A 57671-nucleotide genomic window follows, 5' to 3' on the forward strand; every position below is an offset into this window, starting at 1 on the left:
CAAACAGTAAAACAGGAATCATAATAGTAACGTTGTTTTGCCTGATATTTCGATTACTCGTGGTATGTCACTAAGAGTACGTCCTCTAATGATGAGTACATTTTTTGCAATGAATCGCCCCAGGAATTGATTAATTGATAAAGTGTCCAATCTTCGTGAACAAAGCCAAGTTAGCGAATAGTACCTCTGATAATCAGAGATTTATGATTCAAACGCTTACCTTTTTATTTAGTGGTAGAAAAAAAAGCCGATAAAGCTGTTTAGTATATATATTTAATAGAAAATAACGTTCCAAGGCCCCTCCGCTACGCACGAAGTGGTTGTGCCGACTACCCACCCTGGGCTATTTTTAGCTTGGAAATTTTTGGCTGTAGGCCCGATAAACCCAGACTTGCTGGAGTTTACCCTAGTTCAGGTTCCCCAACGGTTGGCTCGGTAAAAGCGACGTTTGCGTTTAAAGAAGTGTCCTGGAATGTTCGGCCGTGGCCGTTCTTCATTTATACAGGCAAAGGAAAACGAGTGACCGGGTCGCGTAGACTATTGTGATTGGAAGACGTTCCGGATATTGACCCAATTAGGGTAGTTTGTCGCCGTACGTTTAGGACCGATACAACACTGTTTGTCGAAGGCCGGGTAACGATGAATGCAGCCAATTATGGCATAATGCCATAATTGGCTGCATTCACAACTACGTTGTCCGAAACCAAATGAAGCCCCGGCAACTACAAAACGACACTTTCTGCCGAAGTGGGTAGCTGAATCACGAACTCCGTTCCTTCCCCTTCCCGGCTTTGCACAAGCAGCCCTCCCCGGTGGCCCTTGGTTATGATATCGTAACTGAGTGACAGACCAAGACCGGTTCCCTCACCCGTGGGCTTTGTGGTAAAAAATGGTTGAAACACCTTCTGCTGAACACTCTGCGACATGCCAACACCATTATCAGCAATAATTATTTCAACAAATCCATTTGCCTGACTAATTCGCACACTAACAACAGGCTGATAGTCATCTCCTTCCAGCTTTTTCCGCTCCCGAACTGCATAAAAGGCATTGCTGAACAGGTTTAAAAACACCCTGCTGATATCCTGTGATACAACATTGACGGTATAAACCGCAGGATCATAATACGTAACTAGTTCGCAGCCGAACTCTTTATCTTTAGACCGCAATCCGTTGTAAGCCAAATACATATACTCATCGGCCAGCGCACCGAGGTTGGTTGGTTGCATCTCACCACTCCCGATACGGGAATGCTCCAGCATACCTTTAACAATATTTGACACACGCTGCCCATGATGGTGAATCTTGCTGAGGTTATCTTTCAGGAACGTCAATAGGTCAGACTCCAGTTTAGGCGTTCGGGTCGGTTTGCTATGTTCCAGCATTAAGTCATCAACAATCTCGGTACTTATTTCGGCGAAATTATTGACAAAGTTGAGCGGGTTCTGTATTTCGTGAGCTATACCCGCCGTCAGTTCCCCAAGGGAAGCCATCTTCTCCTTCTGAATCAGCCGGGTCTGCATCGTTTTGAGTTCGGTCAGAGCCTGTTGGGTCTGGTCGCGTTGCGCCTGTATTTCGACCGTACGCTCCTGTACTTTGTTTTCCAGATTTGAGTACAGGATCGCATTTTGAATCGATATGGCCATCTGGGATGACAGCAGACTCACTATTTTTAGCCTTTCTTCGGTGAAAGCACCCACCGATATATTATTCTCGAGGTATACGATGCCATACAGCTTGTTCAAAAAAACGATTGGACTGCATAGTACGGACTTGGTCTGATTTTTTACGATGTACTCATCATTCCTGAACTTGCCTTGGCTGGCAGCATCGTAGAGAACCACCGACTCCTGCAGATGAGACACATAATTTATGATTGTTTGGGGTAGCTGCTTACTGCCTTCAACAGCCATATTTTGCATTGTTTTTACTTCGTCTGCTAAAGCAGAAGCCTGAATAAGCAGCTGATCATCCTGCTTTAGCAAAAGCATTCCATTTTCAGCACCTGCATTCATCATGATGATGTTCATCATTTTGCTGAGAAGGGATTTTAACTCGATCTCACCCGAGATGGCCTGCGATGATTTTACTATGGTATCAACATCCAATGCATAGACCGGCTCTCCCCCATCATCCCGAATCAGGTCTTTACCATTTTCAGCCACACTGTTCCTTATAGTCTTAAATAATTGAGGATGCGCTTCCCGCAAAAATTTAAGTTTACCCTGCGCTCCCCATTTATTGAACAAATAATAAGCATCTTTCCAATAACCGGACGAAGCCGTATCTATTCCGTGTCGACTAAAGAATTTTGCCGCCAGTTCATTCGCGAAAGCTTCATCCGCCTGCCATTCATTTTCACTCGCCAGGCGAATTGCTTTCTCATATAGTTTGGTAGCCCCTACGAAATCATCATCGATATTGGCAATCTCAGCTTCCATCAGATGCTGCATATGTCGAAAGTTAGTTGGCTTATAATCCGCCCACTTCTTCATCTTAGCCAGCTCTCTTTTCATCCGCTTTTTTAGCAGACCTTTTGGCGGATCAATTCCAGAAAGTAGAAAGCCGGAAGACGCAAAAAAGGACACTATGCTAAGACGGGTTAAGTTAGTTAGACTAACAAGTGACTTAACATATTGATCGGCCTGCCTAACGGCTTCATAAGATTTTTCATACTGCCCGTAAAACAAGTATATATAAGCTTTATGAATATGATACATACCAATTCCAGAAGAGTACTTCCGTTGGGTCATCTGCTCCAGGCAGTGTAATTCATCAAATTCTGCATCATTGAGAGACTGTAAACTTTCTGTAAGACCCATCAGGTTCTTTGTCAACTGCAAATTCATTTTTGCCGAATCAATGGCATCTGTATAATTTGTGTCAAGCACAACCTTAAGGTATTTTTTCTGATCAGTAAGTGAAGCGGAAAGATCAAGAGAGGGCTGCCATACAGTGCAGTTAGTAGCACAATAGGCCAGATAAAATAAATCGCCGGAAAGGTATCCGGCTTCTATACCTTTTTTGAAAAATTCACCGGTTGCATTCCAGTGTTTATTAAAATGGTGCGTTAGTACGCCGTATGCAGCAATTACCCGGCATCGGTACTCTATATCACCTAATTTTTCGTTGAGCGCCAGGCCAAGCTGACCAAAACTTTCTGCTGACTTTAGATCACCAAATGCTTCTGACAAAACAGCACCGAACGCTACATAAGCGTAAGCAGACTCTTCACAATTTCCATATTGCATGGAAAGGTTAACAATTTTAAGTTGAGTCAACCCATACAAGCTATCGTTACCTAAAACAAAAGCAGATGGCCCAATCTCGGTTAGTAGCCTTGCGGCAGCTTTTTTCTCCGGATCGCGCAATATGGGCGCATCTAATAAAGCAGCAGGCTTTCTTGTGCCAAGCAACCATTTAGCAAGAAGCACTTCTTTCAGGACAGCTGCCGCCGACGGCTTTTCAGGTAGTTTATAGCCAAGTAACGCAAGCCCTTCTATACCATAATGAATCGCTTCTTCTGCTTTCCCTACAGTATTGTATTGCCGTATTCTGAACGATACTATTTCAACTTTTTCTAATGTAGTTCGGGCTTTTTCGAGCAAAAGGCTCATACACCTTTCTGCAGTATCATAATCGTTTGTCTGATAGGCATTTTGGGCATATCCAGCATATAAGTCAAATGCCAGCTGATGATGTAAATCCCACGATGTATCCGGCAGTAAATCAATACCTTTTTTGAAGTATGCCAGAGCAGCTGTGTAGGCTACGGCTGATTGCGCTTTTCTTCCAGCCTGTAAATTCATCCGAGCCAGATCAAGCTTCTCAGTATCATCATCAATTAAGTCGATAGCTTCATTAAAATGCCTTACTATCTCAATTATACGTTCACTCTTCTCAGAATCAGCTATTATTTCCAACAACAGCCTGGCAATTCTCAAGTGCAGAACTTTTCTGCTTTCTCCCGGTATATGCTGATAAACACTCTGCTGGATACGATCGTGATGAAACTTATATAAAACGCCAAAATCGTCATCACCAATAATCAATCGATAGGCTTCATTAGTAGGCACTATAATCTCATCTTCAAGGGCGGGCCAAAGAATTACAGATGTATCAAATGCATTCTTTTTGGTAAGTGAGCTAAGCGTTCTGAGATCAAATGTATTTCCGATACAGGCAGCCAGTTCCAACAATTTACGGCAATCTTCGGGCAGTTCACTTAACTTGGCTGCCATGAAGTCAACTACGTTGCTGGATATATTATACTCAGCAATTTTCTTTATATTCCACGTCCATCTACCACTTAAGTAATCAAAAAATATTAATCCCTGGGTAAACGTCGTTTTAAATAATTCATACACATAGAATGGATTGCCAACCGTTCTTTTATAGATTATCGTGGCAAGCCCTTTAGTTTCTTCCGGATTCGCTTTCAGGGTGTCGGCAACCAGCTGATTAACGTGTGTTTCCTCCAGGTTCGATAGCTTTAACTCATTTACGTCAGTCAGCTTTTTAATCTTTTCAATAGTAAGCTTTACCGGGTGGCCCGGCCCCGTCTCATTATCACGGTAAGCCCCAATAATGAACAGGTAGGGAATCTGTGTGCTAATGAGATCAGTAATCAGGTGAAGCGAAGAATCGTCACCCCATTGAAGGTCATCCAGAAAAATGGTCAATGGATGTTCGTGGGTGGCAAACACACGAATAAATTCACGTAGTGTAAAGAAAAAGCGGTTTTTTGATTCTGCCGGATTTAAGGGTTGTACTGGCCCCTGCTTCCCTATAATGTATTCAAATTCAGGAACGAGATCAATAAGAACCGGAGCATTTAAGCCCAGAACATTGATCAATTCAGCTTTAATTTTCTCTAATCTATAACTTGGCTCACTCACCAAGTCTTTTACCAGTTCGGCAAATGCAAGCGCAAAGGCACTAAACGGAGAGTTGGTTTTAAACTGATCAAATTTGCCGGAAACGAAATACCCATTTCTTTTTACACTTGGCTTATGTATTTCATTAATCAAGGCAGTTTTCCCAACACCAGCCGTACCACTGATCAGCGCAAGTCGACATCCACCACTGGATACCTCCTTAAATAAATATAGTAAACTTGCAATATCCTGATCCCGTCCATATAGCTTTTCGGGTATGTTGAATTTTGAATAGATGTCTTTTTCTCCAGCCGGGAAAGCCGGAACATCGGCCCCATTTGCAACATAAAACAAACATTTCTCCAAGTCATACTTAAGGCCAATTGCACTCTGGTATCTATTTTCTGCATTCTTTTCGGTTAGCTTCAGGACAATATCAGAAATCACCTTCGGAATTTTTGAATCTAATTCAACCGGTGGAGTGATATTTTTAGCTAAATGGCAGTAGACTAATTCCATTGGCTCTTCGCTCGAAAAAGGCAACAGCCCAAGCAGTATCTCGTAAAAAGTTATCCCTAAAGAATAGAAATCCGTCCGGTAGTCAGTCGAGCGATTCATCCTGCCCGTTTGCTCCGGAGATATATACGGTAAGGTACCCTCTAATATATGCGGGTTACGCGCAGATGTACGCTCAAGGGATAATTTTGTAGCCAGTCTGAAATCTACCAGAAGTACATCTTTTGTATGGATATTGATAATTATATTTTTAGGGTTAACATCCTTATGCATTATATTCAATGCATGCAAATTGCCTAAAATAGTAGTAAGCTTAATGGCAATATCAAGAAACTCGTCAAGGCCTGGTCGATTTGCGTTTAAATAGTCAGATAAGACCAGACCATTAATATCTTCTAATACGACAATCGGCTTCCCCTTGTAATTCAGCAGTTCATATACTTTACTGATTCCGTTTACATCAATACTGCTTAACAACGAATATTCTTTTTTCAAATAAGCGATTTCGGTTGCTGTTGGATAGGGGTTTGCCAGCGTCTTGAAAAGTACACTCTTTTTGTCTGCAATTCGTACAGCCCGATAGACAACAGTACGTTTTCCTTCGTGAATAATTTTATCAAGTTTATAACCTGGTATATTGTCTTCGCGTATCATGAGGTTAAGTTAAGCTAATTAGTAGCGTGTGTTACGTTATTTTGCAGGTAAGCCATTTATTAGTTGTTTTTCCTGCATCTCATCTATATTTTTTGTCATTATTAACAGGATAAACTGAATTGAGCTGAATAATATAATCGTAACATAAGTAGCTGGATTATTGCCAATGGGAAATAGATGACTTACTATTTTTTCGATTACACTTAGGGGATTAGTAAACAGATCCCATGAATTTAATCGTAGTACACGACCCAGGTAGATACCAAAGCTGCTCAGAAGAATTGATAGCGTGACCAAGCCATTAGCTACTTTTGTACCAATCAACCGTGTATACAGCTGATGCATTATTTTTAATGAATAGAATCCATAAAAAACAGACAGCATAGCAAACGAAAAGATTATTAGTGCGTCATAAACTACCAAACTACTTGTTTTATCTACGTGTATGAGATCACTTATCATGTAAGGAGCATTTGGGTAAAACAATAACCAAAGTATACTACCTGAAACAAAAAAAACATTGATCTTCTTTACTTTTAATTCGAATAGAATTATTGCGATTAATAAAGGTGTAAAACCTAAAAATAGATTCCATATTAAAAAATTATACTCATTATTAGCCAGCACCAGATTGCGTATAAATAATACAAGAAAGTTGAAGCCAGTTATAGCACCCAGCTGTATAATAAATTCCTTGGGCAGTCTTTTTTTCATTTTCTTACGTTCTAAAATGTAGTAGAAGGACCAAGTCCTTCTACTACGTACGGTGGATCAATTCACTTGGGCTACTTTTTTTTCACTCACCTGGTTAACGTCAACAGATGCGTCAAAACCAACTAAACGGGCAACGATAACCCACAATAACCAGCAGGCATTACCAAACAAAAGGTAACCAAAATAACCTAAAATCGGCATCTCCGAAAAGAGGTGGTATTTATCCAGGTAAGGAACGGAATACTTCCAGTAATTTGGGTTCGTTGGTATATCGTCGTGGAACCACTCGCTTCCAAAATTCCAGAATTCCCAGAAGAACCCGTTCAACAGTGTACTGATGGCGATCAGAACAACAAATGACCAGTCGCCTTTCTTACTAATTTCGGTGAAGGGCGTCCAGAAACCGGAAATGGCCATTGCGGGGACCAATAGCGGCAGCATACTTACCCACAACATCCAGAATAGCTCGTTGGGGAAATAGCCCATCAAAAACAGGGATATGCCGCCAATGAACAGACATATATATTGACCTGTAGTCGAGAATCGGATTGCCGGGCCAAACGAATACCGGTTCTTTATCGATTTGAATGTACGCAACAGCCAGTACCACTCAAAAATGGCGGGTAGTACGGTGGTGTATGACACCAGCTGCCAGGAGATATTACCGAAATTACTGAGGATATTATTATTAGGGTAATACCAGTTTTCGAGGACAAAGAAATTTTGATACTCAAAAACGAACCAGCTAAAAGCCGATGTAACCGCCAGAATTTTTACGGTATTGGGCTTGGCCGAAATCAGGGATACACCATTATTTCGCTTATAGACGATACCGTCCAGAACAAAAATAAACCCCCACCATAGCGGCACAAATGTGAAATTATCCACAGGCTTCAATGCGTCGAAGCGACCCCACATTAGCAGCCAGCTGACAAGTACAACGACAATTGCCGGCCTGAACCAGACCGGATAGCTGACACTTACTTTCTCGGCTTCATCGTCGTTCGGTTTTTTCTTAAACCCGAATAATTTTGGTAATAACAAAAAGGTGAGAATAAATAAGGCAACCAGCGAACAGAAATTAAAATAGGTTTGATTAAATGGTGGGTCATCAGCTACTTTTTGAGCCGGGAACAAGCCATATCCGGGAGGTAGACCGCCCCATTTCAGGTAGCTTCCCAGAAAGGGCAGAATAAAGAAAAACAGGAATGAGATGATTAGTAATGTTTTCTTTTTCATGAAGTAGCGGGATCAGATTAATTGGAAGCAACTTGACGCTTTTTTTAAACCAAAACAAACAAGTTGTCAGTTTAACTAAATTACTGTCAATTGTTTACGTGTTTATAGGCACATCTCAGACCGGAAACGAGTTGCGCGTCAAAATTTACTCTCCTTTATTGAACTCGCCCTGAAAATGCCCGATGGGCACTGGCGGAATAGGACTTAACTGATGTGGTTGCAGCACCAGTTGGAACCACGACACATCGTGCCAGGCCCCCATCTTGTAGCCAATGTTGGCGTACGTTCCGATATAGGCGAAGCCCATCGATTGATGAAATAATTCGCTGGGGGGATTAGGGCTCGTAATGCCTGCATAGGCATTGTAATATCCCTGCCGGCGCAACAAGGCAAATAACGTTGTGTAAAGCTGTCGGGCTATTCCGCGCCGGTGTCCGGACGGATGTACGTAAACCGACGTTTCGACCGACCATTGATACGCAGGCCGGTCCCGGTGCCGGGATGCGTACGCATAGCCCAGCACATGCCCTTCCTCCTCGGCAACCAGATACGGGAATTGCTGCTGGATGGCCCGGATACGGCTGGCAAACTCCGGTAAGGTGGGCACTTCGTACTCGAACGTAATGGTTGAGCCTGTAATAAAGGGCGCGTAAACAGCCAGAATGGCGGGCGCATCCGTAGGCTGGGCAAAACGAATAGTCATGGCACTGGGAATATACTTAAACTTCGGCCAGTAACCATTGGGCAATTAAAAAATAAACGCCGATACCAATCAGGTCGTTGGCCGTTGTAATAAATGGACCCGAAGCAACTGCCGGATTAATACCGATTCGGTTGAGTAATAACGGCGTTACGGTTCCCATAAAAGACGCCAGCATCACTACCGCCAGCAATGACGTAGCCACGACAAAAAACAAGCGCGGCTCTCTAATAATAAAGGTATAGGCACCGGCAATGAGGCCCACAACCAGCCCGTTGATGACCGCTACCAGCAATGTTCTGAGCAATCGTTTCCCAAGACTTATACTTAGGCCCGAGGTGTCGGCGAGGCTTTGCAGAATGAGGGAGGACGTCTGGATACCAACGTTCCCCCCCGTCGACCCAATAATGGGAATGAAGGCCGCCAGTGCTGCTATTTTACCAAGCTCGCTTTGAAATCCGTTAATGACCGTTGCTGCCAGCAAGCTTCCAATCGCTCCGGCAACAAGCCAGGGCAGTTGCACCTTCGACCGCTGCCAAACGCTGTCGTCCTCCTCAATCTCGCCCGATAAACCGGAAATAACCTGAATGTCTTCTTCGGCCTGTTCCGTAATTACGTCCACCACGTCATCGATGGTGATTCGGCCCAGAAGCCGCTGCTGTACGTTTACGACCGGAATGGCATCCAGGTCATACTTCTGCATCACCTCGGCCACTTCGGCAACGGGACGATAGGTTTCGACAAAGACAATGTCGTCGTCGTAGATATCCGCGATTTTGACGTTTTTACGGGCCAGAACGATCTTTTTCAGCGAGACTAGCCCAAGCAATTTCCCCACATCATCGACCACATAAACCGCATACACGTTTTCTACATCTTCGGCTTGCTGGCGGATCTCTTCAATACAGGCATTGACGGTCAGGTTAACGTTGATCCGGATAAGCTCTTTTTGCATCAGGCTCCCCGCCACGCCATCTTCGTAATGCAGCAAGTCCAGGATAAAGCGGGCCTGCTCCCGATCTTCCAGAAAACCAATGACCTCTTCGCGTACCTGAATGGGCTGTTGATTCAGCACGTCGACGGCATCATCCGAGTCCATCTGGTTGATGAAGGGGGCAATCTCGGCCGATGTGAACAGCTTAAGCAAATTAGTCCGCTCGGTTTGGTCGATGTTGGCAAGGATCTCGGCACCAACGGTTTTGTCGAGCAGACTGAGCAGGTAATGCGCCGACTCGGGTTCCAGTTCGTCCAGAATACCCGAAATATCGGCGGGAAAAAGCTCTTCCATCTCCGCCCTCAGCGTGGCATCGTCGCCCGTGTCGATAGCCGACTGGATTTGGTCGAGGTATTCTTTTGTGAGTTCGAAAGTCATTGGTTGCTGTATGAAATAAGATGTATGCTATAGGATTTATGACATAGCCTATCGTGGCCTGATTCCATACCTTCTATAGCATACATCATTCATCATACATCAATCTTGTTAACGCTACGAATTCAGCCACGCTCAGTTGTTCCGCACGTTTGTTCATGTACGGGCTGGCAAGGGCGGTTTCGGGTGGCGAAAGGGGTTTAAGCGCGTTTCGGAGCGTTTTCCGACGCTGGCTGAAGCCGTGCTTGACCACCTGCGTAAACTTCTTCACGTCGCAACCCAGATCGGTAACGGAGTTTCGTTTGAGCGAAATCACGCCCGAAAAAACGTTGGGGGGCGGGTTGAAAACGCTTGGGTCTACGGTAAACTCGTACTTGATATCGTACCAGGCCTGCAGCAACACACTCAAAATACCATAATCTTTATTCCCCGGCCCGGAGGCTACCCGTTGCGCTACCTCGCGCTGAAACATGCCCACCACTTCCGGAACCCGGTCCCGCATGTCCAGTACTTTGAACAGTATCTGGGTTGAAATATTGTAGGGAAAATTGCCAATAATGGCAAAAGACTCCGTGTTGTCCGGCTGCTTGGTTGGCAGTAAGTCCGGGCGGATATTAAGAAAATCGGAGGCCAGGATACGACCTTCCAATGCCGGAACATACTGCTTGAGATACTCGACCGACTCACGGTCAATTTCAATAACGTACGTCTCGAACTGATTATTCTGTAGCAAAAACTGCGTCAGGACACCGGTACCCGGTCCAATTTCGAGCACTTTGGTATACGGAACGCCGTCCGGTCCGGCATGTACAGTCAGCAGTTCGGCGATGCGCCGGGCAATACTCAGGTCTTTCAAAAAGTGCTGACCGAGTTCTTTTTTAGGTTTAACGTACATAGTTCCGACGGGTTGAGGACCGATTTTTTAACCCGCCACAAAGGTACGAGGCAAGGCCTGAATAATTAGTGTTTACCCATAGCTCTAACTTGTTAATGTTCAGATTATGGGTAATATTTACTAAGGAATGAAGTATTGTTGCTGGTTTAAAACTCACGCTTACCTTGACCTTCTATGAACCATATCCGCTCATCTTTAAGATTGATTTTCTTCTTCTTACTAGCTGGCTTTCAGTGTTTTGCTCAGACGCCAAAACGCTCAGCGAGTGCTTACTTCAATCAATTTCAGGAATCTGTTTCTCAGAAGAATCTGGACTCGGCCTATTATTATGCGGAGCAGCTTGCGCTGGAGAATAGATCAATGCTAAATTTCCTGATTCACGATAGTTTTGCCCAGAGTTTTAGGGAGTCCGCCAGTTCAGGCCATGACAGCGTTTTTACCAATCGGCTTCTTCAAAAGCTGTATACCGGCCCGCTGGCTTTACAGCAGTCTGTCTATCCGTTGTATAAGTGGGTAGAACTAAAGAATACACTCAAGGACACCGCAAAAACGAGGAAATTAATGAATGGTTTCTTCATCGCACAGGCCAGGTCAGAAGAAGCAGTTGGCAATCGCTTCGACCGCTATTCGCTGCTGATCTACGGCCAGCTAAAGAAGTATCCTGTCTATTCTGCACTGGCCGATACGCTCTTTGCACGAACGAAACAACGGCTTGAACACGCGGTCAATGGCATTTATTATCAAGCTACCGACGACCGCCTGCAAAGCACGACCCGAGCTTATTTCCGTTACCTGATGGCTTATGTCAACCTGACGAAAGCAAATGAAGCCGTGCAAAAAAATAAGGCTGATGAGGCAGAAGCGTATCTCAAAGAAGCCTCATCAATGGGTCCCGACGACACGGATCGGCTGGTAAGTTCAGCTTACTTCTACGAATCCGTGTTCCTGCTGAATGGCGAAGCGGACTTCCATACGCGTTATGCCAATTTCTTATTGGCTAAAGGCGATACGACCGCTGTGATAAAGGTCTTAACCGAATTGACATTAGCGGATCCCGGAAATATCGACTTACTCAAAACCTATTACCACAAATCAGTTTATGCTAAAACGCCCTTCCAGACCTATTGGACGCAACAACTGAATGCCAAGCTAAAGCCGACAGAATCTTTCCGATTAACCGACTTGGACCAGAAAACCATTGACTATGCGCAATACCGGGGCAAGTGGGTATTGATTGACTTTTGGGGCACCTGGTGTAAACCCTGCGTGGAAGAACTCCCTCGTTTTCAGAAATTCTATAGCGATCTGGTGAAGACCAATCCAAAAAACATTGTTGTCTTTACAGCAGCATCCCACGACAGCGAGCCGAAAGTTCGGGAGTTCATGAAGAAACAAGCCTACACCTTCCCTGTCGTTATGGCCAATGAAGCGTTTATCAAACAATTCCGCGTAGGTGAGTTTCCGACTAAAGTGCTCATCACTCCCCAGGGAAACCGCATGAAAATTCCATTTGGCACAAATTGGGTGGAGCGTATCAAGATCTATTCTGAAAACTAAACCAATCAGAAATCAATGTCCGTTAGTTCGAAATTCTGCTTCACGCGGATTGCCCCGTTTTCTTCGGTGCCGGGGTTATAAATAATTCGTTCGGGCTGGACGCCCTTCTGGACATTGCCGATGTCGCGCTTTCGATTACCGTTGGCATCGATAATCAGTCGAACACGGTACAACCCCGGCTTCAGTCGACCGAAACTATAGGACGGTGTTCCATAAGAAGACCGAACTACGCTGTACTTGTCGTCCAGCAGTTCAACGATGAACTTATTCCCGGCGGCTCCCGTAATGGCCGGGTTCACATGCCCCGCAATAAGACCGTAGCTATCTTCTTCAGCTATGATGTAGCGGGCCGAATAGCGGGCCAGCGTGTCGCCCTGAACACTGATGAACGCCCCCTTCTGCAATCGAAACAGCAGCGTATCTTTCAGGTTTGTCTTTTGTCTGATAACCAGGCGAGATTTATTATTCGTCCAGGTCATGTTGGCGGGCGTAAGGACGAACGGCTTCGTACTGTCGGGTCCGATGATGATCCGCTCGGTTTTATAGGTAAAGATCGGTTTGCTGAAGACCAGCGTAAACTCCAGATTGTTGTCAATCGGTTCGTTCGATGGCGGGGTTACCTGAACCGTCAGCGGGCTTCGGTTTTTAGCTTTCGTTTTCAGGGGAGAGAAATAAATCCGCTCTCTCAGTTCTGTCACATTGCCTACCGAATCCTCGGCAACAACGGTCAGGTGCAGCGTATCGTCAGCCGCCCGGTTGGCAGGGCGAAAAAGCCGGATCATTTTCGGATTCTCTAGAAATGAAACCAGCGTGTCGCCCGTGTAGCTTCCTGTCGATGCCGTTGACGCAACCGGCGTTGTTGTGGCAGATGTAGACGTTGCCGACGTGGGTGCGGCCGTCGTGGAAACAGCCGTCGTGGAAACAGCCGTCGTGGATGCGGCCGACGTGGATGCGGCCGTCGTGGATACGGGTCTGCCGTATCGTAGTTTATAGCTGGCAATACCGCTGCTGAGTTCCAGTCCAAGCGTTTCGTCGGTGCGCTCCCGCCGACTTACCCTGGGTTTCCCATAGCCGCGAAAGGCTACCAGATCAATACCCGTATAGTTTCGAGTCAGGTTCAGGACGCTATCCCGGAAAGCGATTCGCTCGCCCGGCGTATTATTCACCAGATTCAAATCCTTATCGTCGAAACCATACACTTTATACGGTCCGGCTTTTACGTTTTCGATCCGGTAATTACCGCTGCTATCTGTCCGGGCAAAGTACTGCGGGCGTTTTCGGTTGATGGGCAACGTGTCTGTCGAAGCAAACAGTCCCACCACAAAACCCAGCAAGGGTTCGCGACTTTCGTCGTCCACCACATTTCCCGTTAGGTAGAGTGAGTCGATAACAGGCCCGGTGCTAAATACTACTTTGGTATTTTTGGCAATGTTTCGTTCGGTAATATCTTTGATGCCGTCGGCAAAGTCGATCGTGTACGTGGTATTAGGCAGGAACGGTTTGTTGAAGCTCAGCCGGATACCCAGGGGCAGCGACTTCACGATAAACGTATTACTATCCTGGGGCGTAATCGTTATTTTCTGCTGAAGATTTTCGCTGTTAACGTATTCGTCGAACTCCAGTTCAACGGTTTTACCGGTATAATTTAATTGGCGAGGGGCAGGCATACTGCTCACCAGTTTTGGTGCCAGGGTATCTTTCTTACCACCCGGTGGTTGAGCCACCTGCGCGCAATTTTGAAGCAGAATCGGAAGAACCAGTAAACAACTCAGGACAACGTGGCGAAACGACATTTTAGTAGATTCAATAATCAATCTTGTATCGTATTGTCTTGTGGAGACAAGGCATGCCTTGTCTCCACAAGACAATACGATACCTACAAAGGTAAACGTCCGTTCATCGTTAATCCGTACCGATTGACATAAAATGGGCCTTAGCTTCGTTACGTTCTATAGAAATTTAAGAAAATTTAAGGCCACTTGTGCCAATGGCCGGTTAGCCTGAGTAAGGATTTCTAATTTTGATACTTTTACAAACCCCCGTTATGCACTATTCTGCCTTTACCCGGCAGTCTGCTAAACTTTATTACAATTCATGAGTCACACCCGTTTTTGTTTGTTGTCTCTTCTTATTCTATCCATTGGCGCGTTGACTGGCTGTTCCAGTCCGGTCGATAAACTAGACGAACAGATAAGTAGTGCCCTGGAGAATGACAACACCATTGACGTGACCGAAGCCGATGCCCTGCGCGTTTTTGTTTCGCAGGAAAGCAAGACGCTCGGCGATGATAAAAAAACGGCAGCCTTGCTGACCCCCGACGGCAAAATTGACGAATCGGCGCTGGTGGCTTATATCAAACGCAATCGAACGTACCGGAAACTGGCAAAAGACGGTAAAACACCCACGGTGTCCCTTTCAGGAGCCGTAGCGTCCAGCAAACCGCTTCGCCTGAAAGTATATCTCGAGGCCAGCGGCAGCATGTTTCCTTACGACGCTCCCGGTGGAAATGGTGCCTTCAAACGGACACTCAACGATGTGCTGACCGAATTCGATGCGGTAAACCCCGGCCAGGGAAAGCTCTTTGTCGTAAATACGGAAATCAACGACCTGGGCCTTTCGCTGCCCCAGTTCTTCAAACAGAATGACATATTTACGGTCGCCAAAACGAAAGGTAAAACCAGCAGTACCGACTTTGAAGGTATTTTCAGTGACATTCTACGAAATACCGCCGGCGATGATCTGAGCATACTGGTTTCGGATTTGATCTATTCCGATCCGAGTCTGGCGGGAATGAGCGCTCAGAAAACCCTTGATGCCGCCAGCTCGCTGCTGACAACGGTTTTTAACCCCTACGCCAGTACCCACTCGATGCTGGTTATAAAGCTAAAATCCGACTTCGACGGCACGTACTACAGTTGGAATAACGCAAAGAAGAAATACAAGGGCGAACGCCCCTACTACCTCTGCCTGATTGGCCGCAATGAGACCATGCAGCGGCTGTATCAGGACAATACGTACCAGACCATCCGTCGTTTCGACCAGTTACCCGGCTATTCCGACTCGTGGTTCTTTGGCCGGGATACCAAAGCCATTACGCCGTTCTACAGCATACTGGTGAATGATCCCGCCCGCAAAGGCCGGTTCAAACGTTCGGATGAGGAAGTCCGCAGCCACGCCAAAGCCATCCACAGTCTGGAAAACATACAGCCCGACGTTACTGACAAGAGCCTGACGATTCCGATAGCCGTCGACTTATCGGCACTACGTTTGCCCACGTCGTTACTGACCGATCCCGGCCAGTACACCGTTGACGGTAAGGACAACTTTAAGGTTTCGGCGGTGCAGGCCTACTCCGGGGCCAATGGTACCACGCATAAACTACTACTAACAGCCGAAAAACCGGCTCGTGGTGAGCGGACAGCCACCATCCGGCTACGTCGCCAGTTTCCGCCCCGGTGGATCGCCAGCACCAACACAACCGACGATGCCACTCCGGATGCCAATTCAACCTTTGGTATTCAGAACCTGCTACAGGGTGTCGAGCGCGCCTACAACCCCAACAACCAAACCGAATATTTCACGCTAATAATTAATTTAGAATGAGTGAGAGAAATTTAAAGAGCGAAAGAGCAAAAAGCCGACGCGAGTTCTCTTTCACTCATTCATTCTTTTCGCTCTTTCGCTCTTTCGCTCTTTAATCCATGGAAGAATCACTTTATAACTTTTACAACCTGTTCGTTAATGGCAGCCTGCTCGAAGATCTGTATCAGGAAGAGCTGCTTTCACCGCTGACCTGGACGGCCATTGGTCTTGCTTTCCTCGTTGCGTTTGCTTTTTACATCTGGCCATTCAACAAGGTAAGTTTTAGTGGTATGGGCAGTTGGCTGCTGATGATGGGCGTTAGTGCGCTGATTCTCTTCGTCATTACGCTCATCACCTGTTACCAGAAAGCCAACCAGGAAATTGCCCGCGACGAAGCCGACCCCGACCAGGGCACCCTCTTCGATCAGGGCGTCAGTGTATTTCTCAGCTATGCCTTTGAGATGGCCTTGCTAACGGCGCTAATCTTCTTTATCATTTCTATGGTGCTGAAAAATTTCAGTAAGAACGCCAAACATCGGCCCATGCTGTGGCCTTCGAAATAAACTGTTAGCCATAGAGACGCGCGGAGAAGCTCGGAGTTATACAGAGCTCTTTTTTAAATTAAAGAGCGAAGTTTTCTCTGTGTAACTCCGAGTTTCTCCGTGCATCGCTGTGGCCCAAAAACAAAAAACATGGCTAAATTATTTGTATTCGCCATTGGCGGAACCGGCTCTCGGGTGCTGAAAGCCCTCACGTTTTTGCTGGCGTCGGGCGTGAAACTCAACAATACAGACGAGGTTATCCCCATTGTGCTGGACCCTCACGCTACTAATGACGACCTGCTGAGAACCAAAGATCTGCTGCGCGAATACGGCAACATTCGGGCGGGTTTACAAACGAAACCAACAGCGGGCTTCTTTGGTACAGAAATAAAAACCCTTAACCGGTCCATTGGCGGTAACGCAACCATTGCCGATACCTACGTCTTTGAATTACAGGGCGTTCAACAGGAGAAATTTCGGGATTACATCAATTACGAAGGACTCGACGGTCCCAGTAAAGCCTTTGCCAGTTTGCTGTTTTCGGAAGAAAATCTGGAAACCAAAATGGACATTGGCTTCGTTGGCAATCCCAATATTGGCAGTACGGTACTGAACCAGTTTCGTTACTCGGATGTGTTTCAGGCCTTTGCCGAAAACTTTGGGGCCAATGACCGGATATTCATTGTCAGCTCTATTTTTGGCGGCACGGGGGCGGCTGGCTTCCCCATCCTTCTCAAGAACATTCGGGGCGCTCAGGCCATTGGTCAGATTCCGAATCCGGCGTTTCTAACTAATGCTAAAATCGGGGCGGTAACGGTGATGCCGTATTTTAGCCTGACGACCAATGAGAATAAACTTATCGATCCGGCCTCGTTCATTGCCAAAACCAAAGCCGCGCTGAACTATTACCAGAAAGGCGTTAACCCCTCCGTCAACGCGCTTTATTACATTGGCGACGACCAGACGAAAGCGTATACCTACGACCCCGGTGCGGGTGGGCAGAAAAACGAAGCCCACTTTGTGGAAATGGCATCGGCCCTGGCCATTGTCGACTTTATGAATACCGACGACAGCAGCCTGGCCGTGGCGAACGGACGACCTACCAACCCGGTATATAAAGAGTTTGGGATCGAGCAGGATGGCATCAGTATACAGCTGGGCAACCTTGCCGGTGCCACGAAGCAAGTGATCAACTTGCCCCTCTCGAAAATGGCCCTGTTCAGCACTTACCTGAGCCAGCGCCTGCGCCAGGCGGCCGGAACGGTGCAGTGGTCGAAGGGAAACCCGCAGATTTCTACTTCTTTCCTGAATTCAGGTTTTTTCAACAGTGTCAAAAATTTCGATGCAGCTTTTCGGCAATGGTTGGTTGAAATGCGTCAAAACAAACGGTCGTTTGAGCCATTTCTGCTCGATGCGGCTAACCTAGGCCATACCGTCCGGGGTTTTGAGCCGAAAAAGAAAGGGATCTTCGGCGGTGAGTCCGATGTAAAACTCGACATCGTCGATGACCTTGACCAGACACTCAATAAAACCGCCGAAGGCAAAGCCTATGCTACCGAAGCGGATAAATTTATTCAGTTATTTTCGGAAGGCACCGAGCGGTTCGTTCGCGAGCGGCTCCCGAAAGTAATGGACTACTAGACCTTAGTGGCGTTAGTCAAAGTCACTAAAAATTAAAAAACATGCCAACAACATTCAGTTTACATAACCCTACTCCCGGTCTGCACTGGTACGTCAGCAAGCCCCTCGGCACCGACCAGATCGCGGCCATTCGTGACCCGCAGGGTGGTCAGACGGTGAAGCAGCCAACCTCCATTCCCAGCCCGTTTGCACGGATGGACCTGGTACGGTCGGCCTTTCTAAACCTGTCGCTCAAACCCGACCTCAGCGGCACCAGTAACGACCAGCGCATTGTGTCGGACTGTCTGGATGTGGGGCAGCTGTTTTTCAATTACGACAAGCTCAAAACCTTCGTTACCATTACCCCGTTCGACATCCGCACAGACCTCACCCGTCTGCAACAGTCGACCAGTCTGGGGCATAAACGGCTCGGCGATGCCTTAAAACTGTTTCTTGACCAGGACGCGGCCGAATACAATTTCAATGCCATCAACCGGCTGTTTGTGCTGAGTTATCGGGGGCGGGTAGTGGGCGGAACATCGCCTAAAACCTTGTTCTTTAGTTCGGGAAATGACCTGAGCTGGGTTGATGTTACCATGGGGAACGACCGACTGTTCGACGCATCGGTTTGCCCCCTGCATGAGCGCGACATCGAGTATCAGAAGTTCTGGTATGCGATCAAACTGTTCATGCCCAACTTCCGCGATCAGTTCCGCGAAGTGGACGACTACCTGAACCGCAGCCGGGCACTCCTGCAACAGCAGAACCCGACCATGTTTTACGAACATATCGAATCGCATAACGGTCAGCCGCTGTTAACACGCGAGCAGTTCGATCAGGATTTCGACGAGCTGACTACCGGCCCCGGCGATGTCGTTGAAGTGCTGGGCTTTCCGTTGCGCAAAAAGAAATCAGACGCCCGCGCCATCGACAAGGTAAGTGACTTCATCATCAAGTCCGACAAGTACGCTCGTCTGAATCCAAGCCAGCCGCGTCCTATGGCGCTGCAAAACCGCTTTTTCCGGCAGTTTACGTACGTACCGCAGGCGCAGTGGAACTCCAACACACCCGTTCCCTTCTACGCCCGCGAGTCGTGGCGTGAGAACCAGCGGCCCCTGCCCGGCCAGCCGGGTAATTACCCCTGGCTGACGGTCAGCGATTTTCTGGAGCCGTACCTCATCCGGTTACCCTTCCCTACAGACCGGGGCCGATTCTTTGATGGTAATCTGCAAGCATCTGCTATCGAAAAGGGATTTCTCCTACCGCTTAAGAAAGACTTCTTCGACTTCTTCGACGTAGAGGATCTGCTAACCGGACGCGTCCGGCTTAAAATGGTTCCACAGGCTGGCGGCATCAACGTTACGCTCGATATCCCCGTTACGGCTCCTAACCAGCCGGGAAATCAGTTTATCACTTTCGAGCGACTGTACAGCCAAACCGTTGGGATGTCCAATGCACCCAATGAATTGACGAACGAAGGTATCATTGTCGAGAACTCATTCACGGTCAATATTTATCCCTTTGTCCGCTCGGGTTCGGTTCCAGTCCCTGCCGATTACCGCGTTCAATTGATCGAGTCTGGTTTCGATAGCCAGAACCAGTACGACCTGACCTATTTTCGGCAGCAGACCAATGCCGAAGTGAAGGTCGAATCGAAACACCAGCGTACCGTTCGGCAGCAAAATACCGATGGATCGAGTGTGTATTATGTCCTGCGCGAAGAATTCGATTACCTGCAAACGCACATTCGTGGCGATGGGCGTGACATGAATGGCGTCCTCATTCCACGTTGGCAGGAGTATAATGGCGGCAGCAAACAGTTTGAGTTTTCGGTGGATTTTGGCACGACCAACACCCACGTCGAATACAAAGTGGATGGCAGTTCGCCCCGGCCGTTCGACGTTGCCGAGCTAACCCCGCAGGTAGCGACGCTGGTAGCTCCGGCGCAGTATAACCCGGCTCTTTTTGAGTTGTTCCTGCTGTACGATCTGGAGTTCGTTCCACCAACTATCGGCCCCGGCCGACCCGATAATTTCCCGACGCGGACGGCCATTGCCGAGCCCATGAACCTGAGTTTCAACCAGCAGACGCAGGCCCTGGCCGACTTCAACATCCCGTTTTACGTAGAGCGGCAACCGGCCGGTTTCAACCGCATCACAACCAACCTGAAATGGGCCAAAACCAGCGACCAGACCGAACGACGCGTGGAAGCCTTCCTGGAAGAGTTACTGATGCTCATCAAGAACAAAGTCCTGACCGAAGGCGGTAATCTGGCTCAGACAACCGTATACTGGTTCTTCCCGGCCAGCATGACACCGGGCCGTGTGAGCCAGCTACGCGCCGACTGGCAGCAGCTTTACGACCGCTACATTGGCGGGGCGGCCGGACGGCTGCGCGAGGTGTCGGAGTCGGTGGCACCGTTTTACTACTATAAACAGAACCCAACGTTGAGTGCATCGGCGCGACCGGTCATTAACGTCGATATTGGCGGTGGTACGTCTGACGTTGTGGTGTACGAGCGCAACGAACCTAAGTTGCTGACGTCGTTTCGGTTTGCGGGGAACGCCATTTATGGCGATGCCTTCAGTGAGTACGGGGCCGCCAGCCACAACGGGTTTATCCGTAAATATGCCGACCGCATACAGACCCTGCTCGACAGCCAGAGTCTTGGCAACCTGAGCGATAATAACCGGCGGATGCTGGACACAAATCGTTCGGAAGACATCATGGCCTTTTGGTTCTCCATTGAGAAGAGCAACGATGTGAAAGCCAAAAACATGCTGTCGTTCAACGGGATGCTGGCCAAAGACGAAGACCTGAAAATAGTGTTCGTGCTGTTCTACACGGCTTTGCTGTACCACGTTGCCCGGCTCATGAAACACCGGGGCATTGGTCTGCCGGGGGCCATCACCTTCAGCGGTACGGGGTCAAAAGTGCTGACAATTATCAGTGCCGACGATCAGATGCTGGGCAAACTGGCGCGGGCAATTTTCGAGAAAGTGTACGATAAAGCCTACGATACCAGCGGCCTGACACTGTTTTACGAGCGAAAAGGACCGAAAGAAGTTACCTGCAAGGGGGCTCTGATGCAACCGGCCAACAACCGGCCGGTCGATACTGAAGCGATCAGCTATGTGTATCCGGCCACATTCGATGACGAGTTTGAGTCGCTCACTTACGCCGACCTGCGGAAACCAGAGGTGGTCGAGTCATTGCTCAAGGAAACCAATGCGTTCATCGACTTTTTCTTTGCGATCAACCAGCAATTCAGCTTCGTCAGGAACCTGAACGTGTCGTCGCGGTCGCTGGTTGTTGCCCAGCAGGAGCTAAGGACCCATCTGGACACCTCGCTCATGGACGGCATCCAGCGCAAAGAGGGCGATGTAGTGGCGGAGTACAGCGGCATGACCGATGCACTGGGGGCGCCCATTGAAGAAACGCTGTTTTTCTACCCGCTCATTGGCGCGATCAACAAACTAGCGAACGCGCTGGCGTAGTACCGGGTCGTACGGGCCAATCGCGCTGGCCCGGCGGTACCCTTCTGTCTTGTACAACTCATTCATTTTACACAACCGGGCCAGCGGCTCGGCACGACAATGAACCTATTACAATGTACGTTTCGAACGACAGTTGTTCTACTCGCGTCAGCTTCGATCAGCTTCGCCCAGAATGTGAATCAGGCAGCTGTTGATACCCTGACGAAAGATGTGGCTATTGCGGTCTTCGCGAAGATAAGCCAGCCCAAAGCCCAGGAAATCTATGCACAGCTGCTCGCCTGCGATGATGGCTGCGACCCGCAACAGGTGATTCGGGGAGTTGGAAGCTGGGATCAGGTGGGTGCCAAGATGCAGGAGCTGAGTGAATTGAAAAATACCGCTCGTTTTGTGAGCCTTCCGCCCGAAGAAGCCAACGCGGCCATCCGAAGGCAGCTGGCAATATTCTACGAAAAATACAAAAGCGACAAGAATTACGGAACACCACTGAGCCCGAGCGTACAGGCGCTCATGCTGGCTAAAATTGACGCCATGCTGCCCCCCGCCGAGTCTCAACAGGCAGCGGCACCGGCCCAGAGTTCCGCCACCGCTGCGCCAGTAGCCGAAGAGGAAGACACGGGTATAAACCCGGCCGCCCTTCAGCTAAGTCAGCTGGAACGCCAGGCAAAAGAGGCTGAGAAAAAGCAACTCTGGATGTTGCTTCTGGGGGCTGTTGGCGGCTTGATCTTGGGGGCAGGTGCCGTTTACCTGCTGGCTTACCGTGGCCAGCAAACCGAAGTAGACCGACTGCTCAGAGAGAATAGAAAGTTAAGCAAAGAGAATGACGGGCTTCGCAACAAACCCGTCAATGAGACTCGAAAGCCACAAGGTGATGTTGCGCAGAAAGCCAGCGCTTTCGACGCTATCGCGGCTGAGTTAGGGACAGACAACCCATTAGCGATTATCCGGCAATTAAAGAAACTGACCGACACCCCCGGTGCCGGCCCGGCCCCTAAAGCGTTTCCGAGAGCCCGACAGAGCGAGTCTGCGGTTGAGCCGACCCCACCCCGACCTACGCCTGTTCAAAAGCAAACCGTTAATGTGCAGGCACCAGCACCAATGCCTGCGCCAATAATTACACCGACACCGACACCGGCACCTACCCCGGCACCGGTTCAGCCAGTGGTGTTTTACTTTCCACCGCCCGATCCAAACGGACAGTTCGACAGCCAGCACAAAGCCGATACGCTCTCACCGGAATCGGCTTATCGGTTCAGCATCGACGCTAAAAATCCATCCCTGGCGACCTTCCGGTTTGAAGCGGAGCCGGGCCGGGTGGCGCGTTTTTTAACATATCGAAACTACATGATCGAACCCGCCTGCGACAGCGAAAACAGTTATATGACCTCACACACCCGCATCAGCATGCGTCGGGATGGCGAGGCCGTATTGGAAAACGGCTCGTGGCGCGTGAAAACCAAAGCCCTGATCCGGTATGAGTAAACGCTTATTTCAATAAACACTCAACGAATGAAACGACTACTCATCCTCTTTCTCCTTCTCGGCAACCTGTTCTATCTGGCGGGCTGTTCGGGATGCTCGCGGTCGGGTAGTCATCAGCCACGACGGAGCAAACGAAACAGTACCGCCAAAACGGAACAACCACCGTCAGAAAAGCCCCCTGCCCCCGACCGGCAACCCACGCTCACGAAAATAGGCAGCGGCCCCACAGAAGTGACCATGAGCAAGGAAAACGGCGTATATACCGTACCTGTTATTGTGAATGGAACGCGCATGAAGTTTATCCTGGATACCGGAGCCAGTCTGATTTCCATCTCAGCCACCGAAGCCGAATTCATGATGAAGCAGGGAACAATAACAGACGACGATGTTGTTGGGCAAGCCCGCTTTCAGAATGCCAATGGCGATATATCGCCCGGCGCTATCATTCGGCTCAGATCGGTACAGATTGGAAACCGGGTGCTCGAAAATGTCAACGCCAATGTTGTGAGCACTGCCAAAGCCCCCTTGCTGCTTGGCCAGTCGGCGTTATCTAAATTTGGTAAAATTTCAGTAGATTATCGACGTAATATTGTGACGTTCGATTGAAATTCTGTGTTTTACTAAAATTATAGAATTAAGCCTGTCCTTCTTCCATGACCGAAACTGAACTGACCGATCGACTTCGTGAAGCTATTGTGCTTTATGGCCCTGACGTTTGGCGTACCAATGGCTACCTTAAAGACGCCCTCAAAGCGGGCTTATCGGAGGAGGATGCCATTAAACGCGCCAATGATGTGAATCAGGAAGTGGCGAACAATAGTCTGTTATTTCAGAATATACAGACGCGCATTGCCCGACTGACAATGCCAGCCCGAAGCCAGTACATCGAACAGGATATAAATCAGATTATCAACGCAGCCGTTTCCTTAAAGTTATCGCCCGATTTTGTCAAAAACCGATGGATACCAACAGTGTTGCAACGACTGGAAGTGGCGTCGAAACCAATACGCACCGAACCCATTATTGCACCTGCTCCCAAACCGGCCGAAACACCTACGTTTGAGGAACTCATTGATCGCAGACCGGAACCACCCAAAACCGTTATTCCTGAACCAACGGTAACAAAACCGGCTCCTGTTATTCCTGCCGCCAGAACCGAAACGGCGGTAACGAGACCCGCTCCGGCTCCTCAGCCAGTTATAGCCAAACCGACCCCACCTGTTCCGGTTCCTGACCCTGTGGTGACCAGACAGGCTCCTTCGCCCGTTAACCGACCAACAACTACCAGACCGGCCCCCGTGGTTGTCCCGCCAACGCCCCCGCCAACGCGGTCAGTTACCCCACAAAAACCGGCCCCATCCAGCCCAATTACCGAGCGCCCGCCGGTTGTTCGGTCTTTCACGGCTACACCGGGCCGCGTCCGAAAAGGCCAGCCCGTTACCTTGGCCTGGTCGGTAGACAATCTGCTGGCGGTCACGATCGACGATTTGGGAGAGGGCCTTTCACCCGTTAACCGAGGGTGGGTAAAACCAACGAAAACGACTGATTACACCCTTTTCGACGCCAACAATAACCCATTGAGTACCGTGCGGGTGGTGGTTATCGAGCCGGACCGAAGCGGCATTTACGGCGTTCTGTTTGCATTGGCGTTGCTGGCGGGTATCTACTGGTACATCAAACGAAATAATTCGCAGGAGCCGGAAGATGAGCCAAAGGCCAGAACAGAACAGACAACGGAACCCTCATCGGGCAAGCGTAAAGATCGCAAACGCAGTGTTAATCAGACGCAGGCACAAGCACCAATAGAAGTCAGGCCGGACGAAGAGACTTACATACCACCGGACATGGCCTATAAGCCTGACGTCCCCGTTGTGGAGAAGCCTAAAAAGGCAGACCCGCCCGTCAGGAAACAGCCCCAGGAAGAGGTAGCCACGTCGGAGTCCGAGCCCAAACCTAAACCAGCGACCCCCGCCGACGCCCGGCAGGGAAAATACAAGGAAGCCTTTGGGGATAAACCTTACGACAAAGTGGAACTGGGTACCGATGAACGGGGCTGGCGTCGCGCCCGGAGCCAGGGCCGTTGGGGATTTATCAACGAACAGGACGAATGGGTGATCAAGCCCGAGTATGAAGCGGTTACACCGTTTCGGGGCAACAACGCTGCTGTTTTTCAGAATGGACAACTCATGACGATCAACCGGCAGGGCGAGCAGGTGAAAAACTAAGTTGTGACGTTTCCGTGGTGTTAGTCCCGGCACTCCTCTCCTCACAATCCCAGCGTGACTGTCAACTTCTGAAACGCGACCCAGTAGGCCGAGGAGGTGAAGCCAATGCCATTGCCGGGGAAAATTTTGACCGGATAAGGACTACTGCGAATTTCCTGAGCGTTGATGTAAAAATGCAGGGCACTTCCGCGTCGCTGAATGGTGAGCCGGTTTCGATTCTTCTCCACCGATACCCCTGGCGACATAAAATCGGCGGGCATGTAATCACTAAATGTTCGGCCATTAGCAACGCGAACTACGGCCACCTCCCCTTTTGCATTCAGCATAAAGGCGTTATAATTAAGCGAATCCCGAACGCCAAACAACAGGCCACCCGACGGTACCTGTCCAGAATCGGCCAGCATATCAACCTTGATCGTGTACTGATCTGCCGCGTTCAGGTTGATTTCGTTGGGTAGTTCGACGGCACTGAAAGATATCGCCTGCGTATTAGCCGCGCGCTTGCGGATGCTATACTGCCCTAAGCCAATCTGGTAATAATAATCACCCTGGATGCCCGCTCGCCAGCCGTTTCGGTTGGTCGCAAAATCACCTGTAAACGCCGGTCTGAATTCAGCCGTTCCTGTTGTTAATGGGCTCCTGCCGGTTACCGGCTGAATTCGCTCGGCAACCGTCGTAGTCGAACTCTGTGTCGGCGTAACGGCTTCTGTCCGAACCTGTTCGGGTTGCCGAACAGACGGGAGGGGTTTGAGCGTGACGTGCTGCCACTCACTGGAAGCCGAAAAAATAGCTGTTTTAGGCTGTCGACCTCCCGACTGGGCTAATGTATTTGAAACGAACAGGGTCATACACCCAAGGATCAGAAATAAGCGCATAAATAAACCGGGACAAAGACTGCCTAAAATGAATACCGCACTACCGCCGTTGGCTGGCCAGCCTGAAGGCCAGGACGAAGCATAAGGTGTTTAAAACGCTGTGCTTCGTTCTGTGTCTGGCTGTTACGCAACCCTTTTATAAACGTCAGCACCACATCTGCAGCGGCTACGGCAAGGGCACCCCGAGTAGCCAGAAAATACCGCTGATGATGCGAATTGGCCGTTTGGTAATATGGTTCCCCAGCTGCCCTATTCTTCTGCTGTTCGTAAATAGAATAGGCATCCTGAGACTTCGTTCGTTCCGCAAACCCGTAAATAAGCAACCCATAAAAACCAACCGTCACCAACGGGCGCAAACCAATTTTAGACGTTGGTGTCTGAACGAAAATATTGCCCATACCCGGCGCAACTGCCGAAAGCAGTGCCCACGCCGGTCCTTTGTAATTTATTCTCCAGAGCTTACGACTGCCAGATGTTACAGGGGACTTTGTGTCTACTGACGGGACGGCAGGCTTTTGCGGGGGCTCAGCCTTTGGGCTAGCGGGTGCAGCAACCACTGCTGGTGCGGGTTGGGCTACCGGCGCAAGGGTATCGGCTGTCAAAACGGGTGTTTTTGCGACCGCAACCCTTTCTTGCGGTGATTGCGTTTCGGAAGGCACTGGCATGGCGGGCTTCTCGCTAACCGGAACCGGAATGGGATCAATTTTGGCGGCAGGTTGGGCAGGTACCGCTTCGGGTCGGACCTCTGTTGGCACAGGAGTCGTTACCACCACTTTTGGCGCAGCCGGTGGTTCCTTCAAGGCAGGTGCCGGAGTTGACGCGATTGGATTTCCCGACACACTAACCCGCGCTTTTACCAGAACCCGCGCCTGAATATCTTCATTGAGTGAGTACCCATTGGCCAGAGCCTCCCAAACAATACGGTGGTCGGTACCGGCCATGAGCCGTGTCCCCACATCGCCACTGATGTATTGAGGCAAGATTCGTAACGTACCGCGCAGTCGACTACGTATCTCCAGAAAAACAGAATCCCCGGCTCGGGTATTCAGCAGATCGTACAACACCTCGATGCGCGACGAGTCCACAACCCGAATCCGTACATGGCGTACACGCTCCTGTGCCTGACCCGAACTGGCAACGCATATGCAGGCGATTAAGAGTAAAAGCTGGCGCATAGCGGTTAGTTGGTAACGGTGATTTGACGGGTGGTCGTAAACGTATCATCGCATGAGTTAACGAGAACGAGGGTGACGGTATAGATCCCCGCCTTTTCGTAATTGTAGGTGACGCGCGTACCAACCCGGTTTTTTCCTTTGCCATCGCCGGGGTCCCAACCTACTATGCCGATATCACCTTGTGGATTATCAAGGAAAAAGGTAACGTCTAGCCGGTCGAAGGTGAAGCCAATACCCGCCGAGGGCTTGGCACAGACCGGGAAGTTTTTCTTCTCCAGGTCAAACGGCTCACAAGCGACCGAAGCCAGTACAAGGAGCAATAGACTAAAACGTCTTAGCATAAATAGCTATCTGAGATGTAACAAAACAACTACTCGTTACGTAACTAATACTGAGTAGTATAGCCAAAAAACGTTTAAAGGATTCATTTTTGTGAAAGAGGAAGCGGAACATTTTTCGTAAATTTAAAGAGTCCGACGACATATCAACTCACTGACGTACCCATGCGCTGGTCTGCCAAAACCAAAGATGAACTGGTAGCCGAAATTCAACGGCTGCAGCACGAACGAAACGATGTAACCGTAACTGAAGCGCTGCCCGCCTTCGACGTTCGCCAAACGGTTGACCAACTCAACCTGGTTGGCCTAACCATCGAACGGGATGGAACGCTGAGCTATGCAAACCCATATACCTACCGGGTAACAGCCTGGCAACCGGAGCACATCATCGGCCAGAATTTTTTTGACATTTTCATTCCCCCCGCCGAACGCGCCAAACTCGAAGCTGAATTTGACGACGCACTGACAAAGGGCGGCTTTCCTGAGCAAAAAGAAATTACGCTGCTGGCTCGCTCAGGCGCCTTGCGCAATGTACAAGTCAACTCGTTTATAATCAATGGTGCAGACGGCCATGTTTCGTCGTTTACGCTGATTGGTGAAGACGTGACGAACAAACGACGCGTTGCCTCAGCCTTGTCAAACACCAATGCCCAACTGCAAGACCTGGTCGATAACACGTCTGATCTGATCCAGCTCCTGACTCTCGACGGCAAGTTCATCTTTGTGAACCGGGCCTGGCGTGAAGCACTGGGCTATAATTCCGACGAAATAACGGCCCTGAACCTGCGCGACGTTCTGCATCCAGATTACGCCGACAGCACCCTCGGGTTGCTCAAACGAATTCAGGAAGGCGACAAGCTGCCGTACGTCGAAACGGTCTTTCGGACAAAGAGCGGCAAAACACTGTTTCTATCCGGAAGTGTCAACTGCCGGTTCGACAATGGTCGGCCAACGGCTTTCCGCTGCATACTCCACGATACTACGGGTAAAATACGGGCCGAGAAATCGCAGAAACTGTATTACAGCATTGCTAACTGGACCATCAATACGCCCAACCTCGGCGAATTTTATCATAAGATTCATGAGGAGTTAGGGAATATCATCGACGCCCGCAACTTCTTCATTGCTCTGTACGACTCCAGTAAAACGTACCTATCGTTTCCCTACTACGTAGATGAGTACTTTGGCGGAAATATGCGATTTACCAAGCGAAAGCTCGGAAATGGCCTGATCGAGTACACCATTCTGGCCAATAAACCGCTGTTTCTCTACGAAAAAGACATCCGTAAACTGGCCGATCAGCACCAGGTTGACCTCTATGGTCAGCTTCAGCCGCAGGTAATGCTCACGGCTCCGCTCCGGATCGGGGAGGAGATTACAGGCATCATCGGGGTAAAATCGTACGACGACGCGCAAACCTACGGCCCCCGCGATCTCGAGTTGCTGGAATTCATCTCGGGACAGGTAGCGCTGGCCATTGCCCGCAAACAGTCCGAAGCCCGGCTCGACAAACAGAATGCCCGCCTGAATGCCATCTTCGACAGCAGCACCTACCTGATCTGGTCGGTCAATAAATCGTTGAAACTGACATCTTTTAACAAAAACTACGCCCGGCTGATCGAGTACCAGTTAAATGAATCGCCATCTATTCAGGCCAGTGCTCCCGACCTGGGCTGGCGGATGATTGGAGAAGATAACCGCAAAAACCTGGAAGACCGCTACCGGCAGGCATTCCGGGGCTTTGCCCAGAATTTCGAGTTGTTCTTCGAGACGCCCAAGGGCGAAACGTACCTCGAATTTCACCTGAACCCGATTCTGCTGGCGGGGGGCGTCATTGACGAAGTGTCTGGCATTGCCCGCGACATTACCAACCGTAAACGGGCTGAAATTGCCACGCGGCAGAGTGAGGAAAAATTCCGGGGTATTTTCGAAAATTTGCAGGACATCTACGCCCGTGTAGATCGTAAAGGGCGTATTACCATGATTAGCCCGTCGGTGTTCAAACGGATGGGCTATACGCCGGACGAGGTGCTGGGTCAGGAAATCACTAAGTTTTTCATCGACGAGAACGACATTCGGCATGCCATGTTCAAACTGGGTCGCAACCGTAGCCTTCGGAACTTCGAGGCCAGCATGCGCCGGAAAGATGGCAGCGAGCGGCAATTCATGTTCAACATGCTGATGTTGAACGAGGGACCCGGCAGCGACTCGGTAGTGGCCGTCCTGGCGCGCGACATCACAGAGCTCAAACGCCAGTCGGCGGAACTGGTGAAAGCTAAAAACGAGGCCGAACGGTCATTGAAGGTGAAAGAGCAGTTTCTGGCCAACATGAGCCATGAAATCCGGACACCCATGAACGGTATTATCGGGATGATCGACCTGCTCAACGATACAAAGCTGGACGAGGAGCAGCGCAGTTACGTCAAAACGGTAAAACGTTCATCGGAAACCTTGCTGAACATCCTGAATGATATTCTGGATCTATCGAAAATCGAAGCCGGCAAAATGGTGCTCCACGAAGCACCGGTGGCCTTCAAAGAGATTTTTGAAAAGCTTATTGCCTTATTCGGGCAGCAGGCAAACTCCAAAAACAACGAATTGACGTATCACATTGGCCCCGACCTCCCCACGTTTGTTATTGCCGACCAGACTCGACTCCTGCAGGTGTTGTCGAACTTAACATCCAACGCGATCAAATTTACGGAGAACGGCACCATTCGGGTGGAAGCTTCCCTGATTAGCAAGCGGGGAAAATTCAACCGAATTCGGGTGGCAGTGAAGGATTCAGGAATTGGTATTTCGCAGCAAAACATCAATCTGCTCTTCAATTCGTTCAGCCAGGTCGACACCTCATCGCGGAAATCGTTTGGTGGGACGGGTTTAGGGCTGGCGATCTCGAAAGAGTTAGCCAGTCTGATGAAAGGGGAAATCGGCGTCGACTCGACCGTAGGCATGGGCAGTACGTTCTGGTTTACCGTTGAACTCAAGGAAACGAGCATCAGCCCAACGCAGCAAACAACGGAAGTTGCCGAAATAGCCCTTGCCAACTTTTTCAGTACCTACCACCCCAACGTATTACTGGTAGACGACAACGCCGTAAACCGCAAAGTTGCGAGCGAAATTCTGCGAAAGGCTGGCTGCGTGGTTACTACAGCTGATAGTGGCCCGGCGGCTATCAGCGAGGTAGAGAAACGGGCAGCGGGTGCCGAGTCAGGCTTCGATGTTATTTTCATGGACATTCAGATGCCCGATATGGACGGTGTAGAAACCACCCGAAATCTGCGCAAGCAGTTTGGCAATCAGTTACCAACTATTGTTGCCATGACGGCCTACTCAATGCGGGAAGACCGCGAGCGGTTCATCAGCCAGGGTCTGGACGATTACATTGCCAAACCGATCCGGGCCCAGAGCCTGATTGCGAAAGTAAAAGAACTGACCGATGCCAACCGGGCCAAGCAACAACCTAAACCGCAGGAAACTCCCAAACCAGCGCCTTCTCTAACCGACCCCAAACTGCCGATTATCGATGAAGAAATTGTAGGGCAGCTTCGGGACATTGGTGGTCAGGAATTAGTAGACAGCATCATGGAAGAATTCGTGACCGAGGCTAACGACCTGGTTACGGGTGCGCTCTCGGCATACGACCTCGGCGATATTCCAACCGTAAAAAGTCACTTACACACCCTGAAAGGCAGCGCCGGAACAATTGGCGTGTCTCGCGTGGCGGATATTGCCCGCACTGCCGAAGGCAAGCTCAAAGTGAATGACACCAGTGGGCTATCCGAAGCCCTTCAGGCCTTAAAACAAGCGTTCGAAGAGTTTCTTGACACCTGGAAAAAATAAGAAGGGGGCCTATGTATGCCCCCTTCCAGTAAGTTGCGTGATCGATCAGAAATTTACGTCTGAAAGAGGCTAGGGCTTTTGCAGCAGCAATGCCGACGTTGAGGTGTCGTATTGAAGACGGGCGTTCGTTCCAAACTGAACAAGTTTTGCTTCGGCATTGCTTATGTTTATGGTCACAACATGCCCTGCACTGATCAGCACGTCATCGCACGCTGTCGGCACGCGGCCACAACTCCAGGTAGCCGCTGTGCTCCAGTTTCCGGACGCCAGACTTGCGCAGCTTCCCCGGCTGATAACGATATCGTCCAGCCGAAGCTGGTCCCGCGCCCCCGAAGTACCTACGCCCGTCCAGTAATACTGCCAAAGTAGCTGAATGTAGGGTTTGTTAAGCAGGCTCGCTGGCAGGGCCACCGGGCCAATCACCTGACTATGGCCAGCACTGGCATTACGAACATACTCCACGGGGTTACTCGATGCATCGAGGAGGTCTGTAAATGCCCCACTGTTGCCAACGCGGTACCGCAATCGGATACGGTACTGGCGGGGGTTGGGGGTCACGGTTCCTCCGGTCCACTGTACTGAAGCCTGATTAAGTCCTGTTGTGCGTAAAGCCAGTAAAGCTCCCCCTACGGCACTGGCCGCGAAACCGGGGTTACTACCACCTGTATTGATAAAAGCAATTCCGGAATTGTCCAACCCATTGATACGGGTGCCACTACTGAGGTTATAAGCCCCTGTAACCGTATCGGCAATGGTAGCCGCCAGGGTCGGGTCGGTCTGATTCATTACGACCAGGTGCATATTAGGCGGGTAGCTTCTGGCCGGTGCGGTAGCTGGCCAACTGTTGAACCGGTAGTTGCAGCTGAGCAGCGTAAACGAGCGGGGTTTTAAATTAAAGTTTTCATCTAATTCAAAAACGGCGGTCAGCACTCTGTCCGATGCAGGATTATAGCGATAAGCGGTGTCGGTAGAGACGAGGGTACTCCCTTCCATCCAGGCTTGAAATCGATAGCCTGTCTTTGCTTTGGCTACCAAACGAATTTCATTTCCCTCAAAGTAAACACCGCTCCAGGGATAGGGGTTGGCGGTCACTCCTACGGTGGTGGGCAAAATATCAATGGTGTTGACTTTAACGTAGCCTTGCTCTGTGTCAGAGACATTGACCGTCAAGTTACGGTTAGCGGCCAGGCCAAACTTATTCCGCAGGTGGTCACGAACATAGGCTGGCCGCTGTTCAACAAAGGTTTCTATTTTACCTATATTCACCAGCCATTCGGCGTACGTATTACTGGAAGGCCACCGGTTAAAGTGCTCCTGCATGTGGGGTTGATACTCGTCTTTGAACGAGGTTAGCAGACCAGTCGTTCGAGAGGGCAGAAACGTAGTATTGAGCAGATCGGCGAAGCGATTGATAAAATAACGTTTAAATTCAGGGATGTCGAGCAGCCGCCGGAAGAACAGGGTAAACTCGTTATCGTCGGTAGCCTGATAAAGCGTAGGATAGGCATAGTTATTGACCAGACTAAGGCCATAGTCCATGTCTTTTATCATCCAACGCCAGCGGCCATCCTGTCCACGAGGTGCGTTAGGGACATACTGGCTGGTTTTTTTTCGCCAGGAAAGCTGGTTATTGTTTGGCCAGTCACTATTTGCCGAATAGACTTCGGCTATCTGGTAGTCAGCTAAATTGTCAACATCAATCTGTGTTTTCGCGTATGTGTAATCGACAGGGCTATTTTGTTCAAAATACCTTTTCAGCTCATTGTATTTAACCAGGTCACCTTCGTCGGCCGAGTAACCAAATCGAATATCAACCAAGTCCACGCTATCGGGATTAACAGCGAAGTTCCGGTTTAAATAATATTTATCGTACCGCTCGTTGAGGATGTGAACGCCCCAATATTCGCCATTGAGGAATACAACGCTTGGTCGGCTCGACTGGGTTTCGACGTTCAAATGGCGCACCATCGTTTGCATATAGGAGTCGATCATCAGGCTATACCCCCAGTCATTTCCGCTGTTCCGTAACATCAGCCGGTTGTAAAACACCGAAGAGGGTCGATTGGAGAAAAACGGATACTGAAAATCTGTGTCGCCATACAGCCGCAAACTTTTTCGGGGAAACGCCCGCGAACAACCGCCGTGTATGCGTAACCCAATCGGCTGATTGATGATCGACGCGTTATTGAGGAAAAACTCTACGTTGCCGGGCCGCTCCCAAGCCTCACCTTCCATGGTATAATTGGCAACTGTACAAAACTCGGCGGGGCCACCGGGATACGTTGTCCGCCAGTTGTCAAATACGGCCCCGGCAGCATAAATACCTGTGTTGTAATCGAACAGGTGTTTTTCGTTCAGCGTAATGGATACGACCGGCAGCGAATAACGGTTTGTTGACGGAGTAACAAAGTAGGTTTGCGTAACGATATCGCTGGCTATCGAATTAGCTCGGTAAGCTACTGCCCGTACAACGGTCCCTTTAAAAACGGGCGTCGTCGGGAAATAGCCGGGAGCGAAATGATATGTAGACGACTTTACAGAGAGACTGTTCGCGCTGCTGGTCCGATCACTGATGGGAATAGCCCCCGTGTAGGTATAAGTTCTGAACGACCCGGACAACATAGGTCCAAAAGGCTGACCGGGTTGATCGGGATAACTGTTTTTGTACGGAAATGAAACAGCATTGGGATTCGTTGGGTCGGGGTCCGACCCATCCAGCGTGTAATAAATGATAACGGAAGGATCTGCTGCTGTAATCGACAACGTAAAGTCAGCGTTGTAGAAACCGCCTGTTCGTGAAAAAACCGGAGTAGTCACAAACCCTTCATAACCCGTCTTTCCGTTGTTAGACGCTCCGGGGCTTATGTTCGTTCCCTGAAAGTAACGCCAGGCAGCACTCCCATCAGGCTGCCTCCCTAGTGAGACGTCTGTACGTTGTGCTCCGAAGCTCATCGTATCAACTTTTGTAACGCCATCAGGACGGTACAAACCGATCTGTTCGCCCTCGGCCCCCAGTTTAAAACTCACATGCAGCGGGCCGCGACTAACTTCTCCGCTGGCCCAGATCAGTAGATACCCATTGGCAGGAATAACGGTTTGGGACGATCCGGCAGGAAGTCTGTACTTAGTTGGCGTATTAAGGTTATCAGTCAGGTAATAGCCCCCAATGTCGACGGGTGTATTCGTTGGGTTATACAGCTCGAACCAGTCTTCGTACGAACCGGTGGTATCGGCCAGTGTACGGCTATTTGAGGCCATCAGTTCATTGATATAAATCTGCTGACCATAACTGGAGAAACTTATTCTTAAGAGAAGGATGAGGATAGTGATTTTACTTTTCATGCTAATTGAATGAACCAATATACGGACAGCTTCATACAGCCACACAAGGTAAAAAATATGTCTATAATACAGCTTTAACTTACTTAAACTTATGCCAGCCTCCCAATTACTAACCGGGAAACAAGGCCGAATTAAAAGCAGGTTTTCCTAGCCGTAAAATAGGGAAAGCCGGACATTAACAGGCCGGCTTTCTTTAGAACTTCTATTCAGTATGTTCACTAACCATTCGCAATTAGTCAGGAATATTAAAAGCCTTTTTCACGGCGTTATAATCGCTGTAGTCAATGGCCCCAACACGTCCGCTGACACTCACAGCGCCCGGAATGATAACATACCTGAATTGTTGCGTGGTGAGCGCATAGGAGGCTCTTAGTTCAATTCGCCCAACATAAATACGCTGATGTACTGTAAAGGTAGTAGTGCCAAATGTCTCGGCATAGGGTAAGCTGAGGATACGCCCCCCTTCATTCCAGTACACGCGAATGTCGGCTCGATCCAGCATCGTCTGCGTAATAGGCGTTGCCGTTATATTAGCTGTAAATAAAGTACCGCTACCATTAAACGTAGTAGAAATCCAGGGCGAATATTGCACGTTAGCAGTTCCGGTTGGACCGGCGGGACCGGCTGGGCCAGCGGGACCGGCAGGACCGGCAGGTCCCGGATCACCGGCTTTGGGCTGACAATGCTGGAAGATAACCAGAGAGGCAACTAAAAAAGCAATAGTAGAGAGTAGTCGTACATGTTTCATGACATAGTATGGTTAAATGTTCACCTTTATTGGGCACTGCTAAGGTCGAAAACTACGCGTTATACGAAACCTGCAAGGGCCAAAATCACGTATTAATACGCTCACTTTAAGCAACAATACGCACCTGCCTATACCATTAGATAAGTACCATTCATGTGTATAGTTTTGTTTACTGAAAAAGTAGTCATTCCGGGCAAAAAAAAGCCGGACTCTTGCGAATCCGGCTACCTCAAAAATGAAAAACGTCTTGCTCCTACAGGTTTGAATCTTCGCGACTATTAAATGTGTCTCCCTGCTTCAGGTCGCCGGTTTTCAGCCCTTTCGAAAACCAGTATACTCGCTGCGCCGAGGTACCATGTGTAAAGGCATCGGGTACAACCGTACCGCGCGTTTCCTTCTGAATCCGGTCATCGCCAATGGCGTTGGCAGCGGTGAGCGCACTCTCCACGTCATTCTTGTCGATGGAAATACTCTGTCCCTGTGCATGATTAGCCCAGACACCGGCAAAAAAGTCGGCCTGTAATTCGAGTCGGACGGATACTTTGTTGTATTCTTTTTGACTCAACTGGCTCCGCAGTGCATCTACTTTATCCATAATACCCAGTTGCTTCTGTATATGATGCCCTACCTCGTGTGCAATGACATACGCCATCGCAAATTCACCCGGCGCATTGAAGCGATCTCGGAGTTCGTCGTAAAAGGACAAGTCGATGTATAGCTTTTGATCGGCAGGGCAATAGAATGGCCCCGATGCCTGCGATGCCGTTCCGCAGCCAGACTGGGTAACATCCCGGAACATGACCAGCGTTGGCGCCGGGTACTGACTCCCCTGATCAGCAAAGATCTTCGTCCAGACATCTTCTGTACTGGCCAGTGTTTTCCGGGTAAACGAAGCAGCCGCATCATCGGCCTGCGGGCCAGCGGGTGCCGACGATGCTGCGGGCTCTGACGAACGTTGATTCAGAATTTCTGATGGATCGCCACCCAGCAACATGACAATGACGGCAATGACAACGGAGCCAATACCACCCCCAACGAGTAATCCACCGCCACCGCTTCCCCGGCGATCGTCGACATTATCGCTTTCACGTCCTCCTAACCAACGCATAATTTCTTCAAGTTAATTAACTGGTGAATGTATAGTTTAATGTTTGCTGGCAAGATTACTGTTTCCAGCCCTAAAATGTTTTACCAACCCACTTGTTCAGCGGGGTTTGGCACGTTCATACTGTACCGGCCACGCTTGCTCATCGCCCAACTCATGCCCCGCATGGAGCGGAAAGTAAGGGTCGCGCAAAAATTCACGCGCTAGTAAAATAAGATCAGCCTGCTCATTCGCCAGGATAGCCTCGGCTTGTCCGGCGCTTGTAATCAGGCCGACAGCACCCGTTTTTACACCCGCTTGCTGCTTGATCTGTTCGGCAAATGGTACCTGATAGGCGGGACTTAGCGGAATCCTGGCATGGGCCACATTACCACCCGTTGAGCAGTCGATAAGATCTACGCCTTTGTCTTTAAGGACGCCCGCCAACCGCACCGAGTCGTCAATTGTCCAGCCGCCTTCCGTCCAGTCTGTAGCCGAAATCCGGACGAACAGCGGCAGCATCGACGGCCAAACTCCTTGGACGCGCTCAACCACTTCGAGTAACAACCGAATCCGGTTGTCGAATGAACCACCGTACAGATCAGTCCGGTGATTGCTCAACGGCGATAGAAACTGGTGGAGCAAATACCCGTGAGCCGCGTGAATTTCGATGACCTGAAAGCCAGCATCCAGCGATCGTTGGGCCGCCAGCGCAAAGTCGGCGCGTACTTTTTCCAGCCCTTCGTCTGTCAATGCTAGCGGTTCAGGACTGCCTTCGCTGAAGGAAATAGCACTGGGAGCAACCGTTTGCCAACCAGTTGGTTCGGTAGGTGCAATGGCTTTGCCTCCGTCCCAAGGCCGTTGCGTGCTGGCTTTACGGCCCGCATGGGCGAGTTGAATACCCGCTACCGACCCTTGCTGCCGAATAAACTGAGTGATGCGCCTGAGGTCGTCAATGTGCTCATCTTTCCAGATGCCAAGGTCATTGGGTGATATACGTCCTTCCGGCGATACGGCTGCTGCTTCGGTAATAATAAGTCCCGCCCCGCCAACGGCCCTACTGCCCAGATGCACCAGATGCCAGTCTGTGGCGAAGCCATCCTCGCTGGAATACTGACACATAGGCGACACAACGATACGATTTTTAAGCTCGATACTTTGGAGGGTGAGTGGAGAAAACAGAACAGACATATTGGTAAATGGAGACGTGTTTTTTACTAAAACATTCAATTCTGAAAACGGTTAATCTAATCCAACAAAAACCGCAATAGACATGGCAGCCGATTCGAAAATTGACCCGCGAGAGGACGTTAACCCCAAGGAGGGTGAACGCAAATATGGTGATGTTGATTTTGCCGACCGCACCAACAAGAAGTACCCGATAGATACGCCAGAACACGTTAGAGCCGCCTGGAGCTATATAAACCACAAAGACAATGCCGCCAAGTACGAAGACGACGAAGTGGCTACCATAAAGGAACGGATCAGGAAAGCCGCAAAAAAGTTCGAGGTGACGATTGACGAACCGTAGCCGTCATCGTCATGAGCAAACGATCTGTCGTGATTTGGTTAATCATGACCGGCTATACTACTAACTACTAAGCAGTTACCAACAGGAAGGCCCGGCTTTTGTGAGTCGGGCCTTCCTGTTGGTAATTCCTCAAGGGAATCTAGATTTTCTCCTTTACGACTTTAACGTCTTTCTTGGCGCGGTCTTTAATCAGTTCGCCTTCCTTTTTTACGCGATCTTTGCGAGCCGCTTTAAGGGCTGCCTTATCGCCGGTCATCTTTGCCGCTTTACGATCAGCCTTATTCATTTCCAGCGCTGCTTTGTCGCCCGCTACTTCCGCTTTGGCTTCAACAACATCCGCTTTTTTCTTCATCTTACTGTCCTGTGCCTGTACGGCGGTCATGGTTAGCGCAACGGCAGCAATAGCAACAAGTATCTTTTTCATAACTTTTTTGGGCATTAGCCCGCTAGTGAGTGACTAATTAACGAACCTGGCGGACCATTGCCTAACAGATTTGTAGTTACTAAACACTCAACAGTCGAACTTGTTTAAACTACCGCTTTGCCCCAGCCCGCGAACAAGTTTATCAGCTCCCGAACTCGTTGTTTCGTTCGGCGGCCTGATCGGTAAGTGTGGTTAAGAACGACTCTGAAAGCGCCGTCTCGCTCTCCTTCCCTTTCGCCCGCTGTTCACCGATACCGCCGGGATCAGGCAACATAGAACTCACGATGGCCATTGTCTCAGCCATCAGATTTGGTGCCGAACCCTGAAGGATAGCCCCTACTTTGGCAGATAACGTAATGGTTCGTTCGGCTTCGCCATACCGACAGGCATCGACAATTTGCTGTGCCGCTTCCACAGAATCGATGGTAAAAAATGGCATAGAGTCACTGATCTTAAAAGCTGCATATTCTTTCTCGTTCTGTCCTTTAAAAATGGCGTTTCGCGGGCTTCCGGTACGCATGAGGCCGGGAACGATGGTTGTTACGTAGATTCCTTTGTTGAGCAACTCGGCCCGCAACCCTTCCGAATAGCCAACCATGGCGAACTTGCTCGTTGAATAGGGAAGTAGATGCGGAACGGCCAGTTTTCCGCCAATCGAGGTTATGTTCACAATACGACCTGCCATGCCCGTGGCGGTACTAGCCTTCGTACGGGCCAGCATTTGGGGCAGTACGGCATTGATCATATGGAACGATGCCCAGAAATGCGTATCCATTGCCAACCGGAAATCATCTTCGGTAGCGTGTTCGTAGGGCGTCACAATGATTGTACCGGCATTATTGATGAGCACATCAACCGGACCAACGGCTTGCCGAACGTTTTCCGCAGCCTGTTCAACCTGCCTTTTGTCCGTAACGTCACACACCAGCGTGTACACCTCAGCACCGGATTGGTACAATTCGGCTTTGGCCCGGTCGAGTTCGTCGGCATCGCGGGCCAACAGGGCCAGATTTGCGCCTTCCCTGGCCAGCAGCCGGGCCAGCTCGAGGCCAAGGCCACGGGAACCACCAGTGATCAGCACCGTTTTGCCGCGAAAGTCAATTTTGCGTTTCTGACCCAGAGCCGCTTTAACAGCCGTCCAGGCGCCTATACCGGCAATACTCCAGAGCAGGGCTTTTGTAGGAAGTGAGACATTCATAGTTTCTTCATATCGTTGAACTACCATAACCACCCTACAGCCGGAAGGTTATCACCTAACAGGCGGGTAGGGGCAAGAGTAAGCTAAAGTCGTTGTTTACTTTACCCAACAGACCCCTGTTTACCTCATGAAACTACTCACGCTCCTGCTTTTCACTCTGGGTTTATCCATCAAACCAGACCCTACGCAGCCCATCGTTTCCAAAACCTATGTGTGGGCTCAGGCACCCGTAACCCGAAAAACGGCATCCGAACAGCGGACTATTCTGGACGGCACCTCAACGGATTTCAGCCACATCGAAATTCACGCGACCACACTCCCGCCCCACCAGGCTCCGCACCCGGCGCACAAACACGATGATGAAGAATTGATTATCATCAAAGAAGGTCAGCTCACCGTTACCATTGCCGGCAAAACGAAGACCCTCGGTGCCGGAAGTGTAGCACTTATGATGCCCGGCGATGAACATGGCTTCGACAACCGGGGCGACTCACCCGCTACCTATTACGTTATGCGCTATGCTGCCAAAGAACCGGCGGATGCCGAGCGTGGCAAAAAGGCAGGGGGCTCGTTCTGGATAGACTGGAAAGACGTTGCCTTTCAGCCCCATGATAAAGGTGGTATACGGCGGATGTTCGACCGGGCAACGGCCATGTCAAAACGATTCGAAATGCACGTTACGACGCTTAACCAGGGCTTGTGGAGCCACCCGCCCCACACGCATCGAGCAGCCGAAATCCTGCTGATGGTCGATAATTCGGCCCAGGAAAGCATTGACGGTAAGCTTCACCCGGCCACCACCGGCGACCTTATCTTTCTGGAGTCCAACGTGCCCCACGCAATTCAGAATACAGGCAACAAACCCTGTACGTACTTCGCTTTTCAGTTTGAATAGGGTGGAATGGTGAAGTGGTGTCAGTTTCTCAAAACGAAACTGCTCCACCACTCCAGTACAATTCATTTACCAGCGCCTACAAACGCCAGCAAGTCCTGATAAATGAGATTATGCTGCCAGAATAACTGCGTCACCATAGCAACGTGTTTCTTTCCCGGCAATACTTTGTAATCATGTTTCACCTTGTGCGCTTCCAGCCGTTCATGAAAACGTTGAGAACTGCTCGTAATGCTTGGGTAAGTACGGCCTCCGGTATAAAGCAGCATGGGTGGCGTATCATCACTGACAAAATACATGGGCGATACGCTGCGCCAGACAGCCGGGTCTTTTCCGTACGGAATCAGGTATTGCTGATCATTCGGGTACTCCATTTTGGTGAGGTAATCGAACATATCCAGTCCGGCGGGATCGTCGAGGATAGTCCCCTTTACGGGATTTTTGGCCAGACCAAGTTTAGTAAATAGCCGACTGTCGGTAGCCAGCAGCGCAGCCAGCCCGGCACCGGCCGAGTGACCCATCACGAAAATACGATTCGGATCTCCGCCATATTCGGCAATGTGCTGCGTAGTCCAGCGAACAGCCTCCGCACAATCGTCGGCCATGGCAGGTACCCGGACAGCGGGCGCAAGTTGGTAGTTGATAATCACCGCCACAACGCCCTGTTTCGCCAGTCGACGTCCGATGAACGAGTATAGATTTTTGCTTCCACTGTTCCAGCTCCCCCCGTGGATAAACATAACGACGGGCAGTTTAGCCGTTGCCGCTGCTTTTCGGGGAGTGTACACATCGAGCAAATGCCGTTCGGCATCGACGCCTGGTGCGTTGGTCGATACATAGGCGATGTCTTTTATCCGTCGACTCGGTCGGGCAGTAGCGTACTCGTTAATAAACAGAAAGAGAACAACGGCAAAAAAAAGTCCTGTCGGAATCTGCCAGAGCAGACGAAGAATAAACATAGTGGAAACCCTCGGCATGAGGTGTCAGGTAAGGTACGTGCAAACATACAGCCTTAATGACTTATGCAATGCACTTTAATGGTCTGCTGGCACGGGCCAACCGGACTGCTGGACTGGCCCGTACCAACAGACCAAACTTTTAATTTTTAGCCTGCACGGGTAAGTCTTCCAACTGCGCGTAGCTTAGTTTCCAGGTACCATCATCTCCTTTTTTCCAAAGAAGCATAAAGTTTCCCTCGCCAAAGGCACGGGGCTGGTCGGGCAGGTTGGTCAATACATCGACGGCAAAGGTACCCGCTTCGTAAGCAGTACGAGTGTCCGAAGCCGAGCTTATTACGTTCGTTTTCAGGTTCGCCAGTGTAGGCAATGTTGCCTGAACCCATTTCTGGCTCACCTCCGATTTCCCTTTATAATGTGCATTTCCCTGAAGGAAATCTACGTCATCGGCCATAAACGACGTTATTTTATCGGCATTCTTATTATTCCAGGCATCAATAAACTGCCGGTTAAGATCCTGCACATTAACGGCATCACCCGATTGTGAACAAGCTGACAACAGCACAGAAACGGTTAGTATTCCAAGAAAAGATTTCATGAGTGTATGATTTAACATGGTGAGAAAACAGGGGGTTGCCGTTCCGGCGAGACTTCGTTAAGTGTCTTACCGGAACAAGCGAAAACCCATACATAAATTGATTACCAGCTCTTACGTCTGTACTCCGAGGTCCCATAGGGAGCGGAAGGGTCCCCGTAGGTTTCGTTTTCGAGGAAACCTGCGTTCATCATATATGCCGGTGTAGTTGGGTTAGCGGCCAGCATGGCCACCGGCTGAACGGCTTTCGGATTCGTTCCTTTGGTTGGGGCAGACGCCACCATTGGCTTATTATCGGCAACTCCGGTATGTCCGGCCGCCCGGGCAGCTGCTCTTTGCTCGGCGGCTGCACGCTCTTCGGCCGCAGCCCGGTTGGCAGCCGCAACACGAGCTGCTTCTTTATTTTTGTTGTCTTTTATTTTACCGATGGCATACCCGGCGGCTCCCCCCGCTACGCCACCAATAACACCACCCACAACCCGGTTTCGTTTATTAATGATGGCACCGGCCGCGCCACCAACCCCAGCACCGATCGCCGTTCCTTTTGCCTGTGGGCTCCACCGCTTTTTACCGTTCTTACCAATGACGTACCCACCGGCTCCACCGGCAAGTCCGCCAATGACACCGCCAACGGCGCGGTTCCGTTTGTTAATGATAGCACCCGCTGCAGCCCCTACCCCGGCACCAATAGCGGCACCTTTAGTTTGCGGGGCCAGACCCTGTGCTTTCGTCTCTACCGATTGACCAAGGATACCAACGAGTAGCAGAGCAATGGCCGTATTTTGAATCGTTCTCATAGCGTCATTTTTTAGTGCGTGATATATACTTACTACGTTACATAGCACCCAGTTAACTTGTCCTAGTGAGCTAATGTTTTGTTATCAGACTGTCCTGAAGTCAAATGGTTTAATGGCTCAGGTGGTCCGGATATACCTACGGCGGACGCATACTATCTGGATTTGCCAGCCTGCAACCAGTTAGAAAACGTTGTGATTTTTCACAAAACACTACTGACATAAGGCTGTCAGTGGTTGCCACTACCTTTGACCCATCAACCAAATCGATAGCTTAATGTCACTTATTCAAATGCTGGTGAAGGAAATGGAGCAGGAAGCGCAGACGACGCGAAAAATGCTCGAACGGGTTCCAAACGACAAATACAACTGGCAGCCGCACCCCAAAAGTATGACCATCCGCCAGTTGGCAACCCACATTGCCGAGTTACCAGGCTGGGTTTCACTGACTCTGACAACGGATGAGCTTGACTTTGCCACCAGTCCTTATTCGCCCGTAGCGATCAACAACACCGCGGAACTCCTGAACCTGTTCGAAGGGTCGCTGGCAGAGGCTAAACCAGTCCTTAGCCAAGCTACGGTAGAGCAACTGGAGCCCGTGTGGACCCTGCGTCACGGCGATACAATCCTGAGTAAAACAACGAAAGGCGAAATGGTGCGCATATCTTTTTCGCAGATTGTGCATCACCGGGCCCAGTTGGGCGTGTACCTCCGACTGCTCGACATCCCCATTCCCGGCAGCTACGGCCCCAGCGCCGACGAACAGGGTGCCTAAACCTGCCCTGGCACGTCATAAAAAAGCGTGCTATCGGTTGATCCGGAAGCACGCTTTTCATCACTTAAATGAGCTATTTTTTGGCTACGGTACAACGAGCACCTTCAGAACTTTCGTCTTTGTGCCGTCTTCGGGCTTAACATGAAGATAATACAAGCCGGGTGGCAGGAATGTACGAGCCCGGATATCGAGGCCACGCGCTTTACTCTCTTCCGTATCAATGGGTATCTCAGCACCGGAAAGACCATACAGCTTAAGTTTAACCTGCGCCGAACCATATCCTGAAAGAGTAAAATTGCCATTGGTAGGATTGGGGAATATAACCGCTTTGTCTTCCAGAACGGCATCGTCGGCCAGTACAGAAATAATTGTGGACAAATCACTGGTACCACTAAAATCGTTTTGCTTCAGCCGGTAATAGTACGTCTGCCCGGGCACCACATCGGCGTCTGTGAACTCATAAACAGCTTGCACATTTGTGTTTAATTTACCCGCCACCGAGCCCACCGTTTCAAAGCTTCTGGCATTGCGGCTTTTCTGGATTTCGAAGCCCCGGTTTTCTTCTTCCCAGGCGGTCACCCAGTTGAGCATTACGCCCTTCCTGGTGGATTTGCCGCCAAATGAAACCAAGTTAACGGGTAAAGGTGCTGCACCATTCAGCGTGATATTGTCAAGTGTGAAAGTACCAACAGTACCATTTGAAGTGCCTGCTGTTAAATCGGCCCGTTGGGTTCCATAAGGGTAAAATCTAAATTTCAGGCTTGTTCCGGAGGGCACGGAGAAATCAGTAAAATTCCATGTAGTTGACGATCTGGTTATTGTTGTCAATGGCGCAGCCCCCCAACTTGTCGACGTAGCGAAATTATCAGTACTGTATCGCACCTCTAACTGGTTAGGAGCACTATTGCTTGCCTCCCGGGAAAAAGTAAGCGCCGTAACGTTCAGTTGGTAATTTGCATTAGCCTGCACCGAGAACTCGATGTAGGAAGCATCATTTATGACTGCGGTATTGTTAAGGCCCTTCGAATTGAAGGCGTCTACAGCCGTTTCACAAATCACAGTACTTCTGGTTAATGGCGTTCCTGTGGCGTTAGACGACATAGTGGGTACGTTGCCCTGTGTAGGACAAGCTCCGGTACCTGTAAACGTATTGCTATAAATTACCTGGCCGAAATGGATCGTCGGCCATAACACGCAAAACAAGAGTATAATGAACCATGGGCGTAACGAAGCAGAGAAGACTGGATAGACTTTCATGAAGCTGTACTTATTGGTATACTAGTGACTGCTTATAGTTGTACGTAGAATACCAAAAAAGTAACGATTTTAAAACAAAAGTTTACATAAATTCTGTATTTAGGTATTAAAACAAATTGCTGCTAGTCGCTTTGATCAAGTTATAGCTGATCTGTACGACAAAAAGGAGGACTTTGTACTCATTAACAAGTGAGTACAAAGTCCTCCTTTTCATCTGACTATGTTATTAGCTCAGCGCATTCCGGCAGAAATTCACGCACTTTTTCACTTCGGCCACAGAATTTGACCCTTCCGGAATTTTATACTCCAGCTCAACGGTAGCCGGGAAGTTATACTTCTGCTCACGCATCAGCTTCAGCACCTGAAGTAAAGGCGTATCGCCCTGCCCCCAAACCAGATTACCTTTCCCGTGGTCGGGCGTTTGGCGGTCTTTGATGTGCATACTGGCAATGCGGTCGTGCTTTTGCTTGATTAATACCAGCGGATCGGGATTACCGGCGGCTACGTAATGGCCCAGATCAAAGTTCATCGCATTGGCCGGCGATTGCGCCAGTGCCGTATCCCAGAAAGTAGGCGTTTGCTGCTCATGCCCGTGATAACCAACTTTCATACCCTGCTTTTGGGCCATCGTTCCCAGCTTCATCGTATGCGCGTCATTGGCTGGATGCTCCAGCGTGACCTGATTGGCACCCAGCGTTTTAGCCGCCCGCAGCCCATATTCAATTTCGGCATCTGAACTTTGCATCCCGAAGGTGTCGGGTTTAAACCCGTAAATCCGTACCCCCGCCTGGTTATACATTTTACGCACCTGCTCAAACTTCGACATCGGTACCGAGAGCCGCCATTTGGTCATCTCCGCCCGGTAAGCTTTCATCTGGGCTTCGGCTTCGGTAAGCGTTTTCTGCTCATCCTCCGTTAGCGGCTGATTTTCCCGTTTTTTCCGCATCAGCGGAAATACCGACCGCATATCAACCGTGCTTTTCGGGGCACCGGCGAACATCTCGGCGGGGCCGCCCATGAGCTCAATGGCACTCACCCCCGAATCCAGTACATAGTGCAACGTAGCTTCGGCACTCTGGTCGGGCATCTCGCGAAAGGAATACGTGATGACTCCAATTTGCACGCCATCGATTAAGGAATTCGGCTTGTCGCCCAAGGAGCGAATGAGGGCAGGAGCGCCAAATAGTTTGTTGGTACCCGCTACGGTTCCGGCTACAAGTGCGGCTGTAGCACCCAAAAACTTACGGCGCGAAGGATGGTTACTCATGGTTTACAGTCAGTTTATTCAGTTAGGGTAAAGGAACAGAAATGTGACTATAAATATAGAGATTATTGCGAAACCAGTTTATTCGAGTGTACGAATACATCCGGTCAGTACCCCATGAGATTCAGCTCCTCCGTTTCCCGAATCTCGACCCGTTTGCCCATTTTCTTCTGAATGATTTTGAAGTGATGCTCGTCGTCGGGGCAAATGAGCGAGATGGCTTCGCCTTCCGCTTCTGCACGACCCGTCCGGCCAATGCGGTGAATGTAGTCCTTTGGCGAACGCGGCAATTCGAAGTTGATCACGTGTGGCAGCAGTTGAATATCAATACCTCTGGAAATCAAATCGGTAGCCACTAGTACAGTCAGGTGCCCTCCTTTAAATTTAGTGAGCGCATCGGTGCGGGCGCCCTGTGTTTTTCCGCTATGGATCGCGGCTGCATGAATGCCGTTCTTATTTAGTTTGACCACCACATTATCGGCGGTTCGGGTAGAGGAAACGAAGACCAGCACTTGCTTCATCTTGCCCTCTTTGATCAGGTAGCGGAGTAAGGGGCCTTTGCGCTCAGGATCGACGCGGTAGGCGATCTGCTTAATTAAATCCAGATTCTGTTCTTCCTCAACAACTTCGATTTTTACCGGATTGCGCAGCAAATTTTTATTGATATCCTGAATGGCGTCGCCCAGGGTAGCGGAGAAGAGAATCGTTTGCCGGTGGCGCGGTAGTCGGTCGAAGATGCGCTCCATTTCTTCCTCGAAACCCAGATCGAGCATTTTGTCAGCTTCGTCCAGTACGAGAATGTCGACGTCTGTCAGTTGCAAGGCGTTGGACGCCATCAGATCCAGCAATCGGCCAGGCGTTGCCACCACGATTTCGGCGTCCCGAAGGGCCATCATCTGCGGATTGATGGATACGCCCCCGAAGACAGCCACCGTTTTCACTTGCCGTGGCAAATTTTGCCCAAACGTTTGAAAAACCTCGGCAACCTGAACGGCCAGTTCACGCGTGGGCACGAGTACCAATGCTTTTACATATCGGTTTCGGGCTACGGATTTCCGTTGAAACAATTCCAGAATGGGGAGTACAAAACTGGCCGTTTTCCCCGAACCCGTTTTGGCAATACCTAAAATATCCTTCCCCTGCAAAATGGCCGGAATAGCCTCCTGCTGGATAGGATACGGTTTTGGGTAGTGCTGCGAGGCTACGGCTTTAACAAGCGGTTTGGATAATCCGAGTTCTGAAAAGGGCATATGATTTTTGGAATTGATTGTAATTGATGGGGGTGGTAAATGCCATTTACTTATCCCGCTTCTTCTTGCCACCAACCCGCTTGATGGGGCGACCGTATTTGAGCATTTTTTCTTCCGCAATATTCCGCCGGACGTTCACCTTCTGGTTCTTGGCACTTTTCTCATGAAAAGCCGGGCCAACATCTTCCCGTTTAGGCGGTTTAACGTCAATGAATTTCATATGCACCTTCGGCTTTTCGTCGTCGGTCAACTCATCAGAAATAACCAGATTTTCGGGCAAGGGCAGCATCGGAATCGGTTGATTCATCAACTGCTCAATGGCTTCCTGTTCCTCACTGGCATTTTCCGTGATAAACGAAACAGCGATGCCCTCGCGGTCGGCGCGGCCCGTTCGACCAATGCGGTGAATGTAATTTTCGGGTACTTCGGGCAAATCGAAATTGACAACGTGCGATACGTCGGTGACGTCGATACCGCGGGCAATAATATCCGTAGCGATCAGGATTCGGTAGGTACCCGCTTTGAAGTTATTAACGGCCTCGAAGCGTTTGTTCTGCGCTTTGTTGGAGTGAATAACGCCGATCTGGTCAGGAAATTCCGGAGCCAAGTGGTCGTACAGCTGATCGGCCAGTTGTTTGGTCGCTACAAAGACCAGCACTTTGGTCATGGCGGCATTCCGATTCAGCAGCAGGGTCAGCAGGTTGATCTTGGTATAAAAATTAGGCACCCGATACGCTGACTGGTTTATTTTCTCCAGCGGTGTACCCATCGGAGCCGCTTCTACGCGCACAGGCTGGTTGAAGTAGTCATTGACCAATTGATCGACTTCATCCGTCAGGGTCGCCGAAAACAACAGATTTTGTCGTTTAGGGGGCAGCAAGTCCAGCACAACCTTCAGCTGGGTTCGAAAGCCCAGGTTGAGCATTTCATCAAATTCGTCAATAACGAGTTTTTTGATCGCTTTTGTTTTCAGGATGCCGCCCAGCATGAAGTCGGCCAGCCGACCGGGTGTCGCCACGAGTACATCCAGCCCCTGTAATATCTCCGCTGTCTGCGCTTTCATGTTCACGCCACCATACACGCCAACGACGGTCAAGTTCATGTAGGTCGTCAGCTTTTTGACCGCTTCCACCACCTGCACGACCAGCTCGCGGGTGGGCACGATGATGAGCATCTGAGGAGTCCGTTCTTTGGAAAACTGGAGCTGGCGGAGCGTGGGCAACAGATAGGCAAACGTTTTCCCGGTTCCTGTCTGCGCAATGCCGCACACATCCTGACCCGACATAACGACCGAAAATACCTTTTGCTGAATCGTTGTGGGGGTTGTATACCCTAAATCGTTCAGGGCATTCAAAAGGGGTTTGTTCAGATTCAGTTCGTCGAATGTCATAGTCATACCTGTCAAATAGAGTACGAAGGTACGGCTTATCCGGTACTCACCCCAGGCCAGGCCGGGTTTATCCAATCTAAACAGCCATTCGTCCTAAAAATGAGATCACTTTATTAGAAGCTGGCTACTTTTAAATTCTCATAACCAGGACCATACCTCGCTTAATACCCATGAAACCAGCCACTCGATCTGTACGCCCTTCGTTTGCCAAAAGCATTTTATGCCTTGCCGTCCTCCGCTTTCTTTGGCCGACAATCGGTTTTGCCCAGGCCCTCGACCCGGCTATCACTCAGCTGGGCCAGCAGGTCTACATGACGACTTGCAATACCTGCCATAAACCCGAAGCTTCGTTAAAGGCACCGGGCAGCTTTATTCTGAGCAGCATGCCGCCCCGCGCTATTCTGGCCGCTATGGAAACGGGCAAGATGCGTGTACAGGCGAAAGATCTTTCTGATGAGCAGCGAAAAGCAGTAGCCCAATACCTGGCGAACAAGCCATTGACCGAAACCATCATACCAAAAGAAGCGTACACGGCGTTTTCCCTCCCTAACCCTAAAAAAGCGGCTATTCTCCATTCGGGCTGGGGTGGCGATCTCGAAGGGACTGGCTTTCGCACGACTAAGCAGGCGGGCATTTCGGCTGCAACGGTAGGGTCGCTCAAACTAAAATGGGCGTTTGCCTTTCCCGATGTTAATCAGGTGCGAAGTAAGCCCGCTATTCTTGACGACTGGCTGATTGTGGGCTCGCAGTTGGGGGATGTCTATTGTCTGAACAAACAGTCCGGTAAAATTGGCTGGAAATTTACGGCCAAAGCCGCCATTCGCGGAGCCATCAGCGTTGTGCAGCAGGCCAGTGGTCCGCAGGCTTTTTTTGCCGATAACGCCACCAATGTTTACGCCCTCGATGTAACAACCGGCAAGCTGCTCTGGGAGAAGCGGGTGGGGCAGCATGCGCAATCGGCGAACACGGGCTCGGTGGTTGTGTATGACAACATCGTGTACGTGCCGCTTACGTCGCTCGAAGTGGTGTCGGTACTGCTGCCCAACTACCCCTGCTGCTCGTCATCGGGTGAGGTAGTCGCGTTGAACGTCCGTTCGGGTGATGAAATCTGGCGGCATCGGGTCATGGCCGAAGAAGCGGCTGAAACGGGTAAACGAAAGAACGGAGCACCAGCCTATGGCCCGGCGGGGGGCATTGTCTGGTGCAGCCCTACGGTCGATACCAAACGGGGACTTCTCTACATCGGCACCGGCGAAAACTACACCTATCCTGTTACGAACACCAGCGACGCCATTCAGGCATTGAACCTGAAAACGGGCAAGCTCGTCTGGAATTTTCAGGCGACGCAGAATGATGCCTGGAACATGGGGTGCCCCGGCGGACCCAACTGCCCCGATAGACCGGGCAATGATTTTGACTTTGGCATGGCGCCAATTCTGGTGAAACAGCCGTCGGGCAACGACATGCTGGTTGTCGGACAGAAGTCGGCCGAGGTGTATGGTTTATCGCCCGATAATGGCAAACTGCTCTGGAAAACATCGGTTGGCCTGGGTAGTGCGCTGGGCGGCATTCACTGGGGCATGGCCACCGACGGGCAGTACGTATTCGCGGCCAACGCCGACAATAAATATGCGCTGTTCGGCAAGACGGACTCCCTGCACCGACCCGCACCAGGCCTGTATGCACTGGCAGTAACCACAGGCAAGGTAGTCTGGAAAGCCGCCAGTCCGCCCTGTGGCGATAAAAAAGGGTGTATCGAAGCCAACTCAGCCGCGCCAACGGTCATTCCCGGTGTTGTGTTTGCCGGAGGACTGGACGGGCATATGCGGGCTTATTCGACTAGCGACGGGAAAATTCTCTGGGATTATGATACCGTGCATGAGTTCGACACCGTCAATGGTGTAAAAGGTAAAGGCGGCTCGCTGGATGGTCCCTCGCCCGTTGTGGCCGATGGCATGTTGTTTGTTAATTCCGGCTATGGCTTGTTTGGTGAGTTGCCCGGCAACGTGCTGCTGGCGTTTGCCATTGAGAAGTAAGGATAGGAACACGGATGAAACGGATAAGAACTGATAAAATCCGTTTCATCCGTGTTCCTGTAAGACCCAGCTTTTTGGGTTACTTTTGCGGGATGATAACCCCTGAGCAGCAAACACAAATCCTGACGAACCTGGGCATTCCGGCGTTGAACCCGATGCAGGAAGCAGCCCTGAAAGCCATTACGCAGGATAACGATACGTTTTTAATTGCCCCCACCGGCTCCGGCAAAACGGTGGGGTTTCTGTTACCCATTCTTCATCTGCTCAAGTCCGACCAGAAAACCAGCGTTCAATGCCTCATTCTGGCCCCTTCCCGCGAGTTGGCGATTCAGATCGAACAGGTCTGGAAGAAAATGGCGACGGGTTTCAAAGTTAACGTCTGCTATGGCGGGCACCCCGTCGAAACGGAGATCAAGAACCTGAGCAATCCCCCTGCCCTGCTCATTGGCACGCCCGGCCGTATTGCCGACCATATCACCCGCCGAACGTTTTCGCTGGACGGTATTCAGACGCTGGTGCTGGACGAATTCGACAAATCGCTGGCGCTGGGCTTTCACGACGAGATGGAGTTTATCGTTCGCGGACTGCGCAACCTGCGGAAACGCGTGCTGGTTTCGGCCACATCAGGCATTAGCATTCCCGAATTCATCCGGCTCAAGTCGCCAACCAAACTGACCTTTTCGGCGGAGAACGATGAGGAAACCGGCCTGACGACGAAAGTGGTTTACTCCCCTTCCAAGGACAAGATCGACACCTTAGTTGACCTGCTGTGCTCGCTCGACTCGGAGCCAGCCCTTATTTTCCTGAACCACCGGGAAGCCGCCGAGCGCACCCGCGAACTGCTGGCCGAACGGGGCATCCATTCGCTCGTGTATCATGGCGGCATGGAACAGCCCGACCGCGAACGGGCGCTGATCCAGTTCCGAAACGGCAGCACCCGCTACCTCGTCACCACCGACCTGGCCGCCCGTGGGCTCGACATTCCCGAAATGAAATACGTGATCCATTACCACCTGCCCTTGCAGGCGCATGAGTTCACGCACCGCAACGGTCGAACCGCCCGGATGCACGCGTCGGGAACGGCCTACATCATTCTGTCCAGCGATGAAACCCCGCCAACTTACCTCGATCCATCGCTTGAGGAGTTTCATGTCTCCACCAAGCAGACCTTACCCCAACCACCTGATTTTGTCACTCTTTACGTGAGTGGCGGCAAGAAAAACAAGCTCAACAAAGTGGACATCGTCGGCTTTTTCTCCCAGAAAGGCGGTCTCGAAAAAGGCGACCTCGGTCGCATCGACGTGCAGGATTTCATCTCCTTTGCCGCTGTGAAGCACGACAAAGTGAAGACTCTTCTCGCGAAGATCAGCCAGGAGAAAATGAAAGGGAAGAAGTATAAGATTGAGGTGGCGCGGTAGGTTGCTCAGCGATTTAACTACCGGCAAAGCTCATTATACGCCAGCACCATGTCACCCAATCGGCTCCAGTCCCGACGGGTAACGGTTGGGTAGGTACGAATTAGCGTCGGACAATCGCCAAAGAGCTGGTCGTGCACGACTTCGATGTCGCCACGCTTGGCAAGCATCGACTCACTCCCGTTCTTAAGCACGATATAGCTAAGGTCCTGCCGGTCCAGTTCGAACGTGAAGTTACCAAAGGTGTATTCCGATGTTTTCTTCCAGCCCGACACATCAAAATACAGGGCAATCCGTCCGCCAGTCGGTGTCAGGCGTTCCAGCAGCATGGATTTTCCGTTCCGGCGGGGGTTGGGTACGCGCTCAAAAATAACCATCTCCCGCTCACGGGGAATGCTGCCGGTGGCGTAGGCAAACGTGGGTAGTTGCTGCGCCAGAAGGCGTACATCCTCGCCCTTCAGCTTGATTTTGCTGCCGTCAGCATGCCTAATCTGTATGGACGCCGGCGCATCATTGACCATCGACCCTACCCGTATCTGCCCACGCAGGGTATCGTTTTCCTGGGTTACAACATAGCCATCTGTCCACATCGTAATGGCTCCCAGAGGCCTGTACTGCGCCCGAACCAGTATACTACTCAAAACCGCAAGCGCAATAAAAATAACTTTCATTTCTTCGACCGTAAATTATATCGGCAAATCAAGCCGGTATAGCTCACAGTCCAAACAGAGCGTTAAATGAACTGTCAAATAAGCTGGATGAACTGTCTTTTTCTGTATTATTACCTCTCACTCAATACCTTGTCCGAAACCAGCCTGATTGCCCAGGCGATCATTGTTTTCTACCAATAAAAAAAAGATATAGTGCAACAGCGATAAACTTACTCTCGTTGGCAGACTAACCCGGAGAAAACAAAACCCTCTGTGCATCTCCTTTTTTTCTCTGTGCATCTCTGTGAACTAATGTGACATAACTAAATTCTAATGGATTTTTCGAACTACGAAAAGAGTACAACCTCCGTATGGGCGGGCGAAACCGACCCATTACCAAATGGCGCCGTTACCACACCCATCGTCAAAAGCGTTGCCTTCGCTTACCACGATCTGGACGAATGGCATGAAGTAGCTCTGGGCAAAGCCGACGGCTTCATCTACAGCCGGAATACCAACCCAACCGTCCACGTACTCGAAGAGAAAATCCGGATTCTGGAAGGGGCCGAAGCCGCTACGGCCTTTGCTACCGGCATGGGCGCCATCAGCAATACGCTGTTTGCCTTACTGGGTCCGGGTAAACGGGTGGTGTCACTCAACGACACCTACGGCGGTACCAGCCGACTCTTTCTCGACTTCCTTCCCCGCTATCAGGTAAACGTGACCCTCTGCGACACCACGGATTTCGATCAGATTGAAGCCGAAGTAGCCAAAGGCTGCGACGTTCTCTACCTCGAAACGCCTACTAACCCGACGCTAAAAGTGGTGGACCTTGCCCGACTGGCCGCAGCCGCCAAAAAAGTGGGTGCTGTTACAGTTGTCGATAATACGTTTGCCACGCCCATCAACCAAAATCCGCTGGCTCTGGGTGCTGATCTCGTGCTTCACAGTGCCACCAAGTTTCTGGGTGGCCACTCCGACGCTATGGGGGGCGTCCTGTGCGGCAGCAAAGAGTTGGTCAGCAAAGTATTCCAGTTTCGCGAAATAAACGGCGCCAGCATACAGGCCGATGCCGCGTATATGATTGCCAGGGGTATGAAAACGCTGGAACTGCGCATCGAACGCCAGAATGCATCGGCCATGACCATCGCCCGATATTTGAAATCCCACCCAAAGGTCAGCGACGTTTTTTATCCGGGCCTCGAAACGCACCCCGGCCACGAGATTGCCAAAGCACAGATGTCGGGGTTTGGCGGCATCATGAGCTTCTCGCTGAATGGTGGCTACGACCAGGTCAGGAAGTTTTTACCGAAGCTTCAGTTTGTGCACCTGGCCGCCAGTCTGGGCTCGGTGAGTACCCTGGCCGGACCACCCCGAACCACCAGCCACGTTGAACTGACCGAGGACCAGCGCAGGCAACTGGGCATTCCCGAAAGCCTGATACGGTATTCAGTAGGTATCGAAAATGTGAACGATTTGCTGGCCGATCTGGAACAGGCGCTGGCATCGCTATAGCTGACTTTTACTCATGTTTTTTATGTACGAAACAGCATCCTGCTGTTTCGTACCATACTGTCCTAAACCCTTACATAATGACCTCTACTCTTGCTAAAACTACCGTTCTTCTTCTTAGTCTGCTGCTGGCACTCAACTTATCAGCCAGCGCCCAAACCGGCATCACTGGCAAAAAAGACATAGCGACCCAACGGCTGGAACAGGAACTGGACCGGGCTGCGGCAATCGCCAGGGCCAAAGTAGGCATTTGTGCTCTTCACCTCGAATCCGGGAAACAGGTAAGTCTCAACCTACAGGAGCGGTTTCCGATGGCAAGTACGGTGAAGGTCGCCATTGCGGTGCAATTATTCACGCTGATCGAGCAGGGTAAACTATCGCTGATGACCATGGTCGATCTGCAACCATCTGATCTTCATCCAGGCAGTGGCACCCTTGAGGTATTATTTGCTAAACCCGGCGTTCAGTTGTCCGTCCAGAACCTGCTGGAACTGATGATGGTCATCAGCGATAACTCGGCCACCGATATTCTGCTCCGACTGGTGGGTGGCACCGAAGCGGTTCAGAAACGGCTCAAAACCCTGGGTATTCAGGGCATGTCCGTCGACCGGACGATTATCCAGTTGATTGCCGACCTCGAAGGCATTACACTACCCCCTTCCGACAAGTGGACCGTTGGATTTTACGCAAAACTGGACAGCACCACGACCCCGGAATCGAGACGGGCTGCTGCGGCCCGGCTCAAAGTCGACCCGCGCGACACCTCCACCCCCGATGCGATGGTCAACTTACTGGCGCAGATTTACCGGGGAACGGCCCTTAAACCCGAAAGCCGGGCGCTTTTGCTGGGTGTGATGGAGCGCTGCCGGGGTGGTGCCGCCCGACTCAAAGGGTACTTACCGCCTAATACCGTCATCGCCCATAAAACGGGTTCGCTGGATGGCAGCGCTACCGACGATGTAGGCATCATCACGCTTCCGGGCGATGCGGGCCACATAGCCATTGCCGTTTTTGTGGGCGACTCGCCCATGCCCCTCGCCGAACGAGAGCAAACGATCGCCCATGCCGCCCGGTCTATTTATGATTACTTTTTATATCAGCCAGCCGGTACAGCAAACACAGTCCGATAGGCTATACACCCATATCGAATAACAGCACGGGACAGTATCGTCATACAACGCTACCGCCCGTGCTGTCAACTCGAACGTTTAAAGAGCTACAGATCCGACTAACGAGCAAACAGCTAGTACGGTATTAAGCCGAAAAGCTGTCATTACGCCAATCGGACCCATAGCAGGCGATCATATAAAATATAGGTATAGTGATCCGTATGTAAAGAAGGTAAACTAGCCCCCGAAACGGGGTTTTCCTATTGAGGAACCTCCCTGATGGTCAGGATGCCGTCAATGTCTACCCGACTCCCTCGCTGAGCCGCTTCCCGAAGGAAACGCAATGACTGCCGCAAGTCCTCTTCAAGCTGTTTGATTCGGGTCTCCGACGCTTTTATGCCCTCTTCGGTCTGGTCATGCAGGGAGATCCTGCGGGCATGGTGCTGTAACTTGGCATTGATGATTCCCGTAAGAATGGGCGTAGCCTCGTCGGGGTTAAAGCGCCCGTTAATGACCTTTAGTTCTATTGACTCAGACATATTTTTTTAGCCTAGAAGGTTTAATTACTTAAGCGCCCTGACCTGCAGAGAAAGCTGGCTGACCATCGAACGTGCACAGGTTCTCGGTTTTGATAATGCGGTAACCGGCTTCTGTGAGCTTGCCCTGCAGCTGAAGGATTTGCTCGTACGGCACATTGTTTACGTCACCTGCCTTGAACCGGCAACGCCAGTGATCCGTACAGAACGTTTCGGAGAAACCGTCCGGCCAAACTTTTACCCCCCGATTCGTGATCATGGATAAACTCAATGGTCCGGCGGTGAACTTTGTCAGCTCATCGCCCAGCAGAGCCGCGTTGCGGTTTTCGTGGTAGAGGAAAATATCGACGCCAACGGTTTCCGTTTTCACGGGTTTTCTGACACTCAGCTTATCTTTTATCGGCTCGGCTTTCACGCTGGCATAGTGAACGGCTTTGAGTTGGGTGGGCAACTGCCCCATGCGGGCAATGACCGCATCGGCAAACTCCTTAGTGCCCACGCGCTCGGTACTAACCGACTCTTTATAAATGTCGTAGGTATGGATACCGTCTTCCAGCGTTTTGAGCCAGGCGTTGTGCACTTTGGACGCTACTTCGCCCTCGCCCAAATGAACCAGCATCATGACAGCGCCCAGCAACAGGCCCGACGGGTTGGCCAGATTCTGACCCGCCCGCCGGGGAGCCGATCCGTGGATGGCTTCAAACATGGCCACCTCTTCGCCAATGTTGCTGCTACCGGCCAGCCCAACCGATCCGGCAATCTGAGCGGCCACATCGGACAGAATATCTCCGTAAAGGTTCGGCATCACAATAACGTCGAACGCTTCGGGCGTGTCGGCCAGTTTAGCGGCTCCAATGTCGACAATCCAGTGTTCTGCTTCAATCTCCGGGTATTCTTTGGCGATTTCATCGAAAACCTGATGGAACAATCCATCCGTTTGCTTCATGATATTGTCTTTCGTGAAGCAGGTTACCTTTGAGCGACCGTACTGGCGAGCGTAGTTGAACGCATACCGTACAATTTTTTCGCAGCCGGGCCGTGAGATGAGTTTAAGGCACTGGACAACCTCGGGCGTTTGCTGGTGTTCGATACCGGCATACAGGTCTTCTTCATTTTCCCGAATAATCACCACATCCATGGTTGGGTGTTTGGTCGCTACGAAAGGCGCGTAGGAAATACAGGGACGAACATTGGCGTACAGCCCCAGCATTTTTCG

At 50.3% G+C, this 57671-nt stretch carries 43 protein-coding genes (2 of these 43 running past the window's edge); 16 read left to right on the top strand and 27 right to left on the bottom strand.

Going from position 1 to position 57671, the window contains the following annotated elements; all coding sequences use genetic code 11:
* The 7 genes from ACYVJM_RS07720 to rsmA all read right to left on the bottom strand — a co-directional run.
* Positions 1-46 carry the start of a CHAT domain-containing protein gene (locus tag ACYVJM_RS07720; protein ID WP_461147747.1) on the bottom strand. The gene continues 1796 nt to the left of window position 1, outside the view, so the window shows 46 of its 1842 coding nt (coding positions 1-46); the start codon lies at positions 44-46; the stop codon falls past the left edge of the window.
* Between the two features lie 676 nt (positions 47-722).
* The gene (locus ACYVJM_RS07725; RefSeq protein WP_461147612.1) at positions 723-6047 is read right to left on the bottom strand and encodes a trifunctional serine/threonine-protein kinase/ATP-binding protein/sensor histidine kinase; all 5325 of its coding nucleotides are present in this window, start codon (positions 6045-6047) and stop codon (positions 723-725) included.
* Between the two features lie 36 nt (positions 6048-6083).
* Positions 6084-6761: a DUF1361 domain-containing protein gene (locus ACYVJM_RS07730; RefSeq protein WP_461147613.1), complete on the bottom strand. Its 678-nt coding sequence runs from the start codon at positions 6759-6761 to the stop codon at positions 6084-6086.
* 57 nt (positions 6762-6818) lie between these two features.
* Positions 6819-8000 (bottom strand): small-conductance mechanosensitive channel, encoded by a 1182-nt coding sequence (locus ACYVJM_RS07735; protein ID WP_461147614.1) that lies wholly within the window; start codon positions 7998-8000, stop codon positions 6819-6821.
* A 145-nt stretch (positions 8001-8145) separates the two neighbouring features.
* Positions 8146-8703 (bottom strand): GNAT family N-acetyltransferase, encoded by a 558-nt coding sequence (locus ACYVJM_RS07740; RefSeq protein ID WP_461147615.1) that lies wholly within the window; start codon positions 8701-8703, stop codon positions 8146-8148.
* Positions 8704-8719: 16 nt separating this feature from the next.
* The gene (mgtE, locus tag ACYVJM_RS07745; protein WP_461147616.1) at positions 8720-10072 is read right to left on the bottom strand and encodes a magnesium transporter; all 1353 of its coding nucleotides are present in this window, start codon (positions 10070-10072) and stop codon (positions 8720-8722) included.
* An 85-nt stretch (positions 10073-10157) separates the two neighbouring features.
* Positions 10158-10964, bottom strand: coding sequence for a 16S rRNA (adenine(1518)-N(6)/adenine(1519)-N(6))-dimethyltransferase RsmA (rsmA, locus tag ACYVJM_RS07750; RefSeq protein ID WP_461147617.1), 807 nt, complete (start codon positions 10962-10964; stop codon positions 10158-10160).
* A 174-nt stretch (positions 10965-11138) separates the two neighbouring features.
* Here rsmA and ACYVJM_RS07755 point away from each other — a divergent pair, with 174 nt between their 5' ends.
* The gene (locus tag ACYVJM_RS07755; RefSeq protein ID WP_461147618.1) at positions 11139-12521 is read left to right on the top strand and encodes a TlpA family protein disulfide reductase; all 1383 of its coding nucleotides are present in this window, start codon (positions 11139-11141) and stop codon (positions 12519-12521) included.
* A 5-nt stretch (positions 12522-12526) separates the two neighbouring features.
* Here the strand turns inward: ACYVJM_RS07755 and ACYVJM_RS07760 are convergent, their stop codons facing one another.
* Positions 12527-14314 (bottom strand): Ig-like domain-containing domain, encoded by a 1788-nt coding sequence (locus ACYVJM_RS07760; RefSeq protein ID WP_461147619.1) that lies wholly within the window; start codon positions 14312-14314, stop codon positions 12527-12529.
* Between the two features lie 301 nt (positions 14315-14615).
* Here ACYVJM_RS07760 and ACYVJM_RS07765 point away from each other — a divergent pair, with 301 nt between their 5' ends.
* The 7 genes from ACYVJM_RS07765 (at position 14616) to ACYVJM_RS07795 (ending at position 25466) form a co-directional block, all read left to right on the top strand.
* On the top strand, positions 14616-16124 hold the full coding sequence (locus ACYVJM_RS07765) for a hypothetical protein (RefSeq protein ID WP_461147620.1): 1509 nt from the start codon (positions 14616-14618) through the stop codon (positions 16122-16124).
* A 98-nt stretch (positions 16125-16222) separates the two neighbouring features.
* Positions 16223-16666, top strand: coding sequence for a hypothetical protein (locus tag ACYVJM_RS07770; RefSeq protein ID WP_012927835.1), 444 nt, complete (start codon positions 16223-16225; stop codon positions 16664-16666).
* 129 nt (positions 16667-16795) lie between these two features.
* Positions 16796-18286, top strand: coding sequence for a hypothetical protein (locus ACYVJM_RS07775; RefSeq protein WP_461147621.1), 1491 nt, complete (start codon positions 16796-16798; stop codon positions 18284-18286).
* A 41-nt stretch (positions 18287-18327) separates the two neighbouring features.
* Positions 18328-21762: a hypothetical protein gene (locus tag ACYVJM_RS07780; protein ID WP_461147622.1), complete on the top strand. Its 3435-nt coding sequence runs from the start codon at positions 18328-18330 to the stop codon at positions 21760-21762.
* A gap of 99 nt (positions 21763-21861) precedes the next feature.
* Positions 21862-23241: a hypothetical protein gene (locus ACYVJM_RS07785; RefSeq protein ID WP_461147623.1), complete on the top strand. Its 1380-nt coding sequence runs from the start codon at positions 21862-21864 to the stop codon at positions 23239-23241.
* Positions 23242-23268: 27 nt separating this feature from the next.
* Positions 23269-23847 (top strand): retropepsin-like aspartic protease family protein, encoded by a 579-nt coding sequence (locus ACYVJM_RS07790; RefSeq protein ID WP_461147624.1) that lies wholly within the window; start codon positions 23269-23271, stop codon positions 23845-23847.
* A 47-nt stretch (positions 23848-23894) separates the two neighbouring features.
* On the top strand, positions 23895-25466 hold the full coding sequence (locus ACYVJM_RS07795; protein WP_461147625.1) for a WG repeat-containing protein: 1572 nt from the start codon (positions 23895-23897) through the stop codon (positions 25464-25466).
* Positions 25467-25507: 41 nt separating this feature from the next.
* On the opposite strand, the gene ACYVJM_RS07800 is transcribed toward ACYVJM_RS07795, so the two are convergent.
* Genes ACYVJM_RS07800 through ACYVJM_RS07810 form a run of 3 tightly spaced genes read right to left on the bottom strand, consistent with a single transcriptional unit; the run spans position 25508 to position 27857 of the window.
* Positions 25508-26314, bottom strand: coding sequence for a hypothetical protein (locus tag ACYVJM_RS07800; RefSeq protein ID WP_461147626.1), 807 nt, complete (start codon positions 26312-26314; stop codon positions 25508-25510).
* 50 nt (positions 26315-26364) lie between these two features.
* Positions 26365-27516 carry a hypothetical protein gene (locus ACYVJM_RS07805; protein WP_461147627.1) on the bottom strand — a complete coding sequence of 384 codons (1152 nt, stop codon included), beginning with the start codon at positions 27514-27516 and terminating at the stop codon, positions 26365-26367.
* A gap of 5 nt (positions 27517-27521) precedes the next feature.
* A complete protein-coding gene (locus ACYVJM_RS07810; protein WP_461147628.1) occupies positions 27522-27857 on the bottom strand; it encodes a PKD domain-containing protein in 336 nt (111 codons plus the stop codon).
* A gap of 162 nt (positions 27858-28019) precedes the next feature.
* On the opposite strand from ACYVJM_RS07810, the gene ACYVJM_RS07815 reads away from it, so the two are divergent.
* On the top strand, positions 28020-31697 hold the full coding sequence (locus ACYVJM_RS07815) for a PAS domain S-box protein (RefSeq protein WP_461147629.1): 3678 nt from the start codon (positions 28020-28022) through the stop codon (positions 31695-31697).
* 69 nt (positions 31698-31766) lie between these two features.
* Here ACYVJM_RS07815 and ACYVJM_RS07820 read toward each other — a convergent pair whose 3' ends face one another.
* The 4 genes from ACYVJM_RS07820 to namA form a co-directional block, all read right to left on the bottom strand.
* Complete coding sequence (locus ACYVJM_RS07820) at positions 31767-35039, bottom strand: CotH kinase family protein (protein WP_461147630.1); 3273 nt, start codon at positions 35037-35039, stop codon at positions 31767-31769.
* A 232-nt stretch (positions 35040-35271) separates the two neighbouring features.
* Entirely contained in the window at positions 35272-35787 is a 516-nt protein-coding gene (locus tag ACYVJM_RS07825) for a collagen-like protein (protein ID WP_461147631.1), read from the bottom strand.
* A 253-nt stretch (positions 35788-36040) separates the two neighbouring features.
* Positions 36041-36895, bottom strand: a complete 855-nt coding sequence (gene ypfJ / locus ACYVJM_RS07830) for a KPN_02809 family neutral zinc metallopeptidase (protein ID WP_461147632.1) — start codon at positions 36893-36895, stop codon at positions 36041-36043.
* A gap of 96 nt (positions 36896-36991) precedes the next feature.
* Positions 36992-38062: an NADPH dehydrogenase NamA gene (namA, locus tag ACYVJM_RS07835; protein ID WP_461147633.1), complete on the bottom strand. Its 1071-nt coding sequence runs from the start codon at positions 38060-38062 to the stop codon at positions 36992-36994.
* Positions 38063-38144: 82 nt separating this feature from the next.
* Between namA and ACYVJM_RS07840 the strand changes: the two genes are divergently transcribed.
* Positions 38145-38402: a DUF6582 domain-containing protein gene (locus ACYVJM_RS07840; protein ID WP_461147634.1), complete on the top strand. Its 258-nt coding sequence runs from the start codon at positions 38145-38147 to the stop codon at positions 38400-38402.
* A gap of 139 nt (positions 38403-38541) precedes the next feature.
* Here ACYVJM_RS07840 and ACYVJM_RS07845 read toward each other — a convergent pair whose 3' ends face one another.
* Entirely contained in the window at positions 38542-38826 is a 285-nt protein-coding gene (locus ACYVJM_RS07845) for a hypothetical protein (RefSeq protein ID WP_461147635.1), read from the bottom strand.
* A gap of 142 nt (positions 38827-38968) precedes the next feature.
* Entirely contained in the window at positions 38969-40024 is a 1056-nt protein-coding gene (locus ACYVJM_RS07850; protein ID WP_461147636.1) for an SDR family NAD(P)-dependent oxidoreductase, read from the bottom strand.
* Between the two features lie 127 nt (positions 40025-40151).
* On the opposite strand from ACYVJM_RS07850, the gene ACYVJM_RS07855 reads away from it, so the two are divergent.
* Positions 40152-40919 carry a cupin domain-containing protein gene (locus ACYVJM_RS07855; protein ID WP_461147637.1) on the top strand — a complete coding sequence of 256 codons (768 nt, stop codon included), beginning with the start codon at positions 40152-40154 and terminating at the stop codon, positions 40917-40919.
* A 62-nt stretch (positions 40920-40981) separates the two neighbouring features.
* On the opposite strand, the gene ACYVJM_RS07860 is transcribed toward ACYVJM_RS07855, so the two are convergent.
* The 3 genes from ACYVJM_RS07860 to ACYVJM_RS07870 all read right to left on the bottom strand — a co-directional run bounded on the left by ACYVJM_RS07860 (position 40982) and on the right by ACYVJM_RS07870 (position 43264).
* On the bottom strand, positions 40982-41893 hold the full coding sequence (locus ACYVJM_RS07860; RefSeq protein WP_461147638.1) for an alpha/beta hydrolase: 912 nt from the start codon (positions 41891-41893) through the stop codon (positions 40982-40984).
* Positions 41894-42014: 121 nt separating this feature from the next.
* Positions 42015-42470, bottom strand: a complete 456-nt coding sequence (locus ACYVJM_RS07865) for a YybH family protein (protein WP_461147639.1) — start codon at positions 42468-42470, stop codon at positions 42015-42017.
* A 101-nt stretch (positions 42471-42571) separates the two neighbouring features.
* The gene (locus ACYVJM_RS07870; protein ID WP_461147640.1) at positions 42572-43264 is read right to left on the bottom strand and encodes a YMGG-like glycine zipper-containing protein; all 693 of its coding nucleotides are present in this window, start codon (positions 43262-43264) and stop codon (positions 42572-42574) included.
* 274 nt (positions 43265-43538) lie between these two features.
* Between ACYVJM_RS07870 and ACYVJM_RS07875 the strand changes: the two genes are divergently transcribed.
* The gene (locus ACYVJM_RS07875) at positions 43539-44036 is read left to right on the top strand and encodes a DinB family protein (RefSeq protein WP_461147641.1); all 498 of its coding nucleotides are present in this window, start codon (positions 43539-43541) and stop codon (positions 44034-44036) included.
* A gap of 84 nt (positions 44037-44120) precedes the next feature.
* Here ACYVJM_RS07875 and ACYVJM_RS07880 read toward each other — a convergent pair whose 3' ends face one another.
* From ACYVJM_RS07880 to ACYVJM_RS07895, 4 genes are all read right to left on the bottom strand, one after another.
* Entirely contained in the window at positions 44121-45095 is a 975-nt protein-coding gene (locus ACYVJM_RS07880) for a T9SS type A sorting domain-containing protein (protein WP_461147642.1), read from the bottom strand.
* 424 nt (positions 45096-45519) lie between these two features.
* Positions 45520-46560, bottom strand: coding sequence for a sugar phosphate isomerase/epimerase family protein (locus ACYVJM_RS07885; RefSeq protein WP_461147643.1), 1041 nt, complete (start codon positions 46558-46560; stop codon positions 45520-45522).
* 104 nt (positions 46561-46664) lie between these two features.
* Positions 46665-47807, bottom strand: coding sequence for a DEAD/DEAH box helicase (locus ACYVJM_RS07890; RefSeq protein WP_461147644.1), 1143 nt, complete (start codon positions 47805-47807; stop codon positions 46665-46667).
* A 46-nt stretch (positions 47808-47853) separates the two neighbouring features.
* Entirely contained in the window at positions 47854-49197 is a 1344-nt protein-coding gene (locus ACYVJM_RS07895) for a DEAD/DEAH box helicase (RefSeq protein ID WP_461147748.1), read from the bottom strand.
* 170 nt (positions 49198-49367) lie between these two features.
* Here ACYVJM_RS07895 and ACYVJM_RS07900 point away from each other — a divergent pair, with 170 nt between their 5' ends.
* The gene (locus ACYVJM_RS07900) at positions 49368-51233 is read left to right on the top strand and encodes an outer membrane protein assembly factor BamB family protein (protein WP_461147645.1); all 1866 of its coding nucleotides are present in this window, start codon (positions 49368-49370) and stop codon (positions 51231-51233) included.
* A gap of 92 nt (positions 51234-51325) precedes the next feature.
* Positions 51326-52651 carry a DEAD/DEAH box helicase gene (locus ACYVJM_RS07905; RefSeq protein WP_461147646.1) on the top strand — a complete coding sequence of 442 codons (1326 nt, stop codon included), beginning with the start codon at positions 51326-51328 and terminating at the stop codon, positions 52649-52651.
* A gap of 17 nt (positions 52652-52668) precedes the next feature.
* Here ACYVJM_RS07905 and ACYVJM_RS07910 read toward each other — a convergent pair whose 3' ends face one another.
* Entirely contained in the window at positions 52669-53319 is a 651-nt protein-coding gene (locus ACYVJM_RS07910) for a hypothetical protein (protein ID WP_461147647.1), read from the bottom strand.
* 312 nt (positions 53320-53631) lie between these two features.
* Between ACYVJM_RS07910 and ACYVJM_RS07915 the strand changes: the two genes are divergently transcribed.
* Positions 53632-54813 carry a cystathionine gamma-synthase family protein gene (locus ACYVJM_RS07915; protein WP_461147648.1) on the top strand — a complete coding sequence of 394 codons (1182 nt, stop codon included), beginning with the start codon at positions 53632-53634 and terminating at the stop codon, positions 54811-54813.
* Positions 54814-54890: 77 nt separating this feature from the next.
* Positions 54891-55940 carry a class A beta-lactamase gene (gene bla / locus ACYVJM_RS07920; protein ID WP_461147649.1) on the top strand — a complete coding sequence of 350 codons (1050 nt, stop codon included), beginning with the start codon at positions 54891-54893 and terminating at the stop codon, positions 55938-55940.
* Between the two features lie 239 nt (positions 55941-56179).
* Here bla and ACYVJM_RS07925 read toward each other — a convergent pair whose 3' ends face one another.
* Together ACYVJM_RS07925 and ACYVJM_RS07930 are read right to left on the bottom strand one after the other, a co-directional pair.
* Positions 56180-56458: a hypothetical protein gene (locus ACYVJM_RS07925; protein ID WP_461147650.1), complete on the bottom strand. Its 279-nt coding sequence runs from the start codon at positions 56456-56458 to the stop codon at positions 56180-56182.
* A 28-nt stretch (positions 56459-56486) separates the two neighbouring features.
* On the bottom strand, positions 56487-57671 hold the 3' portion of the coding sequence (locus tag ACYVJM_RS07930; RefSeq protein ID WP_461147651.1) for an NADP-dependent isocitrate dehydrogenase. The gene runs 264 nt beyond the window's last position; the window shows 1185 of its 1449 coding nt (coding positions 265-1449); its start codon lies off the right edge, out of view — the gene reads right to left on this strand; it ends in the stop codon at positions 56487-56489.

The sequence above is a fragment of the Spirosoma pulveris genome (genome assembly GCF_054781875.1).

Coding starts and splice junctions, on each gene's coding strand:
- ACYVJM_RS07725 (WP_461147612.1), bottom strand. CDS start 6,047: ATGATACGCGAAGACAATATACCAGGTTATAAACTTGATAAAATTATT.
- ACYVJM_RS07730 (WP_461147613.1), bottom strand. CDS start 6,761: ATGAAAAAAAGACTGCCCAAGGAATTTATTATACAGCTGGGTGCTATA.
- ACYVJM_RS07735 (WP_461147614.1), bottom strand. CDS start 8,000: ATGAAAAAGAAAACATTACTAATCATCTCATTCCTGTTTTTCTTTATT.
- ACYVJM_RS07740 (WP_461147615.1), bottom strand. CDS start 8,703: ATGACTATTCGTTTTGCCCAGCCTACGGATGCGCCCGCCATTCTGGCT.
- mgtE (WP_461147616.1), bottom strand. CDS start 10,072: ATGACTTTCGAACTCACAAAAGAATACCTCGACCAAATCCAGTCGGCT.
- rsmA (WP_461147617.1), bottom strand. CDS start 10,964: ATGTACGTTAAACCTAAAAAAGAACTCGGTCAGCACTTTTTGAAAGAC.
- ACYVJM_RS07755 (WP_461147618.1), top strand. CDS start 11,139: ATGAACCATATCCGCTCATCTTTAAGATTGATTTTCTTCTTCTTACTA.
- ACYVJM_RS07760 (WP_461147619.1), bottom strand. CDS start 14,314: ATGTCGTTTCGCCACGTTGTCCTGAGTTGTTTACTGGTTCTTCCGATT.
- ACYVJM_RS07765 (WP_461147620.1), top strand. CDS start 14,616: ATGAGTCACACCCGTTTTTGTTTGTTGTCTCTTCTTATTCTATCCATT.
- ACYVJM_RS07770 (WP_012927835.1), top strand. CDS start 16,223: ATGGAAGAATCACTTTATAACTTTTACAACCTGTTCGTTAATGGCAGC.
- ACYVJM_RS07775 (WP_461147621.1), top strand. CDS start 16,796: ATGGCTAAATTATTTGTATTCGCCATTGGCGGAACCGGCTCTCGGGTG.
- ACYVJM_RS07780 (WP_461147622.1), top strand. CDS start 18,328: ATGCCAACAACATTCAGTTTACATAACCCTACTCCCGGTCTGCACTGG.
- ACYVJM_RS07785 (WP_461147623.1), top strand. CDS start 21,862: ATGAACCTATTACAATGTACGTTTCGAACGACAGTTGTTCTACTCGCG.
- ACYVJM_RS07790 (WP_461147624.1), top strand. CDS start 23,269: ATGAAACGACTACTCATCCTCTTTCTCCTTCTCGGCAACCTGTTCTAT.
- ACYVJM_RS07795 (WP_461147625.1), top strand. CDS start 23,895: ATGACCGAAACTGAACTGACCGATCGACTTCGTGAAGCTATTGTGCTT.
- ACYVJM_RS07800 (WP_461147626.1), bottom strand. CDS start 26,314: ATGACCCTGTTCGTTTCAAATACATTAGCCCAGTCGGGAGGTCGACAG.
- ACYVJM_RS07805 (WP_461147627.1), bottom strand. CDS start 27,516: ATGCGCCAGCTTTTACTCTTAATCGCCTGCATATGCGTTGCCAGTTCG.
- ACYVJM_RS07810 (WP_461147628.1), bottom strand. CDS start 27,857: ATGCTAAGACGTTTTAGTCTATTGCTCCTTGTACTGGCTTCGGTCGCT.
- ACYVJM_RS07815 (WP_461147629.1), top strand. CDS start 28,020: ATGCGCTGGTCTGCCAAAACCAAAGATGAACTGGTAGCCGAAATTCAA.
- ACYVJM_RS07820 (WP_461147630.1), bottom strand. CDS start 35,039: ATGAAAAGTAAAATCACTATCCTCATCCTTCTCTTAAGAATAAGTTTC.
- ACYVJM_RS07825 (WP_461147631.1), bottom strand. CDS start 35,787: ATGAAACATGTACGACTACTCTCTACTATTGCTTTTTTAGTTGCCTCT.
- ypfJ (WP_461147632.1), bottom strand. CDS start 36,895: ATGCGTTGGTTAGGAGGACGTGAAAGCGATAATGTCGACGATCGCCGG.
- namA (WP_461147633.1), bottom strand. CDS start 38,062: ATGTCTGTTCTGTTTTCTCCACTCACCCTCCAAAGTATCGAGCTTAAA.
- ACYVJM_RS07840 (WP_461147634.1), top strand. CDS start 38,145: ATGGCAGCCGATTCGAAAATTGACCCGCGAGAGGACGTTAACCCCAAG.
- ACYVJM_RS07845 (WP_461147635.1), bottom strand. CDS start 38,826: ATGAAAAAGATACTTGTTGCTATTGCTGCCGTTGCGCTAACCATGACC.
- ACYVJM_RS07850 (WP_461147636.1), bottom strand. CDS start 40,024: ATGAATGTCTCACTTCCTACAAAAGCCCTGCTCTGGAGTATTGCCGGT.
- ACYVJM_RS07855 (WP_461147637.1), top strand. CDS start 40,152: ATGAAACTACTCACGCTCCTGCTTTTCACTCTGGGTTTATCCATCAAA.
- ACYVJM_RS07860 (WP_461147638.1), bottom strand. CDS start 41,893: ATGCCGAGGGTTTCCACTATGTTTATTCTTCGTCTGCTCTGGCAGATT.
- ACYVJM_RS07865 (WP_461147639.1), bottom strand. CDS start 42,470: ATGAAATCTTTTCTTGGAATACTAACCGTTTCTGTGCTGTTGTCAGCT.
- ACYVJM_RS07870 (WP_461147640.1), bottom strand. CDS start 43,264: ATGAGAACGATTCAAAATACGGCCATTGCTCTGCTACTCGTTGGTATC.
- ACYVJM_RS07875 (WP_461147641.1), top strand. CDS start 43,539: ATGTCACTTATTCAAATGCTGGTGAAGGAAATGGAGCAGGAAGCGCAG.
- ACYVJM_RS07885 (WP_461147643.1), bottom strand. CDS start 46,560: ATGAGTAACCATCCTTCGCGCCGTAAGTTTTTGGGTGCTACAGCCGCA.
- ACYVJM_RS07890 (WP_461147644.1), bottom strand. CDS start 47,807: ATGCCCTTTTCAGAACTCGGATTATCCAAACCGCTTGTTAAAGCCGTA.
- ACYVJM_RS07895 (WP_461147748.1), bottom strand. CDS start 49,197: ATGACATTCGACGAACTGAATCTGAACAAACCCCTTTTGAATGCCCTG.
- ACYVJM_RS07900 (WP_461147645.1), top strand. CDS start 49,368: ATGAAACCAGCCACTCGATCTGTACGCCCTTCGTTTGCCAAAAGCATT.
- ACYVJM_RS07905 (WP_461147646.1), top strand. CDS start 51,326: ATGATAACCCCTGAGCAGCAAACACAAATCCTGACGAACCTGGGCATT.
- ACYVJM_RS07910 (WP_461147647.1), bottom strand. CDS start 53,319: ATGAAAGTTATTTTTATTGCGCTTGCGGTTTTGAGTAGTATACTGGTT.
- ACYVJM_RS07915 (WP_461147648.1), top strand. CDS start 53,632: ATGGATTTTTCGAACTACGAAAAGAGTACAACCTCCGTATGGGCGGGC.
- bla (WP_461147649.1), top strand. CDS start 54,891: ATGACCTCTACTCTTGCTAAAACTACCGTTCTTCTTCTTAGTCTGCTG.
- ACYVJM_RS07925 (WP_461147650.1), bottom strand. CDS start 56,458: ATGTCTGAGTCAATAGAACTAAAGGTCATTAACGGGCGCTTTAACCCC.